Below are 40,620 nucleotides of genomic sequence, written 5' to 3' on the forward strand. Positions count from 1 at the left end.
TATGAACAAAAGGAAGAAAGATCCCAAAGGGGATCTACTGTTTTTTCCAAAATAACCTGACCTTTAGGGTTTTACGTCCTTAAACTGACGGCTATGGCCTACCGGCAGGCTCGATTTCATGGCGCTTCAATTCAATAGGTTTCCACTGGTTTTTTTGCGTTCGAGCGTTGCTTTGAGGTAGTCCACCAGTACGTTTAGGTGGTGCTGCTGGGCGTCCCGCAGGGCATTGTCCGCCAAGAGTACTTCGGTTAGACCTGCCAGGCCTTCTTGTTGTTGAAGCAGGGTCTTTTGGTAAACGGAAGCTGCGAGATCGATTTGTTGTTGGCTGGTTTGGAGCAGATTTTCAGCTACCTGGCTTTGCAGCAAGGCATTTTGGTACGCCATGCCGGCTTGTTCGGCGATTAGCTCCTGTTGTAATTTGCTGTTCTGCAGTTCAATTTTCTTCTGATGGATCTTTCGGGTAGTGACCGTCCCGTTAAAGAGCGGAACATTCAGTTGGACGCCTACAAAGCTTACCGGATAGAATTTCAGAAAGGATTCCGGATTACCGGTATAGCCAAATCCAGTGCGGCCGTAATTTCCTATAAGTGACAGGGACGGAATCTTGCTGTGCCGCAGGGTGGAAAGTTCCTGCAGGGCTAGTTGTTGCTTTTTCTCCTGCACCCGTTCATCCAGGGTGTTGCGCATGGATTCCCCACGCTGCTGGGTCCGATTGATCTGCAGCGATACCGCCAGATCGGTATGCAGGGGAAGCCCCATCACATATTTTAGCGCATTCAAAACGGTTTTGTACTGGCTTTCAACCTGTTTTGCTGTGCTTTCCAGTTGTTGGGTTTTTAGGAGTACCTTGTCCCAATCGGTTCGCTGCGCAAGCGTCTGTTCGTAAAGGAGCCGGGTAGTTTTCTCCAATTTTTGCCCGTTGGACAGGTTTTCACGAATAAACGCCAACTGGTTACCCAAGATTTGGGCATTGTAGTACAAGTTGGCTACTTCAAGGTAGACTTGTTCGTTGGTTTTGGCTTCCTGAAGCAGGCTTAGTTCCTGATAGGTTTGGGATGCCTGGATGCTGCCCATCAGCTGTGGGTCGTAGAGAGGCATTTTAACGCTTAGATTGGCGCTGATGTTATGGGGCACACCGAATTGCACCTCCCGGAACACGCCATCCGGGCCCCCAAATGCCGATTGGGGCATCAGTTGGTATGGCAACTCGGTAAAATACCGATAGTCCCCCTGAAAGAACAACTTGGGCAGAAGTTGTGCCTTTGCTTCCCGATTTTTAAGCCGGGCGATTTCCCCCTGGTTTTGCGCGATCCGGATGGTTTTGTTGTGTACCAACGCCGTGTCGATGCAGGTTTCCAGTGACCATACCGGCACCTGTGCCTGCACCTGAATGCTGAACAAGAGGAAAGGAAGCCAAAAGAAGTGATGTTTGTGAATATTTACTAACATAGCAACCTAAATTTTTTTACGGTTTCAGAAGGATCAACAATGCTTCCAGCATGTATTTTCCTTGCCGGAGGATATCAAATTGAAAATTGGCGATTCGCCACTTATACATTTGCAGGCGAAAGGAGCCCATGATAACATGGACCAGTTCTTCGCTGCCGAGCGCTTGCGTGAATAGGCCCTGTTGCTGGCCTTTGGTTACGATGGGCAGGAGGTAGTTCATTTTAACCTGCATGAGTTGCAGGATGGCTTGATTGATTTTTTTGCTTTCCTGAAAGAGTCCATCGGAAAAGACGGCCACCACAAAATGGGGATTTTGGGAAAAGAAGTGAAATTGGCTTTCAAACAGGGCCCTAAAGTTGGCCACCGGATCGGTATCGGTTCGGGAAACATTTTTCAGGCGCTGATCCATATCGGCATGCAAGAACCGAAGCAAGGCCAGGATGATCTCCTCCTTACTGGCGAAATGCCGGTACAGGGCGGCTTCCGAAAACCCGATTTCCCTGGCCAGGTTTTTGGTGGTCAGTCCACCCAAGCCGGCACTGGCCAGAATTTTGCCCGCCGTTCCGATAATTTCCAGTTGTCTGTCCGATAAATCCATACGTAAGTGAGTAATCACTAACAAAGATACGGACGTTTTTGATAAATCCGAATGATGCGTTAATTTTTTTGGCGGTATCGGCAGCTAGCCAGGCCGGTGGATCCGTTTTGTTGGCGAACACTAGCCCAGGCTGGAGCGGATGCGGCTGAGGGAAACCTGCGTGATTCCCAGATAGGAAGCGATGTACTTCAGGGGTATTTTTTGAACAAAATCGGTGGTCTCCAGCAGTTCGAGGTACCGTTCCCGCGCCGATTTAAACTGCAAGCTTTCCAGGCGTTTGACGGTATGCACGTATTCCCGTTCAAAAATGAGCCGAAATAACCGTTCCAAATCGTGGTGTTGGTCATAAAGCTGAAAGAGCTTTTCCGAATCAATGGCAAGCAGCGTGGTATCGTCGATGGCCTGTATGCCTTTTGACGTGGGATTGCCGGTAAACAAGCTTTCGGCCCTGACGATGAGCTCGTTTTCAAACGCAAAGTGTTCGGTGATGTCGTTGCCGTCTTTGTAATAGAAAATCCGGGCGCCTCCCGTTTTTACGAGGTAGACCGTCCGGCATCTGCTGCCGATTCCCTGTACGATCTCATTTTTCGCATGACGCTGCTCCCGAATCAGCTGTTTCAAGGCCTCTTTGGCTTTGGCGCTGATGGGATAAATCGTATCAAAAAAAGCAAATAGGTTCACAATGGGAGTTGTTTGGTACAAAGGTACAGTGTTCGGGTGAATTGTATAACCGGTTGGCGGTTTAATTGGTCCGCTTGTAAATCACACCCCATCACCAAACCATCCTGTCCTCATACCCTGCTGGGTGAAATTTGCAATTTCTCCCTACTATCTACGAAAATACCGTTTGGAAAACATAGGTCATTTGCAATGGCCATCCGGGTATGATAGTAGGTTATCTCTTTATCCCACTTACCATCAAACCATCGCATAATCAAATCCCATACCTATTAAATGCCTCCTGATGCGCTTGTTTTACCTGCGCTACCAGCTCCTCGGGAGCCAGCACTTTCAGGCGCGGCCCGTAGGATAGCAGTTCCATGAGCAAATCCTGCGTGGGGTACACGGTCAACTTGATGCGTAGTTCGTCGTTGGTATCCACCAGAATCTCCTGGCTGGGATGCAGCGGCAAGGTTTTGATATAGTTTCCCTGGAAGGGCACAAAGGACAATACCACCTCCTGCGGCTGGTCCCCGGTTGCCCCCATGATGCCAAAGCAGTACCGTTGGCTTTGTTGCACGTTGTAATCTTCCGGATACACAAATTGGTTTTCCGAAATTTTCAGGCGCGTTAATCGGTCCAGTCCGAATCGTTTGATGCGACCGTCCCGGATATCCTTTCCCAGTAGGTACCAGCGGCTTTTAAATTCCTTCAATGCATAAGGCTCCAGGTGTCGCTGACTGAGCGTTTCGTCCCAAAACTTCCGGTAGTCAAAGGTAATGCATCGCCGGTTTTTAATTGCGTGGAGCAGGCTATACAGGTGTTCGGTACCTTGCGCGCTTCTTTGCTCCAGGTGAAGGTAGGGAGCCAGGTCCTGTGCCAGGTTGAGGGAACTGAAGACATCGAAGGCTTCCATCATGCGCTGAAAGTTTCGGTTTTCTGCGCTGCTTTCGCAGATATGGTACCCTCTTTGGGCGTGCGAATAGGTGATGTCCAGCCCAAAAAGCATTCGAATTTCCCGTATATCCCGCTGAAGCGTGCGTTTGGAAAACCCCATGCTCAGCCGATCGTCTTGCAGCAGCAGGTAGGTACATTGCTGATCGATGTACCGCTGAAGCTCCTCGAAGGAGGAATAGGGATTCATTTTTAGCTTTTTGATCAGGAGCAGGTATCGGTATAGGTAGCCTTTCTTGGACATGGCACAGGAATTTGTTTACTGCCCTACTCCACAATCGTGGCGGCTTGGGGGTAGGGACGGGTCATTATAGGGGTTCTCGTTACCGAATTTAGTATCCTTTTTTTGATCCAAACCCAATTGCCTGGGTTTTTCTTTCCCGGCAAAATTCCGGTTCTTCCTGATTGTAAACGGCCGTTAGGGTCATGGGTGAATGTATTTGCGTTTCAAAGCCCAACGTTGCAGAAAGTGCCCGGGCCTTGGCGGTCTCCAGTTCCTTGAATTCGTAGCTGGCAATCAACCGCCCCTTTCGCAGCAAGGCCCGGTCCACGCGGGACAGGTCGGTGTTGAAAGAGCAGATAAGTTGGATGGTAAGGCAATCGGACAGCAAGCCGTCCGTGATGTTGAGCAGGGTGGAAACCGGCGAATTCCCAGCTGTCTCCCGGTCCACGATGATGTTTTCGGCGTCTTCAATGACGAATACGGAATCCGGATTATCGGTCAAAACGGAAATCAAATCCGGATTGGTCAGGGCGTTGGTCAGGCTGGGCGGAAGAAAAATCACCTTTTTTCGGAGGGAAGCTGCCAGGTGGCGAATATAGGAGGTTTTACCGGTTCCCGGCTTCCCGTGCAACAGCACCAATCCCTTGTCTTTTGGTTGTTGCAGCCGGTTGAGAATCCGCCGATGAACGTCGATAAAGTCATCGTTGTAATGGTCTTCGATACGCAGCTTGGGTCGGTTGAGTTCCAGGGCTTTGGTTTCAAAGCCGGCGGAAGAGCGCATGAGCAGGTAAATGAAGGCCTGCCGCCTGGTTCGTTTTTTGAATCGTTTGATCGCCCGAGCTACTGCTTCTACCCGTGGAAGTTCCGTTTCTGCAAAGAGAAACCGTACGGTGGAGCAATTGGTATCGAAATTGACGAGCAGGTCTTCGTACAGAATGTAGAAGATGTCGTCGTACTCCGAATTTTTGCTGCCGTCAAAATACCGCTTGATAAAGTATTTCTTTTTGATTTCGGAGGGGTACTGTTTTTCAAACCAGCGATTGGCCCGCTTGCAGTCGATTGCTATTTCGCTGATCAGGTTGGGTATGGCATTAAAGTGGGCGACAAATAAGGTCAGTTCATTGAGGTACCTGCCTCTCGGGGCGAATAAATCCCCCAGGTTGATTTTATTCGAGGTGTTGTCGATCCCGGGTTTCTCAGGCGGGATGATTGCGGTGGCAGTTGCTTTGGTCATAACCGATAGTTTTGAGGTTCCGTCAAAAGTAGCCCTTGCCTACGCCAAAGGGTGTCGTCGGTAAAGGTATTTTTCGGGAAGGCGGTATGTTTGTCATTCAGCGTTGAATTCGTATTGTTGGCGATGCCAATGAATTCGGGATAAGTTGGCTCGAACCATCCGGCACAGCGCTCGCTCAATACGCGAGTCCTGCCGATTACGTAGTATATGTACTTCTATGGTTCCAACTTTTTGCTTGGCCGTTTTTTTTTAAACCATATAAGGGATGCCGAAATAGCTTTAATCGTTTACCCAATTTTTACAATCTGTCCAAAAAATTGGTTTAGCCTACTTGTTTGTATCCGCTTCTATGCCCTTCGATGGTTCGAATTTTTTGTTCTGCCGTTTTTTTAAATCCTATAAGGCATATAAGGGATGCCGAACGGGCCTGCATCCCTTCTACAAATTTTACACTCCGTGCAAAGATTGGTTCAACCCACTTGTTCGTATCCGCTTCTATGCTCTTCAATGTACTTCTATGGTTCCAACTTTTTGCTTTGCCGTTTTTTATTAAACCATATAAGGCATATAAGGGATGCCGAAATAGCTTCAATGGCTTACCCGATTTTTACGCTCTGTCCAAAAAATTGGTTCACCCCCTGTTCGTATCCTCTTCTATGTTCTTCTATGGTTCCACTTATTTTAACCATATAAGGCATCTAAGGGATGCCGAACTGGCGTGCATCCCTTCTACAAATTTTGCTCTCCGTCCAAAAATTGGTTCAACCCACTTGTTCGTATTCGCTTCTATGCCCTTCTATGTTCTTCTATGGTTCGAATTTTTTGATCTGCCGTTTTTTTAAACCATATAAGGCATATAAGGGATGCCGAACGGGCCTGCATCCCTTCTACAAATTTTGCTCTCCGTGCAAAGATTGGTTCAACCCCCTGTTCGTATTCGCTTCTATGCCCTTCTATGTTCTTCTATGGTTCAAATTTTTTGTTCTGCCGTTTTTCTTTAAATCCTATAAGGCATATAAGGGATGCCGAACTGGCCTGCATCCCTTCTACAAATTTTGCGCTCCGTCCAAAAATTGGTTCAGCCCACTTGTTTGTATTCGCTTCTATGCCCTTCTATGTTCTTTTATGGTTCAAATTTTTTGTTCTGCCGTTTTTTTGAACCACATACTATAGGGACATATACGGGTTTCGAATTTCCAGCGCTGAAGGCGCGAAACTACCTCAGCACAGGGTGTAGCCCTGTGATCGATAGGCATACCCGTATCCCAAGCGCTGAAGGCGCGGAATATAGGCGTCAATCCATGCGCAGTCGCTTCTCTTTGACCAGTACGTCTATGGTTCCACTTATTTGAATCCTATAAGGCATCTAAGGGATGCCGAAATAGCTTCAATAGCTTACCCAATTTTTGCTCTCCGTCCAAAAAATTGGTTCAACCCACTTGTTCGTATTCGCTTCTATGCCCTTCTATGTTCTTCTATGGTTCCAACTTTTTGCTTTGCCGTTTTTTTTAAACCATATAAGGCATATAAGGGATGTCGAACGGGCCTGCATCCCTTCTACAAATTTTACACTCCGTGCAAAAATTGGTTCAACCCACTTGTTCGTATCCGCTTCTATGCCCTTCTATGTTCTTCTATGGTTCAAATTTTTTGATCTGCCGTTTTTTTGAACCGCATACTATAGGGACATGTACGGGTTTCGTATTTCCAGCGCTGAAGGCGCGAAACTACCTCAGCACAGGGTGTAGCCCTGTGATCGGTCGGTATACCCGTATCCCAAGCGCTGAAGGCGCGGAATATAGGCGTCAATCCATACGCAGTCGCTTCTCTTTGACCAGTGCGTCTATGGTTCCACTTATTTTAACCATATAAGGCATATAAGCGAGGCCGAAATAGCTTCAATAGCTTACCCAATTTTTACGCTCTGTCCAAAAATCTGTTCAACCGGCTTGTTTGTATTCGCTTCTATGCCCTTCTATGGTTCGAATATCTTTCGTCTCTGGCGCCATGGTAAAAGTCATGTGCAATGGTCGACCAATACTCGCAAACAGGTGGCCGTTTTCCTGTTTTCTCGCAGAGGATCCATTCAGGGTTTGCCGTTTACCGCAATAAACCGGAATAACCTTTTCGATTTAAAAGGTTCCAGTCCCCACTAATTACCTTTCCGGTGCATAAACTTTTCGCTTTTAAAGCAAAATTCCGGTAATTCGTACCTAGAAAATCTGCTCCATGGAAAAAAAACACATCGCCCTGATTATGGGTGGCTATACGGGGGAGGCGGTGGTCTCCGAAAAAAGTGCCGCAGTAGTGGCCCAACACCTGGACCGGGAACGCTATCAGGTGTATCCGCTCCATATATACCCCGGAAATTGGTACCTGGAAGCGGAAGACGGCATGCACTGGCCCGTGGATAAAAACGCGTTTACCGTCCAAAAAGATGGAGAGCTGATCCGCTTCGACGGTGTTTTCAATATCATCCACGGCTCACCAGGGGAGGATGGCAAACTGGCAGGATATTTCGATATGCTGGGCATCCCCTATACTACCTGCGACGCGCTGACGTCCTCCATCACCATGAACAAGGGCTATACCAAGGCCATTCTTTCCGGTATCGAGGACCTGCACCTGGCCCGGTCCTTACAGCTTTTTTCCCATGGCCCGGAAACGGCCACGGAAGTCCTGGCCCAACTGCGCCTGCCTTATTTTGTCAAACCCAATAACGGGGGCAGCAGCATTGGCATGAGCAAGGTCAAGCAAGCGGAGGAACTGGAAGAAGCCCTGAGCAAGGCCTTTCAGGAGGACCGGCAGGTACTGGTAGAGGAGTTTGTCACGGGCAGGGAGTTTTCCATCGGTATCTACCGGGCAAAAGGAACCGTGACGGTGCTTCCGGCCACGGAGATCATCAGCTCCAAAGAGTTTTTTGATTTCGAAGCCAAATACAGCCCCGGCGTCTCCGAAGAGATCACCCCGGGCCGCATGGACGAGCGAGAAGTGGACCGGGTAAACCGGATTGCCGAACAGGTGTACCGAAAACTCAACTGCAAGGGATCGGTCCGTATGGATTATTTTTTGGAAAAAGATACGGGCAACTTCTTCTTTATTGAAATCAATACCGTGCCCGGTCAGACGGAAACCAGCCTGATTTCCCAGCAGGTTCGGGCAACCGGCAAAACGCTGAAGGAGTTTTATACCGAGTTGATCGAAGAAATGTGGGCCTAAATGGAAGATAAAAACCGGGTACGGATCAACAAGTATTTGAGCGAAGTGGGCTACTGTTCCCGCCGGGCGGCCGACAAACTCATTGAAGCCGGCCGGGTCACCATCAATGGGAAAGTTCCGGAAATGGGAACGAAGATCGGAGCGGGAGACAGCGTACGGGTGGATGGAAAATTGATCGCGGAGCCGGAGGAAAAACCCGTTTATATCGCCCTGAACAAACCGGTGGGCATCGTTTGCACCACCGATACGGAAGGAGAAAAGGACAATATCATCGATTTTATCAACCATCCCCGGCGAATATTTCCCATCGGTCGCCTGGACAAGCCCAGCGAAGGACTCATTCTGTTGACAAGCGACGGGGATATCGTCAATAAAATCCTGCGTGCAGGCAACCGCCACGAAAAGGAATACCTGGTCCGGGTAAACAAGCCCATTCGTCCGGATTTTATCGAGAAGATGAGCAGCGGTGTGCCCATATTGGGGGTCATGACCCGAACCTGTGAGGTGAGGCAGTTGGGAAAAAACACCTTCAAAATTATTCTGACCCAGGGCCTCAACCGCCAAATCCGCCGCATGTGCGAATACCTGGGCTACCAGGTGGTGTCGCTGAAGCGTATCCGCATCATGAATATTCGCCTGGACCTGCCTACCGGCCAATGGCGGGATCTGAGCGCCTCCGAATTGCAGGAAATACAGCAATTGCTTGTCCACTCCTCCAAAACCCAGCCCTGAAAAGCGGGTTAACGGCCCGTAAAGCCATTTTTTGCCATTTACGTTGAAAAATAGTCAATTCCTTGTTCGATTTTTTAGTCTCAGTTATTAAAAGTATAATAAAAACAGTTTTTTAATAAAAATACTGTAAAAAATTGCTTAATTTGTTGTTGAAATTTTATTTTATCGATCCATTTATTACCTTTGAGATATCAAACAAAGACAAACGGTCTTGACTGGCGTAACAGCCAGCAGTTTTGACACAATACTGTAGGATGATGAAACCTGCCTTCGGTAGGCGAGTAAAAGGCGACAACGCTTTTTCGTTTTTATCTTCATGCAAAATAAGATCACACACACTGTAGGGTGATGAAACTGGCAGACATGCCCTCCTGTCTCGGGGGTGGGGAGTCCGGAATAAAGCAAATAGCGAGCTCGTATTTTGCCCAACCGCCCCGTGGAGGTTCGAATCCTTCTCCTACAGCAGGTTATTTTGGGTTTATTGTTAATTGACTAAAGCTATGAAACGTTGTTTCATGGCTTTTTTTGTGCGCAGTCCCGAGGGATTGGCGGCATGTCGAAGTGTCGTGGTACTGCCCTGCACTCCGGAGTTGCCGGTATCCCCGGATTCCTGCCCAACTGGGGGGAAGTACCAGCAAAGGCCGCGGGCCTTTTGCCGGATCGATGAGGTGCAAACCAACTCGCTTTCATCGATTTTTTTAGGGGCTATCCCTAGTGGCTAGTTGAATTCCCACCGTACAAATAGTCCGTAGTTTTCACCAACCGATTTTTCCGGCCCGTATTGGTCCAGGTTGGCCCCTACGCCAAAAATAAGTTGGTCTTTTTTCAGGCCGCCGCGCAGGTAGACAAAACTCCGGTTGTGCTGCCCTTCGGACAGGTTCTGATTGTAGATAAACTGTAGCCTGCTGTATAGGGACCAACCCTTGCCAATGGGAGGCCGGTATTCGTACAGGCCAAATAAGCCCAGGTCGTTGTTGCCGTTAAGGAAGTACGAGGCGACGGTCACGGCAAGAAATGTCCGGGAAGCATACACATGTTGCGGTCCGAGGATGGGCGAGAACCCCACCGCATCGTTGTTTTCCACCCCTGCCATCACACCAAAACCCTTTTTAAAGGTGTAATTCACCTGCACGGGAATGGTCAGGGAATTTTCCCGCATGTCGTTTCTGTAGTCCGCGGCAAAGGTCGCAATGCTCAACAAGCCAAAGTGGCTCTGTTCGCTGAATTTCTTGATCACCTCCATCTGAAAAAAGAACCGGTCGTGTCCGAAAAGGACCTCAACCGGAAGCGGGGGTTTCGGTTTCTGTGCCGCGCTACTAAGCGGCAAGGCAGGAAGCAGGAAACAGGTAAGCAGTAGCGTTCGAAGTATTATTTTCATGGCGTGTATTTTTACGGCTGGGAATACCAAAGGTAGGAGGCTCTGGAAGCCCAAACCTTGCCCTAGCGCAAGGATTTGCCGTCAAAACCCGTCATAGCTGGGATTTCAACCGACTCAAGGTGTAGGGCGTCACGCCCAGGTAGGAAGCCACCATTTTGCTGGAAAGGCGGCTTAAAATGCCCGGATGGTGCTCCATCACCCATTTTAGCCGGTCCAGGGCAGGCAAATTTAAAAAATGATAAATCCGTTGTTGGGAAGTCACATAGGCCATTTCCAATAGGTGCCGGTAGGCCTTGTTTACCTGCGGTACGGTTTCTACCAACTCCAGGTAGTCGGTTTTGGATACGACCAACAGTTCCGAGGGTTCCGCGGCCTGAATGTACTCCATGGAGGGCTTGCCTTCGATCAGGCTGGACAGGGCTGTAGCAAATTTGCCTTCGAAGGCAAAATAGCGGGTGGCGACTTCCCCGGCCAAATTGACCGAGTAAAAACGCAAGCAGCCCTTGACCACAAACAGGTTAAACGGACAGGTCTCCCCTTCTCGCAAAAGGATCTCGTTTCGCCTTACTTTTTTGGGGGTAAAGAACCGGGAAATGCGAGCGAATTCTTGGTTGGTCAGGGGGGATTTTTGGTGAAAATACCTGAAAAGGCAATCGTAAGCGGCGGTCATTCAGCTAATTTAACCAAATACCCGGAAAGTCGGGAGCCAATCCTGGGAAAAAGTGAGGTCCGTTGGGGCCGAAAATCCCTACGCTTATCCCTAGCTGCGACGCTTTACAGTAGCGCATTGCCGGTCGGCTACACCCCGTGCTTTTGGGCAATTAGTTCCTGCCAGGCCCGGTAACTGGCGGCGACGGCCGCATTATTGACCGGTAGGATGTTGGTTCGTTCCTGAAACCCTTGTAGCACTTCCAGGTTGGGGAAAATACCGGCCTGCAGTCCCGCCAGGTAGGCTGCCCCCAGGGCAGATACGTCCGCATTGGCCATCCGACTGACCTGCTTTTGCAAAAGATCGGCAAGAAATTGGGTGACAAATGCATTGTTGCTGATGCCGCCATCGACCATTAGGCGTTCGAGGTCCAGGCCGCTGTCCTGTTCCATGGCAGTAATCACATCCTTGATTTGATAGGGAATGGACTCCAGGGCTGCCCGGACGACATGGCCCTTGTGGCAATCAAACGTTAGCCCAACCAGAGAGGCCTTTCGGCTCATGTCCCAATGGGGGGCTCCAAGTCCACTGAAGGCAGGAATCAAATAGACGCCCTGACTTGATTCCAATGCGCTTGCCATGGCTTCGGTTTCCGTGCTGTCGGAAAACAGGTTCAACTGCTGTTTGAGCCATTCCAGGCTGGCACCGCAGGAAACGATGACTCCCTCCAGCCCGTAGGCCACCTCTTCTGCGGTGCTCCAGCAGATGGTGGTGACCATTCCATGGGCGGAAGGGATGGGACGGTTTCCAGCATGCATCAGCACGGAGCAGCCCGTACCCAAGGTGGCTTTGGCCGTTCCGGGCGTAAAACAGCCTTCGCCAAAGGCCGCCGCATGGGAATCGCCGATCATGGCGGAGATCGGAATGGGGCGATCAAAGAGCCCATTGAAATCCGATTGACCAAAATCCGCGGCAGAGGGCCGGACTTCCGGCAGCTGAATGCCGGTTAACCCCAGCTGTCCGACCAAATCCCAGTCCCAGTCCAGCCGCCGCAGATCGAAAAACAGGGTACGGGAAGCATTGGTATAGTCGGTAAGATAGGCCTCGCCGGCTGTAAGCGCGTATAGCAGCCAGGTATCCACGGTTCCGAAATAGGCCGTTCCAGCCTGCATGGCTTTTCTGACCGTTGGATCCTGCTCCCGGAGCCAGATCAACTTGGTTCCCGAAAAATAAGGATCGATGATCAGTCCGGTGGTTTCCTTGATGCGTCCTTCCAGCCCTTGTTCTTTTAGCCGCTTGCAAATGGGAATGGAGCGCTTGCATTGCCAGACGATGGCATTGCATAGGGGCTTGCCTTGCCGATCCCATACCAAAAAGGTTTCCCGTTGATTGGAAATACCACAGGTCCGGATGTGGGCACGGGAATACCCGGCTTGTTCGAAATCGCTGAGGCATGTTTTCAAGGCATCCAGTACGTTTGCGAGCAGATCCCCGGGAACCTGTTCTACCCAGCCTCCTTCCAGGTACAGGCTGCTCAAGGGGGCGGTAGATTTGGCGATGGGCTGCCCCTTTTGGTCAATGATCAGTACCTTGGTTCCACTGGTACCCTGATCGATGGAAAGGATAAAACAGTTGTTGTCTTGATTTTTGTTCATAAGGTTTTCGGTTGAGGGGCTGCCGCGTTACCTGGCTCCGGGGTAATGCGCAAAGCCGGTACTTATTTCCGGGTGTTGGCTTTATCGATCATCACAGCCAATAGGATGACCAGGCCCTTCACCACCTGTTGCCAGAAGGGCGATACGTTCAAGAGGACCAATCCATTGTTTAGCACGCCGATAATGACCCCACCCAGCACGGCACCCAGGATACTCCCCTTGCCGCCGGACAGGGAGGTGCCGCCGATAACCACGGCGGCGATGGCATCCAGCTCGTAGCTGATTCCGGCATTGGGCTGGGCAGAGTCCAGGCGGGAGGTGACAAGGATGCCTCCGACGGCGGCCAGCCCTCCGGCCAGGGCATAGACGGACATTTTCACCTTATTGATCGCAATCCCCGATAGCCGTGCAGCCCGCTCATTGCCGCCGATGGCATACACGTATCGTCCAAACCGGGTTTTGTTGGTCAACAGCACGGCCCATGCCACGATCACTGCGGTGATCCAAACCGGCATGGGAATTCCCAGAAACCAGCCCGTTCCCAAAAAAGCAAACTGCTCGCCCAGTCCATTGATTGGAAAGCCACCGGTCCACAACATGGTAAGTCCCCTGGCGATGGTCAACATGGCCAGCGTGGCTACGAAGGGAGGCACACTAAAGCGGGTAATGGTCCATCCATTGAACCAACCCAGGCCTACACCCAGCGCCAGTCCGACCATCACCGCTCCCAGGGGTGCGAAACCCACAAAGAGATTCAGGGATTCAAAAGCAAGACCGTTTTTTAAAAGGGAAGCCGTCACGGCACCACACAAGGCAAGGATAGACCCTACAGAGAGGTCGATACCGGCTGTCAGAATAACCAGGGTCATGCCCACCGAAAGGCAGATGTTCACCGATACTTGCCGCATCACGTTCCAGGCGTTGGCAGTGGTCAGGAAGCGGTCGGAAAGAATACTCAGGACCAAACAAAGGATAAACAGGGCGATCAAAGACTGGAACCTGGATAGCTGATGGGTTGGGATTTTTAAAGCGGTCATGGGCTTGGGTGTTTTTTGGGAATGGCGGCAGTGAGGATGCGGTCTTCGGACGTGCTTTCATCAATGGGAATCGTAGCGGTTAATCTGCCTTCCGAGAGCACCAGTACCCGATCGGCCACGGCCAGTATCTCGGGCAGTTCGGAGGAAACCACGAGCAGGCCCAATCCTTCGGTAGCCAGATTCCGGATCAGTTTGTAAATTTCGTTTTTGGCGGGAATGTCAATGCCGCGGGTGGGCTCATCGAGCAGGAGTACCTTGGGTTTGGTAGCCAGCCATTTTGCGAGGACCACTTTTTGCTGGTTACCGCCACTCAGGTTTTCCACCCGCTGCCGAATGCCGGTAGTTTTGATCTGCAGCTCTCGCCGGTATTTTTCAGCCAATTGCGCTTCTTTCCCCTCCTGGATCCAGCCTCCCGAAACCAGCTCATCCAGTACGGCGAGGCTGGTATTTTGGGCGATGTCCATTCCCAGGACCAGTCCCTCCTGCTTTCGGTCTTCGGGTACCAGGCCCAGACCGGCTTGCATGGCTTCCTTTGGCCTGCGAAAGGGTCCTTTGCGGCCGCCCAGCGCAATGGACCCCTCGACCTGTCCCGGACGCAGCCCAAACAGGGCCTCCAGCAGTTCGGTCCTCCCGGCGCCCATCAATCCAAATAGGCCCAGCACTTCTCCTTTGAACAGGTCAAAGTCGATGGCTTTTAACAAATACCGCTGCTCTCGGTTCGGGTCGGTAAGGGCTAAATCCCGTACCTGCAACAGGCAATCGGAGGAGACGCTGCTTCTATCGTTTCGGTGGAGTTGCAGTTCCCGGCCCACCATTTTTCGGATCAAGGCATCGCTGCTTGTATCTTTCAATGCACCTGTCTCAATCAACTTTCCGTCCCGCAAAACCACGTAATTATCGGCGATCTCAAACAACTCATCCAATTTATGAGAAATGTAAGCAATGGCCTTTCCTTCCTTTTTGAGCGTGCGGATGATGTGGAAAAGTACGGCTACTTCATTCTCGCTAATCGCAGAGGTGGGTTCGTCCATGATGAGCACCTGGCTGTCGAGCGACAGGGCTTTGGCAATTTCCACCAATTGCTGCTGCCCCACTTTCAGCTGCTCTACCGGAGTATCCGGGTCAAGGGCTAACCCGACCCGCTCCAGCAGGGCCTGGCACTGCTCCCGCATCATCTTTACATCCAGGAAGCCAAGCGAGGTCCGCGGTTCCCTTCCCAAAAATACATTTTCCCGGATACATAATTGAGGGATCAGGTTCAACTCCTGGTGAATCATGCTGATTCCGCGGTCCTGGGCTGATTTTGGATCGGTAAACGTGACCGGCTCTCCGGCATAAAAAAGCCTGCCCTGGTAATCGGCATACACCCCCGATATGATTTTCATCAGGGTAGATTTTCCAGCTCCGTTTTCTCCCAGAATTGCCGTAACCTTCCCCGGGTACAAATCCAGGCTCACCTGCTGCAGGGCCTGAATGCCGGCAAAGGATTTACTGATCGAATCAACCCGTAACAGGGCTTCAGTTGGCTGTTTCATCTGGATTGTTTTCGAAGTCAATGGATATGGGTATCACCTCCAGTTCAGCCAGATTTACCTGGCTGCGGTTCATTTCGATGGCCCCGGTAAAGCGAATTGACCGATCAGGGGTCGCCCCTTGTTTGAGGGGTGGAAGTACTTCCGTCCGAACGATGGCATTGAGGGCTTCGGAGACCTTGTTGAAGTCCATGGTGTTGTCAAAATCCTGGATGTTAATCTTGCCGCTGCCATCCCGGACTGCATTGCCGAAAATATATTCGGTAGCCAGGTTGACGCTGGGCAGGTTTTCTTTGCCCTCCAGGGAAAGAGTAAGGGCATTTTCGCCGATTTGTTGCAGGGTTCCTGAGCCACTAACGAAAAAGAAGCGGATGTTTCCGATCCCCACCGCGTTTGAATGTTCGTCGAAGGCAGCGCCGGGATTTTGTTCCAGCATTTCCATCAACGTTCCCAGGTCAACGGCTTCGTCCAGGCTGTTTATTAGTTCCTGCTCCCAGAAATCCCGGGCAAAGGCTTCGGGATCAAAGGCGCCGACGTTTGCCCGGGCGCGTACCTCGTCCAGCTTTTCAAAACGCAGGGTACTGAACAGAATCAGCACCGCGGTGAGTCCCAGCAATACGTTTTTCCACTTGGCTATGCTCTTCATCGCGCATTGGGTTTATTGGGATAACTTTTTGGTTGGCTCATTCTTCGCTCTTGCCGTAGGCGGCGTAATGGTGCACGTTGCCTGCATGTACCAATTCCACATCTACGGGTAATTTTGGGATGAAATTCGTTTCTCCGCGAATGAATTGGTCGGCAAGCTGAGCGGCCGTTTCGGCCATTACTTTGGGGAACTGCATGGCTGTGGCCGCGATGTTTCCCTGTTCGACCGCTTCGATCACATCGGCAGCTCCGTCAAAACCAAAAACGTGGACCGTTTCAGCCAATCCGGCGGCTTTCAGGGCCTGAAAGGCACCCATCGCCATGGCATCGTTTCCGCAGAAAACCGCATCGACATCCGGATGCACCTGAAGAATGGATTCCATCACTTCCATGGCCTTGTTCCGGTCAAAATCGGCGCTCTGCTGGGCGACCATTTTCAAGTCAGGGTAGTGGTCGACCACGCTGTGAAACCCACTGGATCGGTTCCAGGTATTGTTATCGCCAACCAGCCCGAGCAGTTCCACGTAATTGCCCTTTTTGTCCATTTTTTCAACGAAATACTTTCCTAGGGACACACAGCCGGAATAGTTGTCCGAAAGGATTTGAGAGGCCGCCCGGTCGGAGTTGACTTCCCGGTCCATGCAAAATACGCCCAATCCTGCATTTGCTGCTTTGACCACATTGCTGACCGATCCCTCCGCATCGGTAGGGTTAAACAAAATTGCCCGGTATCCGGAGCTAATGGCATTTTCAAAATGATCGGTTTCCAACGCCGTGTTGTTTTGGGAGTCAAAAATGGTCGTCTCGTATCCCAATGCCCGGGCTTCTGCCGCGGCGGTCTCTGCCAATACCACAAACCAGGGGTTGTTCAGGGTTGAAACCACCACGGCGATGCGTTCGGGACCTTCCTGTGTATTCCGGTGGCAGGCAAATCCGATTCCAAGGAGTAATAACCATGCCGTGCCAAGTAAGACTGAACGTTTCATAAATGGGTTGCTTTTGCGTTTATTGGCCAACTGCCGAACATCGACCGATGGCTGCACCTTCGATGGTCTAGTGAAGTAGGTGTACAAGAGCCCCGGCGATCCCCGATTCGGAGATACCATAATGCTCAAATATTTCTTTTTGAGAACCCGTGACGGTATATTCATCGGGAATCCCCATGATTTTAAAGCGAGGCGTATGCCCTCTTTGCATAAAAAAGGCGGCACATGCCTCCCCTAGTCCTCCATAAATGCTGTGCTCCTCTACGGTTAAAACCGCCGGATACTTCTTGCCGACTTCTTCCAGCAAGTCCTCATCCAGTGGCTTGATCGTGTGCATGCTGATGACACCGACCTGCCATTGGTACTGTTGTTCCAAACGGATTGCTGCCAACAGGGATGGGTAAACGGTTTCCCCCGTTGCGAGGATTACCGCATCCGTCCCAGCGCGAATCGTTCTGCCCTTTCCCAGTCGAAAATCCGGTGTATCGCTCAAAAAAGGCATGGCCTTTTTGCCAAAGCGCAGGTACACCGGAGAAGCAAGATCCGCCGCCTGCCGGATGGCCATTTCTGTTTCGTAGTTGTCAGCCGGGGCGACAATGGTCAGGTTGTTTACTGCGCGTAAGGCAGCAAAATCGTGTAAACTGTGGTGGGTAGATCCCAGGGCCCCGTAGCTGACCCCGGCACTTATGCCAATAAGGTTGACGGGGTTATCCGAGTACGCCACGTCGTTTTTGATTTGCTCGAAGGACCGGGCCGTGAGGAAACAGGCCGGTGAAACGGCAAAGACGTTCTTTCCACAAGAAGCCAGTCCGGCCGCGATTCCTACCAGATTCTGCTCGGCGATACCAACTTCAACCAGTTGTTCTGGAAATTGCTTCCCAAAGGGAACGAGTTTTCCGGAGCCCCTGGAATCGCTGCAGACGACTACCACCTGCCGATCGTGGCTGGCCAGTTCCTGTAGGGTGGCGGAGAATTTTTCCAGATTGGCCGCACCGGGCCGGATATGTAATCGTTCGGTCGTTTTCATACCAGGAGTGCCTTTTGTTGATCTTCCAGTTCTTTGATAGCGAGCAGGTATTCTTCGTCGCTGGGGACCCCATGGTGCCACTTCAGGGTATTTTCCATAAAGCTCACCCCCTTTCCTTTCAGGGTATGCGCGATGAGGAAGCTCGGTTTGCCTTTGACGAATGGCACGGAATGGAGTGCCTTTCGCAAAGCACCGATATCGTGCCCGTCTACTTCCCGTACTTCCCAGCCAAATGCCTTCCATTTTTCGGGCAGCGGCCCCGAATGGAGCACCTCTTCCACCGGGCCTGTTATTTGCAATTTATTGTAATCCAGGATGGCAGTCAGGTTGTCCAGCTGGTAATGGGCGGCTGCCATTGCCGCTTCCCAATTGGACCCTTCCAGGAGCTCTCCGTCGCCCAATAGGGTAAAGACCCGGTAGGGCTTTTGATCCATTTTCCCGGCGAGGGCCGTTCCCACGCTCAGGGGTAGGCCATGGCCGAGTGCCCCCGTGTTTTGTTCGATCCCGGGCACTTTCCGCGTGGGATGGCCGATGAAGTGGGATTGGTACCTGCAGAGGGTATCCAGTTCGGAAAACGGGAAAAAGCCGTTATCCGCCAGAACCACGTACAGGGCTTCGACCGAATGTCCTTTGCTCTGAATGTAACGGTCCCTGTCGGGGTCGTGGAAATTTTCCGGCCCTACACGCAGTACATCCCGATAGAGTACATGCAGGATGTCCAGGCAGGACAGGCTGCCCCCAGTATGCCCGGCCCCGGCCTGCTTGATGTATTGCAGGGTTTTTTTTCGCAGTTCCAGGGATTTCAACTGTAGTTGCTTGTCTGTCATGGTATGCGGTTTATGCTGATAACGACTATTGCCTGGCTCAGGCATGTTGATGTACTTCGTAGCCCAAATAATTTTCAAAAGCTTCCTTCAGCACCTGGCCGGAGTGAGAGGCATTCATGACCACGTGGTGCTCAAATCCGTTTTTGCATACGTACTGCATCAGACCCTGCAGGTCCGGTATTTTGGCTACCGCACGGTTTCCGAAGGTATGCAAGGGATCGTCGGTAAGGTCACCCTGTCCGATATAGGCTTTTATGATGCCTTTGGGGTCATCGGTACTGATGCGTCCGAAGGTAAGGGGGGAAGCGGGAGTCCTTCCGGAGAGCGCTCCATAGGTGTTTTCCTCGCCTACGGATGTACCCAGAATGGGAGCCGTTCCCATTTCAATGTCCGGCAAGAACGATTTGGCCCAATTGCCGCAATGGAAAAGTACCACCTTTTCGGGATCCGTTGCGTAATTGTTGTTCCAATCCACCAGGGCACTGGGCGAGCCGGAAGCGAGCTGCATGGCGTACATGGTAAGGGTACCGGTGACATCCACCTCACAGGCGCTGGGTTGCATGTTTTCGCTCATCATGCTCATGCTCGTACATACATTGCAGCCGTAGTTTTCCTGCACCGACGTCCAGCACTGGATCGCCGTGGCATCCAATGCGTTTTCCTCCACAAATTCGTTGAGCACCACGTCCATTTTGGCGATTTGAATCAAGGACTGTTGGGGGGTCTTTCCCAGCGCGGTGTAGGCCGCAATTTGCTCCAACGTTGCCTGTACCCGGCTTTCCGCGGCATCCAGTTTTCCGGCTTTTCCCAGGATTTCCGAAAGGTCGATGGTAGTCACGGAAACTCCGTTGCGTTGCAGTATTTTCTCACTGTACCGCACTGTATTGAAACCGCCAGGCCGGGCTCCGATGGCGCCAATCCGTACCTTGCGCATGCCCTTGACCACCCGGCATACCGCTACAAAGTCCAACAGTTCTTGCGAAAACCCGGGGGAATCCGGTGAAACGACATGGGATGAGGTAAGGGTGAAGGGGATGCCGTACTGGTACAGGTTATTGCATACGGAAATTTTGCCACACCAGGCATCCCTCCTGCGGGCCACATCCAATTTGTTCAAATCGTCGGGGTAAGCCTGAACGAGTACCGGCACATGCAAATCGGCCAGATTAATGGTCTCGGCTACCCCTCGTTCGTCTCCGAAATTGGGAAGGATCACCAGGATTCCCATGAGTTCGTCACGGTGATCTTTAAACAATTCGGCGCATTTTACCGCGTCTTGATAGGTTTCCACGCCTCCCAGTTTGGTGTCCTGATCCCCGAGGAGTACGGGCTTGATGTCCAAGGTTTCAAAAAGCTCCAGGATGTCTTTCCGGGCTTCCGATACCAACTGATCCGGGAAAAAATCCCTGTTGCCAATAACGACACCCAAACAGGCTTTTTGTCGTTCTTTTCCTTTGAATAACATGTCTTTAGTCTGAAAGTATGAGTTCTATTTCGTTTGCTTTAAACAGGTCCTGGTGCCTGGGATCCACCTTGGAATCGGTGATGATATAGTCGATCAGCGAGAGCGCCCCCAAACTGGCAAAGGCACTCTTTCCGAATTTTGTCGAATCGGCCACCAGGTACGTGGTGTCGGCCGCGTCTATCATGGCTTTTTTTACCACAATATCGCTGATACTCGGATAGGTCAATCCTGCCTTGAGGGAGATGCCAGCCGTGGCCAGGAATAATTTCTGCACGTACAGGCCGGAAAAGAAATCAGCCGCTTTTTGACCCGTTAGCGAAAGGGTTGGTGGCTTGAACTCTCCTCCCGTCATGACCACTTCAATGTGCGGCTCCGCCCCCAGTATCAGCGCGATGTTGAGCGCATTCGTGATCACGGTAAGGTCCCGAAACCCCTTGAGCTTTTTGGCAATTTCGGTGGTAGTCGAACCCGAGTCCAAAATAATGGTGTCCCCGCTTTCGATGTATTCGAGGCATTTTAAGGCGATCAGTTCCTTCTTATCCAGGTTGTCCTGGTTGAGCAAGGAAAAATTTCTGACCTGATCTTCCATGTTTTTCAGAAAAACCCCGCCGTGCTCCCGGACTACCTGTCCCGTTTTTTCCAGCTTTTCCAAATCCTGCCGTATGGTCACCTCGGTCACCTTAAATATCCGCGACAGTGTGGAGACTTTTGCCGAACCATCCTCCTTTAGCAGCTCGATGATCTTTTCACGGCGTTGATTGGGCAATAAATCCATGCAGGTACGTGTTTTTGGTGCCGAAAATTCGAACGGTTCCGAAAGAAAAGCAAAGTGTAAGAAAGCAACCCGGAGCCTTAGGCAGTCGCGCGGGACACGTTGTCGCCTCTTTCTTAATCCCCATTCAGTCAAAATCTGGGCGATCAGGCAGGCTGTTCCCTACCCGAAGCAATTAAAATTAGTAAATAAACGTAAAAAAACAAAAATTAAAGTAAACAAACCAAATAAGCCGCAGGTATTTTTTGCTCCCTGTTTCAGCCGGAGAAAGACCCGAGTGGCACCTTGATGGTCAGCGGGGCGGTGGCGGCTTGTTCGCATGGCTGTTGGGTACAGTGAGCGCATACTGTGGACACTGGCTAATCTTACAGGTAAACCTGGTGGATGGAGAAAGTGGAGGCTGGCACAATGGCCCAGGGGGTTTGTAAGCGCTTCGGCTAGAGCCCAATCCTGCCCTCCTTGTTCTACTATTGGCAAAAAGGGGTCTAATTCCGGCTTTTTGCCCTACTAAAAAAGCATCGTCTTGGACAATTAAAAAATACGCAATTTGTGCAGATATTTCGATATCTAAAATATAAATAGCGCAACAAAAAAGGATAAAAAATAAAAATAACGTAAAAAATAAGGTATTTTTTTGCCAATGTTTTATTTTATCGATCCATTTGTTACCTTTGAGATATCAAACAAAGACAAACGGTCTTGACTGGCGTAACGGCCAGCAGTTTTGACAGGATACTGTAGGATGATGAAACCTGCCTTCGGCAGGCGAGTAAAAGGCGGCGACGCTTTTTCGTTTTCATCTTCATGCAAAATTAAATCACACACACTGTAGGGTGATGAAACTGGCAGACATGCCCTCCTGTCTCGGGGGTGGGGAGTCCGGAATAAAGCAAATAGCGAGCTCGTATTTTGCCCAACCGCCCCGTGGAGGTTCGAATCCTTCTCCTACAGCAGGTTATTTTGGGTTTATTGTTAATTGACTAAAGCTATGAAACGTTGTTTCATGGCTTTTTTTGTTTCTGCCCGATAGATTTAACTCGCAGAAAAAGCAGTTGGAGGACAATCGGCGGATTAAAAAACGAACAACTCCTGTTCCGATTAGTTATTTTCGGTCAAGAACTTTCGCCAAAAGCCATTTTTTTCTGAGGGAGCAATCGGTTCTTCGAGAAAAAAACGTTAGAGAATCTTATCCACCAATACAAAGTGGATCAACTCCCCGGTATTTTTCAGTTGTGCCTTTGCCAAAATGTTTTTTCTGTGTGTACGGGCCGTTTCGTACCGGATATCCAACGCTGCCGCAATTTTTCTACTCGAATATCCCTTGATCAGCAATCGAAGGACTTCCAATTCACGGGTAGAAAAAATGGATCGATAAGGGCTGAGCTGTAGGTTTTTGCTGTCCATGTAAAATTGCTCCTGGGTGGCTTTATTCAGCAAAACGGCCTGTGGGATATTGGTTGGATTCAAATGAGAAATATCCGTGATGATATTGGCAAATACATAAGGCAGGTTTTTTTCGTCAAATACCAGGGGGATGTTTTGGTTTTGGATGGTAAGCACTTGTTTGTCCCGGCGGTTACACCGGTTGTAAAAGACCATAAATATGCTGGGCCGCTGCGCTATCGGCCGTTCGTTTACATACATCATGGCTTGTTGGATCGCTTTGTTGACAAACCCGTAGTCTTCGGGATAAAGAAAATTGGCGACGAATTCCCGGTTTAGGTTCATGATTTCCCGGTGGCTGTAGCCGCTCACCTCCAGGCTGTCGCCGGCCACGTATTCCAGGTTCCATGTACGGGTATTGGCAACAAAGGAAAACCACTTTCCAGCGGTCCAGAAACCGTTTACCAGGGGATTCTTTTTGACGATTTCCAAATAGTCGTTCTGGTATATCAGGTAGTCCTGTCTTCCAAAGGCCCTCACCAAGTCATTGTAATCGTTGACCATGCGTATCGGAACGTACCTCAATTGAGGTATTGGGTGGATAGTTTATTTTAGTCAATTTAGGGTTTGGATAAAATAGTACCAAGCCATGAGCAAAAAATTATTTATAAACTATAAGTTCTTGCCTGTAATCGTTGCTTTTTTACTCAATACGGTCGCTTGCATCGAGTCGGTACCGGAGGGAACGGATCCGGTAATCCCCGAAGAGGAAATGGAGGAGCAACCGCCACCTGGCATCGATGTCACAAGTTGTCTGAGCATCAGCAATGCGCGTCTGGTCAGGGGAACCATCCCGGAACCCGCGATGCTTCTGGATTTCAAGATCGACAAGGATACCCTGTACCTGAATGCCAATCACACGGACCGCATACACCTACGGACTTCCGACTGCGGTGAGGAGGACATCGCTTCCCTGCTGATTTGGGTGGTCGGTTCCGAGGAATACGTTACTGTGACCCCCGAAACATTTATCCGAAGCAGCGTGAATGACTCCCTGTTTTTGACCAGCAGGCAGAGCCGGCTGACAGAAGTCCCGTCCTGTCCGCAAACCACGCTTGCCTTTGAGTGGTCCCTGCAATGCGGCGAACAGCAGCTCCCACCGTACGTGGACATCGAAATTCTGCCGGTTACGACTGCCGGTGTGCCCGTTGATCGGATCAAGCGTCGGGTAATGATTCCAGATGCCAATACCGTTCCTTCCTGTACGCCCGGCCCCGATGATACCTGGGTTTGGAAATGGACTACCGTCAACGGGGAGTTTGACTCCTCTCCAGGCATTTCAGAAATCTACACATTTTCCCTAAATGGTTGCTGCCGGGACGGGAGGTCCGTAAATTGCCTCAGCAGTTTTATTCCAGAGTCCGAATGGATCTCCCTGGACTACGAACATTTCAGTACAGTGGATAGGGAGTACCTGACTTTCAAGGCCGACGGCACCATGAATGGTTTACTATCCCTGACCATTCAGAACATTGATCCGGGTAGTTCCGATTTTTGTGACAAGAAACCTGCCTACCGCTACAATGCGAAGGATCACCTGTTCTGGGGAGACTATTCTTTTGACGCTAGCACCCGACGGCTTCGGTTTACGAAGATTGAAAGTCGGGAGACGCTGGTTGACCTGGGGAGTTTGGGAGTATTTCCCGAATACGACCGACATTCTATCAGTACCGGCGCTACCTATGAGTTGATTGGCTGCAACCTGCTCGTTGAGGAGTCATCGGTAGAGGGAATGGTACAGCGGAGGTATTTTGAGCGATTCACTCGAAAGGAAGCGGAAAACGGGACAGTGGATTTCTGGTTGGACTAAACGCTGGGAAGCCCAATGGCGGGCAAGATGGGTCCAACTACCGGCTAAAAGAATCATCGAAGGGATTACCGAAAGCCGTTAGCGCCCCGCCTTCCATTGCGGGTAGTTCGTTGCCAGCAATTCCCGTGCATAGGCTCCCAAATAGCTGTATCCAACGCGCCTTTCGTGCTCGATCTCGGCCAGGGCATACCGAACCACACTGTCCCTGCCAACAAAGATGGGGCGGTTGGTGCCAATTTCGTAAAACCGGGCCCAAAGGGGTTCGGCGTCCGGGTCCGGAACGACAACCCGATCGTAACCTCGCGGCAAATCGGCGTTTTCGACCCGTTCCAGGCGAATGTTTTCCAGTTGAACTTCCCGAAACCAGCGCACGGCGCTTTCGATAGCCTGAATTACGGCTTTATTCGGACGCTCCAGTTGCATCAGGTAGCGAACGATTCCTACGCTTTCCGACCCACTGATGGAAGGAAGTTCGTACGCGCGGGCCTGAGCAGGACTCAGGTCTTCCTCGTCAATTTGGGCGCACCAGGCCGTCAGTTGTCCGTTTACCCGAATCTGCGAGGCCAGGATCACGTCCAGTCCCTTATCGATGGCCTGCTTGGCTTTTTTCCTTCTCCGGTTCCCGGCAAATGCATACAAAGGGTCTTTTTTAGCCACTGCACGGAGCAGATTCATCGCCGCGATCATGGCGTTGTCGTTAAAGGTAATGCGGCTGTAATAGCCCTCCCGCAAGGGGTAATATTGCGGCCAGCCTCCATTGCGGTATTGGGCTGCCAGTAGGTAGTCGATGCCGGCTAGTGCAGCCTCTTTCCAACGGTCCCCGCCCGTTTGCTGGTATACACGGGCCAGGTAGTCAATCTGTACGAATCCCGCTCCGTTATCCAGCGTCGTGCCCATGCATTCGGATTTTTCCGCAATCAGGGCGCTCCGTTCGGTGTCGGTAATTGGTGCCGCCATGTCGATATTCTTGTACCAACCGCCGTTCTGCTTCTGGTGTAGCAGGATATTTTCGGCGATGCGTAGCGCCTCTTCGGAACCGTACCAAGTGGGCGATTGGCTCAAAACGTCCTTCCAGGGGACGGCCTCCTGTGCCTGAGCTGCCACAGAAAAAACGAGCGATAGGCAAAAAAGAATCAAGCAATTGGAAAGGATACGCGCTGGGTTCATACGTTGGGAGAAAAAGGAGATGCATCCAAGATACGAATGTTTTTCGTAAACCACATGAGCGGGTGTGTTCCGCCTGTCTTCGTACGCAAACAACGTACGGATACAGTGCTTCGCTCCCGAACAGGGAAATCTGCCCAGATCCATTCGCATGCCAATCGTTCCGGTTTGGAGCGGCTTCCGCCAGATCTTTTTTTGGGTTCCGAAATAGGATTGCCCCGGAAAAAGCAGTAACTTTTGAATAGCTTTGCGCCTGGCAATGGTTCCTAAACCAGGAATTGTCCCGGCGAAAAGTACGAATTCGGTGCCAGCATGAGGAAAAAATTAGCTCGGATGACAAACGGATGGGCCAGCCCGCAAAGACGGCTGGCAGTTCCCGGGATTTTTGGCATGAGTTGGCTGCTTTTGCTGCTAACTGTGCCCGCTGTGCAGGCGCAAAACCAATACGAATTTGGCGCCATTACCCGGGGAGATCGGCAGGAAAAGTCCCTGAGTTTGGTGTTTACCGGTCATGCCTACGCAGAAGGGGCCGAATTTATCCGGAAAGCGTTGCAGGAACAGCGGGTGCCGGCCTCTTTTTTCTTTACCGGCGATTTCTACAGAAATCCCGATTTTAACGAACAAATCCGCGCCTTACAGGCGGATGGCCACTTCCTGGGGGCACACTCGGACCGACACCTTTTGTATGCAAGTTGGGACGACCGCAACGACCTGCTGATTACCCGGGAGCAGTTTGTGGCAGATTTGCTGGCGAATTACAAAGAACTAGCGCGGTTTGGTGTTGCGATGGAAGAAGCTCCCTTTTTCCTGCCGCCCTACGAGTGGTACAACGACAGCATTGCCCATTGGACCCAAGAGATGGGTATGCAATTGATTAACTACACGAGGGGCACCCTCAGCCATGCCGACTACACAACGGAGGATATGCCGAATTTTCGGAGCAGCGAAGCGATTTTCGACAGCATCCGGGACTGGGAGTCTTCCGGAGCAGACGGCTTCAACGGCTTCATTCTGTTGGTCCACATAGGGGCCGGACCGGGGAGGGCGGATAAATTTTACCATCGGTTACCAGCGCTACTGACCCTTATGCGGGAATGGGGGTATTCCTGGGTGCCGCTAAAGGAATTACTCGGACCCATTCCATGATTTTTCTCATGTTTTTGCATGAGCATGGTCGGGAGATTTCCCTGGCAAACGCCTTAAATTTAAGTGAGTAAAGCAATAGAATTATGTGTAAACCCAAATTAAAATATCATGAGACTAACGAATAAAGTAGCACTAATTACTGGTGGAGCCGGAGGAATCGGATTGGCCACTGCCAGGCTATTTTTGGCAGAAGGAGCCAAAGGAGTAGCCATCGTAGACTTTAGTGAGGAAAACTTGAAACTGGCCGAAGAGAGCCTGGGGAGAGAAAAGGTGCTGTACATCCGGGCGGACGTAAGCCATGCCGGCGAGGTGCAAAAATACACGAAGCAGGTAAAAGAGAAGTATGGCAGGATAGATGTGTTGTTTCTCAATGCGGGTATGGAAGGCGTGGTCAAGCCCATGGAGGACTATCCGGAGGAGACCTTTGATCAGGTGATGGGCGTAAATGTAAAGGGTGTATGGCTGGGGATGAAGTATGCCTTTCCGATCATGAAGGCAGACGGCGGCGGATCGGTCATCATCACGTCCTCGGTGGCCGGCTTGCGCGGTACCGCTCAGGTCAGTGCCTATGTGGGCAGCAAACATGCCACAATCGGGCTGATGCGGGTGGGTGCCCTGGAGGGAGCACCGGGCAATATACGGGTAAACTCCATCCACCCTTCTCCGGTGGATAACCGGATGATGCGTTCCCTGGAAGATGGCTTCGCTCCAGGACAGGGCGAATCCGTAAAAGAAAATTTCACCAAGATGATTCCGCTAGGCCGGTATGCCAGCAACGAGGACATTGCCGATTTGGCCTTGTTTCTGGCTTCGGAGCAGAGCAAATTTATTACCGGAGCCACCTATGTTATCGACGGTGGATTTACCGTTTAGAGACAATGAGCTTGTAATCAGGGGGTTGCGGCATCCAGTTTTGCACCACATTTCCGGCAGAATAGCGCATCCTCGCTATGGCTTTGTACGCCACACTCCGGACAGGGCCGTCCAGGTGCATCCGGGGTTTTCGCCTGGCGGTTTTCATCCAGCCTTGCTGCGGTCAACTCGGAGCTGACGATACCTGTGGGGACTGCAATGATCGCATAGCCCATCAGCATGATCAGGGCGGCGATGAATTGCCCGAGATCGGTGATGGGGGCTATGTCTCCGTATCCCACGGTGGTTAAGGTGACGATGGCCCAATACATGGAGCGCGGAATGGAAGTAAAACCACTTTCTGGTCCCTCCACAATGTACATGACCGAGCCCATGATCAGGACGATGGTCAGCACGGAACCAACAAAAATCTTGATTTTTGCCTGACTGTGCTTTAAGGCAGTGGTTAGTAGGGAAGCCTCTTGTACATATTTGGGTAGTTTCAAGATCCGCAAAATCCGCAGAAAGCGCAAGCCACGGATAACCGTTAGGTACTGGGTTTGAAAGAGAAATAAACTCAGGTAGGTGGGCAAAATCGCCAGTAAGTCCACCAAACCGTAGAACCCAAAAATGTATCCCCGCTTGTTGTTACTCAACCAAATTCGGAATAGGTATTCCACGGTAAAAACCAGCGTAAAAAACCATTCCAGTGCGTACAAAAGGGATCCATAATTGGCGTGAATTTCCTCAACGGAATCCAGTACCACAATACTGACACTCATCAAAATCAAGAGCAGCAAGGCCAGATCAAAGTTTTTCGAAGCCCGGTCATCGGACTCGTAGACGATATGGGCCAGGCGTTCTTTGGAGGGGAAATCTATCATCGGTTATCAAAATTAACGGGCATCACTTGTCGTATTCCAATTCCGAAAATTACGCATACTTTTTGTTTATAGAAACCCGATGCCAGGTCGGTATTTATTACCATCCAGCGATCTGGTTAACGCAGATTTACCGTTTGTATCGATAAAATAAAAAAAAATTCTATATATTTGCATTTCAAACCTATAAAAATGAATTACAAAATAATAAATTTGTTGATGGCCTATTGGTAAGTCACGTGGAATAGTATATATTGTTTTTAAATAACACCAAAAAACTCCTTATTTCGAAGCATTTTCCCTCATTCTTAAAATGATTATGTGGAAGAAAGGGTTTTTTTCAAACATCCAGCCAGAAGGGATGGGTAGTTCCCAGGTACCGAAAATAGCGCATTTTCGGAAAATATGGGCTTGGCGGTATCCCGGTTTGCAGTTGGTTGGGGAGGTTTCGACGTGTTTTCGGTTCGTCGGAAATTCCACCGTTCTTACGTAGGGTCCCTGTTTATCCAGGTTCTCTGGCGAATGCTAAGAAAAACACGCCGTAGTGGACCAGGCCGACTACAGGGGTAACATTAAAAAAAAGAGGAGATAGGACTAGATGAATAGCAAACGGTTTTTGAATGAATTAACTGGTAAGTCTCCTGAGAAGGCGCAGACGGTTCTTGATTTATTTCAAAAACAGGTTAACAGCTATCCGGAAAAGAAAGCAATTAGGGAGGCATCCCACAGCTATACCTATACCGAACTGGACGAGCTGGCTACCAAAATCAGTCAGTTTCTAGGCGATCCAGCGTTTCAATTCCAGCAATTGGTTCCGGTGAGTATGGACCGGACGCACCGCTATGTGGCCACTATCCTGGGAATAATCAAATCGGGTAAAGCCTTCGTACCACTGAATCCGGAATGGCCGGAACAGCGAAAGCGGGAAATCCTTCAGCAGCTGAATGCTACCTTCCTTTTTAGCGAGGGCGAGACGTCGGACCCGAGTGAAAAATTCACCCTGCTCGCCTTTGATGAAGCCGTAAGGGTGGGCGAAAGTACGACATCGGCTGGGTTAGACCGCATCAACCCGGATACCCCTGCCTACATCCTCTATACATCTGGTAGTACCGGATCGCCCAAAGGCGTGCAGGTAAATCACCGGCAGTTGTTTGCTGCTACCCAAAATAGGATTGATCGGTATCCGGGTGTTCCCCACCTTTTGCTGATTCCGCCGCTGAGCTTTGATGCCTCCCTGGCAGCCATTTTTTGGCCCTTATGTACCGGAGGTAGTCTGGTCATGAGTTCTGCCGAGTCCATTCGGGAACCCGAAGCGATTCCTTCCTTATTGGCGGGAACCAATACCTTGCTTTGTGTGCCCAGCTACTACCGTTTTCTTCTTGAAGAAGGGCTTTTGAAGGGGCAGCAGCTGGAGCGTGTCATTTTGGGAGGAGAGAGCCTGCCCAAAACACTTGCCCTTGCCCATTTTCAGGAAATGAATCAGGTACGCCTCTACAACGAATACGGCCCTACCGAAACCACCATCTGGTCCACCGTCGCAGAAATCACGCCTAAGCAGGATCCCATTACTATCGGAACGCCACTAGCGGGAGTCAGCTGTTACGTATTGGATCCAAAAACGGGAGCGCGTTTGCCTGCGGGCATCGGTGGAGAACTATACATTGGCGGCATTCAAGTGGCCCAGGGCTATTGGAAAGATCCGGCCCTGACAGCCGCCCGGTTTCTTCCGGATCCGTTCAGTGAGGAGAAGGGAGCCATCCTGTATGCAACAGGAGATCGGGTTCGAAGCCTTCCGGATGGGCGTTTGGTATTTGAAGGAAGGAACGACCGCCAGGTAAAATTTCAGGGAAACCGCATTGATTTGGCAGAAATCGAAAAGGTGCTGCTCGATTCAGAAAAGGTTTCGGAGGCGGTTGCAATGCTGGCCGAACCCCTTGGGTCGAATCCGCAACTCCTGCTTTTTATCGTTCCGAAGGGACGACTGAATGCGGGCGAGGCCCGGCATTTGCTCGAAAAACGCCTTCCCGTATACATGATTCCGGGTAAAATCGAACTGAGAGACCGTTTTCCACGTACCGAGAACGGGAAATTGGACCAGCAAGCGCTGCTGGCGGGCCTACCAGAGGAGACGAAAATGAATGGGCTGTCCGATAAGGAATTGCACTATTTGGTGCAAGCAGTCGGGGACGTACTTGGAGTGGAGCAACCAGATGTATCCAAAAATATCTTTGAATTGGGTGGCAATTCGCTTGCAGCCATGCAGCTGGTGGCTCGTCTGAACAACGAGCACAAAGTAGGCCTTCGCGTTTCGGATATTTTTGACCACCCAACGATTTCTGAATTGCACGGGGTAGTTCGACGGAGACGGCAAGCCGAGGTGGTGAAAAGCGGCGCGTCCGCCGCTCCTTCCCGCGCACAACCGCTGCCTCCGGCGGTCTCTTCTGCCCAACAGTCTCTTTGGATAGTCGATCAGCTGGAGGGTTCCCTGGCTTACCACCTATCGGTAAGCTACCTGCTAACCGGAAAACTGGATCCGAACAGGTTGGAAGTGGCCATACGGGCGGTGATAAAAAAACACAAAAGCCTACGGACCTGCATTTTGGGAATCGATCGGGTTCGCCTGAAGGCAGCAGCGCATTGGAAGTTTGACCTATACCGGGAGTCGGAACGGGAGTTTTCCGAATCGGTGGTTCGGGAAGACTTCGACGACTTTTTTCGGAAGCCTTTTGATCTCCGGGAAGACTTTATGGTGCGGGGTAGATTGCTTTCCTTTGGCAAGGAAAGGCATGTATTGGGCTTGGTTTTCCACCACATCGCATTCGACGATCATTCGATGAAGATTTTTCTTCGGGAGCTGTCGGACAATTACCGTTCCCTCGCTACCGGGGCTGTTTTGGAGGATTCCCCGGACTTCGTAGAACCACCGCCCGCCACTGTCCATGACCAGCGGGAGGTGCCCGAAGATACCGGATCGATGGCTTATTGGGAAAAAACCCTGGCTGGCTGGGAAATCTTGCAGTTGCCAACCGATTACTCGCAGACATCCGCAGGCCCTCGTCCGGCAGGCATTCTGCGGTTTTTTCTGGATCGGCAAGAAATTGCGCCGGTCGCAGCTATTGGAAAAGAACATCAGGCTACCCTGTTCATGACGTTTTTGGCCTTGTTTAAGGTGTTGCTGTACCGGTATACGAACCAGGTAGACATTTGTGTCGGAACCACGGTCGCAGACCGAAATTTTCCGGGTGCCGAAGAGCAGATTGGCTACCTGATCACGACCGTACCGCTGCGGTCCCGCATCCAACCAGCGGATACCTTTGACCAGTTTTTGCATGCCATTAAAAAGGAAGTAAGGGAGGCCTTGGCCCATGCCCGGATTCCCTTCCTGAAATTGGTGGAGGCATTTTCTTCGGGTGATACCGGAGGAAAACCATTCTTCAACACACTTTTTGTCATGCACGAAGGTGCCGCTGACGCAGCGAATTTGCAGTTACCAGATATTGAGGTCGGAAGTCTGGATGTGGATCCATTTGCCGCCAAATTAGATCTTAGCTTCAGCCTGGCCGGGGATGCCACTGGTCTCCAGGGAAGCATTGAGTACGACGCAGGAAAGTTCGCTCCAGAAACCATTGAACGCTTGCTCGCTCATTTCCGGCAATTAATGCAGACGCTGCCCGAACAGCTGCATTCTCCGGTTAAGAAAATGACCTTGCTTTCTGCCGACGAACTGGATGCGCTTTCCGGTGAGGAAGCGTCTCAGGCAGATACCGTTTACCGAAGTTTTTTCGACCGCTTTGAGGAACAGGTAGCGAGGAAAGGGCCTGAAACCGCCTTATTGACAGGCCGGGAACGAATGGATTTTAGTAGCCTGGATCGCCGAGCAACCAAGCTTGCCGATTGGCTGGTACGGGAAGGGGTCCGGCAGGGCGACCACGTGGTACTATTGGCCGCGCGGGGGTCGGATATGGTTGCAGCCATGCTGGGAATATGGAAGGCAGGCGCAGCCTACGTGCCGGTGGACCCGGCCTACCCTGCCGAACGGATTGCGTTTATCGTGGCGGATTGCGGAGCTTCGCACTTGCTGGTCGACGAGGCATCGGCTGGCCTAATTGAGCCGAAACATGGGGGAAAACTCCTCCGGTTGCAGCAAGGGTTAAAAGAGAGCGATTTTGAGCCACAGCGACTACCAAATTTGTCCCCGGATCAGCGGGCTTACCTGATTTATACCTCCGGAACCACAGGAAAACCCAAGGGCGTTTGCCTGACGCAGGCCAATCTTGCCGCATTTTTGGATTGGTGCGGCAGGGAATTTGCCCCGGAAAGTTTTGCGTTGATGTACGCCGCGACATCCATGTGCTTTGACCTGTCGATCTTCGAATTATTTTTCCCGCTGGCCTTTGGGAAGCCGATCCGTATTCTTCAGAACGGGCTTCAGATTCCGGAATACCTTCCCGGGGATCAAGGGGTGCTGATCAATACGGTCCCCAGCCTGGTGCAGAAGCTGCTGGAAGAAAAGGTGGATTTGGCTCATGTGGCTTTGCTAAACATGGCGGGCGAACTCCTACCCGGATCGCTTGTAAATCAGCTGGATCTGGAAAGCCTACCTGTCCGCAACCTGTATGGCCCCACGGAGGATACCACGTATTCTACCTGTGAGCGGCTCCTGCCTGGCAAACCGGTCTCCATCGGCCGACCAATAGCCGGTAGTTTCGCCTATGTTCTGAATGCGGATCTCATGCCTTGTCCGGTGGGCGTGCCTGGAGAGATCTACCTGGGAGGCAGGGGGCTGGCACAGGGCTACTGGAACCGACCCGGATTGACGGCGGAAAAATTCGTTCCAAATCCCCTTGTAAAAGCGGCTGGAAGTATCCTATACAAAACCGGAGACCGGGGTGTTTGGCGTTCGGATGGGAAAATTGACTTCTTGGGTAGACTGGATAATCAAATCAAGTTGAACGGGTACCGAATCGAATTGGATGAAATAGCTACCCTAATGCAGGCCATCCCGGGGGTAAAGAACGCGGTAGTAGTACTTCAGCAAGCGGCTTCCGGTGAAAAGCGGCTGGCTGGATTTTTTACCGCCGACCAACCATTGGACACGAGGAAAATTCAAGGAAAATTGCGCGATGCCTTGCCGGGCTACATGTTGCCTTCTCAGGTGGTACAGGTGGATCGCTTTCCACTGACACCCAATGGCAAAATCGACCGGAAGCAGCTTGAAAAAGCGGCAATTCTGGCTTCGGAACAGAAAGGCTTTGCACCGCCCACCACCTTGCTGGAAAGCAACTTGCTCGACCTATGGCGAACGGTGTTGCGTTCGGATCAGGCAGGAGTCCGGGATAATTTCTTTTTATTGGGCGGAAATTCACTTTTGGCCCTGAGACTGCTCGGCAAAATACGGGAGTCCATCGGGGTAGAAATAAGCGTGACCGAATTGTTTTCCCACCCAACGGTTTCGGCCATTGCCGATTTGATCCGAAGTCGCGAACAAACGAGTACGGTATCTGCCCGTATTCTTCCATGCAGGCCACGGCCGGACCGTGTTCCCCTGTCTTTTGGTCAGGAGAGTCTATGGCTGACCGATAAGCTGGAAGGTTCCAGCCAATACCATATTCCCTTACTGATAAAAATTACCGGAGAAACCCGCAGGATGGTGTTGCAGGAGGCCATCAAAAGCATCATGGAGCGCCATGAGGTCCTGCGGACCGTAATCCGGGAACGGGGAGATGAGGCCTCCCAGCAGGTAATGCCGGTTGCAGCCTGGGAGTTGGCCGAAGCTTCCGGGCATTTGGGAGCCTCTCAAGCCGGTTTGCCTGATCGAGAAATGGCCGAGTTTCTGGCGCGGCCTTTCGATTTGGGAAAGGATTACATGATTCGCGCCAAAAAATACCCGCTGGACGGGGATGCATGCCATCTATTCGTCGTCGTTCATCACATCGCATTTGACGGATGGTCCATTTCCGTATTTCTCAGCGAACTCTTTGCGTTGGTAAAGTCGGAAAAACGGGGAGAAAGCCCACTTTTGCCTCATCTAAAAATTCAATACGCGGACTACGCCCTCTGGCAGCGAAATCGGCTCCGGGATGAGACCCTGGCAGCAAAAATGCAGTATTGGAAAGAAAAACTTGCCGGTCTGCGGCCCTTTCATTTTTATGGGGAGGGAGTGCGTGCACACCGGAAATCCCATGACGGCGCCACGTACGATATCCGCATCGGTTCGGATCTCCGCAAGCGTATTCTGGAGCTGGCTAAGCAGTTGGGTCTTTCTCCTTTTATGCTATTGCTAGCAGCTTTTAAGTCCCTGCTGGAACGAAACAGCGGGCAGCGAGACCTGTGTGTGGGTACCGCTATGGGCGGGAGAAATCACACGGAAACAGAGCCAATGATCGGGTATTTTGTCAACCCACTGCCCATTCGCAGCAAGCTGAATCCGAGTGACTCGTTTCGGGATACCCTATTAGCGGTGAAAAAAAACACACTGGAGGCCTATGAACACCAGGAAGTACCCTTTGAAAAGATTGTCGCGGCCACTGCCCAGCACCGGCAATTTGGAGTGAATCCACTTTTTCAAGTCATGTTTGTGATGGAGTACGGTGATGAGGTAAGAAATAGTGCAGAGGGCTTGTCCATGGAGGTACAATCCGTCCCTCAAACCACCGCTAAATTTGACCTTACCTTTCTGGTCAAGGAAAGCAGCACAGGAATTGGCGTCCGGATCGAATATTCCAAAGATATCTTTGATGCCGAAAGGATCGAAAAGCTGGCTTCCCAATACATTCAACTATTGGATTCGGGGCTGGCTGATCCCAATCAAAAGCTCTCCCAATTGGTGCCCGATCGCGCTTTCAGTGGCCTCGGTAAAGTAGAAGCTTACGAAGGAATCAATCAACGCTACCTGCCGATCCAACGAATGATCGAGGCAGCTGCAAGCCGCAACGGGGATCGGACGGCGGTTTTTTTCGGAAGGGCCGAGCTGTCCTATGCCTCGTTAAATTCCCAGGCAAACCAGCTGGCTGCGTATCTGTTGGACCAAGGGCTAAAAAAAGGGGAGGTCGTGGGCATTCTGCTTCCGCGTTCTCCAGCGTTCGTGATAGGTATCCTGGGCATTCTCAAGGCCGGCGGCGCTTACCTGCCACTGGATACCGATTTACCTGCACAGCGCATTGGGTACATGCTGGAGGATTCCTGCTCGTTTTTCATCACCGGTGCTGACGAGCATCAAATAGAGACCAGCGTGACGAAAATCCTCTGGGAGGAGTTTCAGGACAGGGCCGGGGAATACCCCACGCGAAATACGGAAGTCCATTCCGTCCCGGACGATCCCGCATACCTTATCTATACTTCCGGTACCACCGGCAAGCCAAAGGGGGTTGCCTTGGATCACCTCAATTTATTCCATTTCGTGTCGGTCGTAAACGATCAACCGGGGATTTCCGCCACGGACAGGGTATTGGCCGTAAGTTCGGTTTCGTTTGATATTGCGCTATTGGAAACCCTGGTTTCGTTGGTTTTCGGGGCCCAGATAATAATTCTTGACCGAGAGCAGCGAAAAGAACCCAGGGTCATTCTGGAGGAACTGGAAAACCGTGCCATCACGGTTATGTTTGCCACGCCTTCCCACTGGAAAATGATGTTGGAGGGAGGCTGGACGCGGAAAGTTGAAAGCTTGCGGATGATCAGCGGGGGAGAGCCTCTGGAAATGAACCTGGTCCAGCGCCTATTGCCGCTTGGGGCAGAATTGTGGAACGTATACGGCCCTACAGAAACGACAGTTTATGCCACCATCAAGCAGGTGCGCGCAACGGATCGGGAAATAACGGTGGGCAAGCCGGCGGTCAATACCCGGCTTTACGTCGTGGATAAAGATGGAAATCCCGTTCAAAAGGGAAGAAAGGGAGAAATCTGGGTTGCTGGACACGGGGTCGGGTCCGGTTATTTAAACCAGCCCGAACTGACCCGAGAACGATTTATCGAGATTCCCGCGGAGGCTGGTTCGCGCCATCGTGTATACAAAACCGGGGATTTGGGTTGGATTACGCCTGCGGACGAATTGGTCGTCAGTGGTCGCATGGACCATCAGGTAAAGATCCGTGGACACCGAATCGAATTGGCTGAGGTGGAAAGCGGGCTTCGTCAACTGAAAGGAATCAAGGATGCGATCGTTTTGGTGCGGAAGGACGCAAACGAACAGGCATTTTTGCGGGCCTATTTGGTCCCAACGCAAGAGGCTATCCTGGAAGCCCAGGTATGGCAGTACCCGGAGGCCAATCAGGTCAGGCAGTGGAGAAATCAATTGGCTGAGAATCTGGCAGAGGTGATGATTCCGACAGACTATTTGTGGGTGAAAGCTTTTTCATTAACCGAAAATGGGAAGGTAAACCGCGAGGCACTGCCCGATCCGGAAAGAGGGTCCGCGGCTTCGACGGGCGATGGGGCAGGATTTGATCCGGAAGAGCGATTGGTGGCGGAAATTTGGAAAAAGGCACTGGGGCTGGAACAAATCCGTAAAACCGACAATTTTTTTGAGATAGGCGGACATTCCCTGACGGCCGTAAAGGTGATGGTGCAGTTGGAAAACGTCTATGGCATTCGGCTGCCCTTATCGGTGCTGTTTAAATACCCGACCATTCAAAACTTATCTCAAGCCATCAAAAGCGGTGTACTGGGAGACAGCGAGTGGAAAAGCCTGGTAGCGATAAAAAATGCCGGTTCGAAGCCGCCCCTGTACATCGTTCACGGAGGAGGTTTGAACATTCTTCCGTTTTATGCCGTGGCCAGGGAAATGGACCGGGAGCAACCGGTATTCGGGATTCAGGCCAAAGGACTGGACGGGGTAGAGCAGCCCCTGCAGACCGTCGAGGCCATAGCTTCTCAGTACCTTTCGGAAGTTTTGCAGCAAAATCCGAATGGACCGTATTTTCTGGCAGGATATTCGTTGGGAGGAATTATCGCGTATGAAATGGCCTGCCAACTGAGAAAAATGGGGAAATCTGTGGAAAAGTTGGTCTTGTTCGACACCTATGCATTCCAGCGGAATTACCACCTCGCCTTAGGGATGCGCTTGCTGAAAAACATGGAATATTTTTTCGGCAAAAGGAAATTTGATGTGGAACTTCTGCTCCGGCATCCGGACATTTTCAAACGTATAAAAAAAGCATCCTGGCAAAGGAAATTTCGAAAGGTTCACAAACTATTGGGAGCCGAGCAGGAAAAGGCAGAGTCTTCGTTGCTCAAAACATACAAACGAGTGGAGTACGTTTACAAAGAGGCCTGTAAGGGATACGAGATACCGTATTACGATGGAGCGGTAGACCTAATTAAGGCCCGGATTGCTTCCGGTTACCTACCGGACAAGGAGGGTTTTGGCTGGAAACCCTTTGTAAACGAACTACGTGTATGGGAGGCGGAAGGCGAACACATCACGATGTTATCTCCGCCAAACGATGCCAGTTTTGCGCGGCTACTGCAACAAGTATTGGACCAAAAAAATAAAAAATAATACCTACTACTAATTAATTCAAATCAAATGAAAAAGTTGTTGATTTACCCCCTAATTATGCTGGCATTACTCATGGCCTGCACTGTAGATGATCCGGATCCCATTCAAGAGCCGGAAGAACTTGAGGAGCCAACCAATCCTACGCCAAGGGATCCGGATATAGTCGTTCCCCTGGATGAAAATACCACCATTGTTTTTACCCCACAGGAGGAAGCTGCCGAGCGGCTGGGAACCTCTGATTCCTACACGCAGGAGTTGAGTAAATTTGACTTGATTTCCAGAACGAAAAACAAAGCCAGTACCGAGGAAGAGGATTACCTGACCTACGCTTCCCAACAAGCACAAGCCTGGACGGAAGAGGAAAAAGAAGTGTTGGAAGAACGGATCCTGGGAATAAAGGATAAAATTGATGCCCTGGGTCTCAAGCTGGAGTTTCCGGAGGAGATACTGCTGGTCAAATCCACCATGGATGAAGAAGGGGGAGCGGTGAGTTATACCCGGGAAAACTACATCGTGGTCCGCGGCCTGGTGAATGAGAGTTTTCTCATTCACGAGTTGTTTCACATTTTGACACGCTTCAAACCCGAACGAAGGACGGCCTTATTTGAGACCATAAATTTTATGGAAACCAACCGGATTGTGTATCCGGAGGGGATTCGTGATTTTGTGACCACCAACCCGGATGCGCCTTTTTTGGAACATACGATCACCTTGCAAGTAGACGGGGAATCAGAAGAAGTGGTATTTGTACTCATCTCCGAAGAAGAATGGGACGGAGGCTCCTTTTTTACCTACCTGAAGCAACGGCTGATGTTTGTGGATGGACCGGACGATGGCAAACAAGCGACACTGGTAGACAACATGCCGGTACTCAAAAATTTTGCTGCGGCCACGGATTTGAAGCAAAAGATTGGAGACAATACCAACTATACGCTGCATCCGGAGGAGATTCTTGCGGAGCATTTCGTCATGTTGGTACAAGGGCAGGAAGTACCCGAGCCCTCCTACATTGACGCGATGAAAGTAATTTTGCAGCAGGAATAATAAAGGCCGATGAAAACAAATAGAGGCGTATGATTTCCGATTCATACGCCTTTATTCTATAACAGGGATGGGAGCGACAGGTTGGATCAAAAGCAGCAATCGGGCATTTCTGGAAAAATAGGGGTTTGCCGGAGAGGAAAAAGCGTCTCCGAAGGCATAGCGCGGTTTTAAGCGATGCGTGCTTTCGTTGCAGGACGAATACGATTCGGCTACCTTTTTTACAAATTGGGTTTTTTAGCGAGGATAGCTGGTTGACGATTAGATTATTAGCGGCAGAAACAGTATTTTTGGATTCATTCGATACTATCAGAAAACATTGTATGGAAACATCCAGAAATTTTCAGCAGCAATCGGGTACATTCGCCTCACTGAGGCAGCATTATTTGTTTTGCTACGATGAGCTGCATTCCCTGGCTCGGCAGAAGCTTCGGTTTGAATACCATACCGATACCTTGGACACGTCCGCCTTGGTGCACGAGGCGTTTTTGAAGTTGGAAAACAGGAAAAACGGATTTGCCAACAAGCGGCATTTTATGGCAATTGCGGCCTTGGTTATGCGGCGTTTTTTGGTCGATTATGCAAGGCAGAAGAAAAGAATCAAACGAGGTGGCGATCAAATTCAACTAACCTATGGAGACATCGAACCGGTCGTGCAGACAACTCCCGAGGAGGTTATTCAGTTGAACGATGCGCTCATGCGGCTAAAGGCATTTAACAACAGGTATTGTAGAGTAGTTGAATACCATTTTTTCGGGGGTTACAAACACGAAGAGATCGCCGAGATGTTGGGTGTTTCCATAGACACCGTTAGAAAAGATTGGCGATTTGCCAAAGCATGGCTGAGCAAGGAACTTAAGAATTAGCAGGATGGGGAGAGCGGACCGACGATGGGAGACTATTGCATCCCTTTTTCACGAATTACTGGAAATGCCCGATGCAGCACGTGCGGAAAAGTTGGCGTTTTTATCCCGGACGGATTCACTACTTTACAGGCAATTGTTCGACCTTCTAAATGCAGATCGACAATCGCACCGCTTATTCAACACGGAAAGTGGAACTATTTTTTCAATTTTAGAAAACGATTATGACCTCATCGGGAGTCGGATTGGCGCCTTTGTACTGACCGAAGTGATCGGGCAAGGTGCCATGGGTACCGTTTTCAAGGCTGGTCGGGATGATGGGCTGTTTGATCAAACCGTTGCCGTCAAACTGATGAAACCGGTGTCGGTAAATCCTTCTCATAGAAGTTTGTTTGAGCGGGAACGCCAGATTTTAGCCAAACTGAACCATCCGAATATTGCCAGGCTGTATGACGGCGGCTTTACAGAAGATGAACGCCCTTTTTTCACCATGGAGTGGGTGTCGGGCCAAAATCTCATTGCCTATTGTCAATTTAGAAAGCTCAGCATAACGGCCCGCCTACATTTATTTGAGGATATCTGTCAGGCCGTTATGCATGCACATCAATCGCTCATTGTCCATCTGGATCTAAAGCCGAAGAATATTGTTGTCACCGAAGAGGGTCAGGTTAAGTTGCTGGATTTTGGCGTTGCGCAAATGCTGGAGGAGGGTACCGAGCAGGTGAGCAGTTTTACATTGGCTTATGCCTCTCCAGAGCAGATCGAGCAAAACAATCCGAATACTATAATACTCCCCAAAATTGAGACCAGAGGTTAAGTTAAAAAAAACGATTAAATTTAACCTTATGAACAAGCAAACAAGGAGGAAGTTTTCCGCAGAAT

28 protein-coding genes are annotated in these 40,620 nt (G+C 50.8%); 9 read left to right on the top strand and 19 right to left on the bottom strand.

Annotated elements, in window-relative coordinates:
• Window positions 1–126: 126 nt before the first annotated feature.
• The 5 genes from GCU44_RS20840 to GCU44_RS20860 all read right to left on the bottom strand — a co-directional run bounded on the left by GCU44_RS20840 (window position 127) and on the right by GCU44_RS20860 (window position 5,118).
• A complete protein-coding gene (locus GCU44_RS20840) occupies window positions 127–1,449 on the bottom strand; it encodes a TolC family protein (RefSeq protein WP_154859289.1) in 1,323 nt (440 codons plus the stop codon).
• A 16-nt stretch (window positions 1,450–1,465) separates the two neighbouring features.
• Window positions 1,466–2,047: a TetR/AcrR family transcriptional regulator gene (locus GCU44_RS20845; RefSeq protein ID WP_154859291.1), complete on the bottom strand. Its 582-nt coding sequence runs from the start codon at window positions 2,045–2,047 to the stop codon at window positions 1,466–1,468.
• Between the two features lie 120 nt (window positions 2,048–2,167).
• Window positions 2,168–2,728 carry a Crp/Fnr family transcriptional regulator gene (locus GCU44_RS20850; RefSeq protein WP_241685053.1) on the bottom strand — a complete coding sequence of 187 codons (561 nt, stop codon included), beginning with the start codon at window positions 2,726–2,728 and terminating at the stop codon, window positions 2,168–2,170.
• A 253-nt stretch (window positions 2,729–2,981) separates the two neighbouring features.
• The gene (locus tag GCU44_RS20855; protein WP_154859293.1) at window positions 2,982–3,905 is read right to left on the bottom strand and encodes a helix-turn-helix transcriptional regulator; all 924 of its coding nucleotides are present in this window, start codon (window positions 3,903–3,905) and stop codon (window positions 2,982–2,984) included.
• Window positions 3,906–3,993: 88 nt separating this feature from the next.
• Window positions 3,994–5,118, bottom strand: coding sequence for an AAA family ATPase (locus GCU44_RS20860; RefSeq protein WP_154859295.1), 1,125 nt, complete (start codon window positions 5,116–5,118; stop codon window positions 3,994–3,996).
• Window positions 5,119–7,347: 2,229 nt separating this feature from the next.
• Between GCU44_RS20860 and GCU44_RS20865 the strand changes: the two genes are divergently transcribed.
• Together GCU44_RS20865 and rluF are read left to right on the top strand one after the other, a co-directional pair.
• The gene (locus GCU44_RS20865; RefSeq protein WP_154859297.1) at window positions 7,348–8,337 is read left to right on the top strand and encodes a D-alanine--D-alanine ligase; all 990 of its coding nucleotides are present in this window, start codon (window positions 7,348–7,350) and stop codon (window positions 8,335–8,337) included.
• The gene (gene rluF, locus GCU44_RS20870) at window positions 8,338–9,069 is read left to right on the top strand and encodes a 23S rRNA pseudouridine(2604) synthase RluF (protein ID WP_154859299.1); all 732 of its coding nucleotides are present in this window, start codon (window positions 8,338–8,340) and stop codon (window positions 9,067–9,069) included.
• A gap of 718 nt (window positions 9,070–9,787) precedes the next feature.
• On the opposite strand, the gene GCU44_RS20875 is transcribed toward rluF, so the two are convergent.
• The 12 genes from GCU44_RS20875 to GCU44_RS20930 form a co-directional block, all read right to left on the bottom strand.
• Window positions 9,788–10,447, bottom strand: coding sequence for a hypothetical protein (locus tag GCU44_RS20875; protein WP_154859301.1), 660 nt, complete (start codon window positions 10,445–10,447; stop codon window positions 9,788–9,790).
• Window positions 10,448–10,538: 91 nt separating this feature from the next.
• Window positions 10,539–11,117: a Crp/Fnr family transcriptional regulator gene (locus GCU44_RS20880; protein ID WP_154859303.1), complete on the bottom strand. Its 579-nt coding sequence runs from the start codon at window positions 11,115–11,117 to the stop codon at window positions 10,539–10,541.
• Between the two features lie 128 nt (window positions 11,118–11,245).
• A complete protein-coding gene (locus GCU44_RS20885; protein WP_154859306.1) occupies window positions 11,246–12,751 on the bottom strand; it encodes an FGGY family carbohydrate kinase in 1,506 nt (501 codons plus the stop codon).
• Window positions 12,752–12,813: 62 nt separating this feature from the next.
• Window positions 12,814–13,788, bottom strand: a complete 975-nt coding sequence (locus GCU44_RS20890; protein ID WP_154859308.1) for an ABC transporter permease — start codon at window positions 13,786–13,788, stop codon at window positions 12,814–12,816.
• Window positions 13,785–15,323: a sugar ABC transporter ATP-binding protein gene (locus GCU44_RS20895; protein WP_241685054.1), complete on the bottom strand. Its 1,539-nt coding sequence runs from the start codon at window positions 15,321–15,323 to the stop codon at window positions 13,785–13,787. Before GCU44_RS20895 ends, GCU44_RS20890 begins: the two co-directional genes overlap by 4 nt.
• Window positions 15,307–15,966: a DUF2291 domain-containing protein gene (locus GCU44_RS20900; protein ID WP_154859309.1), complete on the bottom strand. Its 660-nt coding sequence runs from the start codon at window positions 15,964–15,966 to the stop codon at window positions 15,307–15,309. The genes GCU44_RS20895 and GCU44_RS20900 overlap by 17 nt, the downstream gene beginning before the upstream one ends.
• A gap of 37 nt (window positions 15,967–16,003) precedes the next feature.
• Window positions 16,004–16,951: a D-ribose ABC transporter substrate-binding protein gene (locus GCU44_RS20905; RefSeq protein ID WP_154859311.1), complete on the bottom strand. Its 948-nt coding sequence runs from the start codon at window positions 16,949–16,951 to the stop codon at window positions 16,004–16,006.
• A 67-nt stretch (window positions 16,952–17,018) separates the two neighbouring features.
• Window positions 17,019–17,978, bottom strand: coding sequence for a transketolase family protein (locus GCU44_RS20910; RefSeq protein WP_154859313.1), 960 nt, complete (start codon window positions 17,976–17,978; stop codon window positions 17,019–17,021).
• Complete coding sequence (locus GCU44_RS20915) at window positions 17,975–18,805, bottom strand: transketolase (protein WP_154859315.1); 831 nt, start codon at window positions 18,803–18,805, stop codon at window positions 17,975–17,977. Before GCU44_RS20915 ends, GCU44_RS20910 begins: the two co-directional genes overlap by 4 nt.
• Before the next feature lie 37 nt (window positions 18,806–18,842).
• Window positions 18,843–20,270: an L-fucose/L-arabinose isomerase family protein gene (locus GCU44_RS20920; RefSeq protein WP_154859317.1), complete on the bottom strand. Its 1,428-nt coding sequence runs from the start codon at window positions 20,268–20,270 to the stop codon at window positions 18,843–18,845.
• Window positions 20,271–20,274: 4 nt separating this feature from the next.
• Window positions 20,275–21,045 carry a DeoR/GlpR family DNA-binding transcription regulator gene (locus GCU44_RS20925; RefSeq protein WP_092178922.1) on the bottom strand — a complete coding sequence of 257 codons (771 nt, stop codon included), beginning with the start codon at window positions 21,043–21,045 and terminating at the stop codon, window positions 20,275–20,277.
• Between the two features lie 1,173 nt (window positions 21,046–22,218).
• Window positions 22,219–23,010: a response regulator transcription factor gene (locus GCU44_RS20930; protein ID WP_154859319.1), complete on the bottom strand. Its 792-nt coding sequence runs from the start codon at window positions 23,008–23,010 to the stop codon at window positions 22,219–22,221.
• 64 nt (window positions 23,011–23,074) lie between these two features.
• Between GCU44_RS20930 and GCU44_RS20935 the strand changes: the two genes are divergently transcribed.
• Window positions 23,075–24,295: a hypothetical protein gene (locus tag GCU44_RS20935; RefSeq protein WP_154859321.1), complete on the top strand. Its 1,221-nt coding sequence runs from the start codon at window positions 23,075–23,077 to the stop codon at window positions 24,293–24,295.
• A gap of 78 nt (window positions 24,296–24,373) precedes the next feature.
• Here GCU44_RS20935 and pelA read toward each other — a convergent pair whose 3' ends face one another.
• Window positions 24,374–25,462, bottom strand: coding sequence for a pectate lyase (gene pelA / locus GCU44_RS20940; RefSeq protein WP_154859323.1), 1,089 nt, complete (start codon window positions 25,460–25,462; stop codon window positions 24,374–24,376).
• Between the two features lie 309 nt (window positions 25,463–25,771).
• Here pelA and GCU44_RS20945 point away from each other — a divergent pair, with 309 nt between their 5' ends.
• Both GCU44_RS20945 and GCU44_RS20950 read left to right on the top strand, forming a co-directional pair.
• Complete coding sequence (locus tag GCU44_RS20945) at window positions 25,772–26,605, top strand: polysaccharide deacetylase family protein (protein WP_241685055.1); 834 nt, start codon at window positions 25,772–25,774, stop codon at window positions 26,603–26,605.
• Window positions 26,606–26,713: 108 nt separating this feature from the next.
• Window positions 26,714–27,478, top strand: a complete 765-nt coding sequence (locus tag GCU44_RS20950; RefSeq protein ID WP_154859325.1) for an SDR family NAD(P)-dependent oxidoreductase — start codon at window positions 26,714–26,716, stop codon at window positions 27,476–27,478.
• A 17-nt stretch (window positions 27,479–27,495) separates the two neighbouring features.
• On the opposite strand, the gene GCU44_RS20955 is transcribed toward GCU44_RS20950, so the two are convergent.
• Window positions 27,496–28,341 (bottom strand): ion transporter, encoded by an 846-nt coding sequence (locus GCU44_RS20955; protein WP_154859327.1) that lies wholly within the window; start codon window positions 28,339–28,341, stop codon window positions 27,496–27,498.
• 613 nt (window positions 28,342–28,954) lie between these two features.
• Between GCU44_RS20955 and GCU44_RS20960 the strand changes: the two genes are divergently transcribed.
• The 4 genes from GCU44_RS20960 (at window position 28,955) to GCU44_RS20975 (ending at window position 40,555) form a co-directional block, all read left to right on the top strand.
• Window positions 28,955–37,834, top strand: coding sequence for a non-ribosomal peptide synthetase (locus GCU44_RS20960; protein ID WP_206670866.1), 8,880 nt, complete (start codon window positions 28,955–28,957; stop codon window positions 37,832–37,834).
• Window positions 37,835–37,861: 27 nt separating this feature from the next.
• Entirely contained in the window at window positions 37,862–38,878 is a 1,017-nt protein-coding gene (locus GCU44_RS20965) for a hypothetical protein (protein WP_154859331.1), read from the top strand.
• A gap of 320 nt (window positions 38,879–39,198) precedes the next feature.
• On the top strand, window positions 39,199–39,741 hold the full coding sequence (locus tag GCU44_RS20970) for an ECF-type sigma factor (protein WP_092171198.1): 543 nt from the start codon (window positions 39,199–39,201) through the stop codon (window positions 39,739–39,741).
• A 64-nt stretch (window positions 39,742–39,805) separates the two neighbouring features.
• Window positions 39,806–40,555, top strand: coding sequence for a serine/threonine protein kinase (locus tag GCU44_RS20975; RefSeq protein ID WP_161993988.1), 750 nt, complete (start codon window positions 39,806–39,808; stop codon window positions 40,553–40,555).
• The last annotated feature ends 65 nt before the right edge of the window (window positions 40,556–40,620 follow it).

The sequence above is a fragment of the Cyclobacterium xiamenense genome (assembly GCF_009467825.1).
GTDB lineage: Bacteria > Bacteroidota > Bacteroidia > Cytophagales > Cyclobacteriaceae > Cyclobacterium > Cyclobacterium xiamenense.

Bases quoted from the DNA above. Each gene is read 5' to 3' on its own strand.
- GCU44_RS20975 (WP_161993988.1), top strand. From the start codon at position 39,806: ATGCCCGATGCAGCACGTGCGGAAAAGTTGGCGTTTTTATCCCGGACG.
- GCU44_RS20885 (WP_154859306.1), bottom strand. From the start codon at position 12,751: ATGAACAAAAATCAAGACAACAACTGTTTTATCCTTTCCATCGATCAG.
- GCU44_RS20955 (WP_154859327.1), bottom strand. From the start codon at position 28,341: ATGATAGATTTCCCCTCCAAAGAACGCCTGGCCCATATCGTCTACGAG.
- GCU44_RS20910 (WP_154859313.1), bottom strand. From the start codon at position 17,978: ATGAAAACGACCGAACGATTACATATCCGGCCCGGTGCGGCCAATCTG.
- rluF (WP_154859299.1), top strand. From the start codon at position 8,338: ATGGAAGATAAAAACCGGGTACGGATCAACAAGTATTTGAGCGAAGTG.
- GCU44_RS20865 (WP_154859297.1), top strand. From the start codon at position 7,348: ATGGAAAAAAAACACATCGCCCTGATTATGGGTGGCTATACGGGGGAG.
- GCU44_RS20840 (WP_154859289.1), bottom strand. From the start codon at position 1,449: ATGTTAGTAAATATTCACAAACATCACTTCTTTTGGCTTCCTTTCCTC.
- GCU44_RS20855 (WP_154859293.1), bottom strand. From the start codon at position 3,905: ATGTCCAAGAAAGGCTACCTATACCGATACCTGCTCCTGATCAAAAAG.
- GCU44_RS20915 (WP_154859315.1), bottom strand. From the start codon at position 18,805: ATGACAGACAAGCAACTACAGTTGAAATCCCTGGAACTGCGAAAAAAA.
- GCU44_RS20965 (WP_154859331.1), top strand. From the start codon at position 37,862: ATGAAAAAGTTGTTGATTTACCCCCTAATTATGCTGGCATTACTCATG.
- GCU44_RS20875 (WP_154859301.1), bottom strand. From the start codon at position 10,447: ATGAAAATAATACTTCGAACGCTACTGCTTACCTGTTTCCTGCTTCCT.
- GCU44_RS20890 (WP_154859308.1), bottom strand. From the start codon at position 13,788: ATGACCGCTTTAAAAATCCCAACCCATCAGCTATCCAGGTTCCAGTCT.
- GCU44_RS20880 (WP_154859303.1), bottom strand. From the start codon at position 11,117: ATGACCGCCGCTTACGATTGCCTTTTCAGGTATTTTCACCAAAAATCC.
- GCU44_RS20945 (WP_241685055.1), top strand. From the start codon at position 25,772: ATGAGGAAAAAATTAGCTCGGATGACAAACGGATGGGCCAGCCCGCAA.
- GCU44_RS20920 (WP_154859317.1), bottom strand. From the start codon at position 20,270: ATGTTATTCAAAGGAAAAGAACGACAAAAAGCCTGTTTGGGTGTCGTT.
- GCU44_RS20950 (WP_154859325.1), top strand. From the start codon at position 26,714: ATGAGACTAACGAATAAAGTAGCACTAATTACTGGTGGAGCCGGAGGA.
- GCU44_RS20860 (WP_154859295.1), bottom strand. From the start codon at position 5,118: ATGACCAAAGCAACTGCCACCGCAATCATCCCGCCTGAGAAACCCGGG.
- GCU44_RS20895 (WP_241685054.1), bottom strand. From the start codon at position 15,323: ATGAAACAGCCAACTGAAGCCCTGTTACGGGTTGATTCGATCAGTAAA.
- GCU44_RS20900 (WP_154859309.1), bottom strand. From the start codon at position 15,966: ATGAAGAGCATAGCCAAGTGGAAAAACGTATTGCTGGGACTCACCGCG.
- pelA (WP_154859323.1), bottom strand. From the start codon at position 25,462: ATGAACCCAGCGCGTATCCTTTCCAATTGCTTGATTCTTTTTTGCCTA.
- GCU44_RS20845 (WP_154859291.1), bottom strand. From the start codon at position 2,047: ATGGATTTATCGGACAGACAACTGGAAATTATCGGAACGGCGGGCAAA.
- GCU44_RS20905 (WP_154859311.1), bottom strand. From the start codon at position 16,951: ATGAAACGTTCAGTCTTACTTGGCACGGCATGGTTATTACTCCTTGGA.
- GCU44_RS20970 (WP_092171198.1), top strand. From the start codon at position 39,199: ATGGAAACATCCAGAAATTTTCAGCAGCAATCGGGTACATTCGCCTCA.
- GCU44_RS20925 (WP_092178922.1), bottom strand. From the start codon at position 21,045: ATGGATTTATTGCCCAATCAACGCCGTGAAAAGATCATCGAGCTGCTA.
- GCU44_RS20935 (WP_154859321.1), top strand. From the start codon at position 23,075: ATGAGCAAAAAATTATTTATAAACTATAAGTTCTTGCCTGTAATCGTT.